Origin of the sequence: Alishewanella agri BL06, from assembly GCF_000272005.1 — a bacterium.
GTDB classification, from domain to species: Bacteria; Pseudomonadota; Gammaproteobacteria; order Enterobacterales; family Alteromonadaceae; genus Alishewanella; species Alishewanella agri.
In genome coordinates, this window is sequence record NZ_AKKU01000012.1 from 1 (window position 1) to 57671 (window position 57671).

The 57671-nt window shown below is 50.6% G+C and carries 48 protein-coding genes and 1 other RNA gene (1 of these 49 running past the window's edge); 14 read left to right on the top strand and 35 right to left on the bottom strand.

Going from position 1 to position 57671, the window contains the following annotated elements; genetic code table 11:
- Nucleotides 1-10 precede the first annotated feature (10 nt).
- Entirely contained in the window at nt 11-892 is an 882-nt protein-coding gene (locus AGRI_RS06695; RefSeq protein WP_008984220.1) for a flagellar protein MotY, read from the bottom strand.
- A gap of 128 nt (nt 893-1020) precedes the next feature.
- Between AGRI_RS06695 and rnt the strand changes: the two genes are divergently transcribed.
- A complete protein-coding gene (rnt, locus tag AGRI_RS06700; protein ID WP_008984221.1) occupies nt 1021-1743 on the top strand; it encodes a ribonuclease T in 723 nt (240 codons plus the stop codon).
- A gap of 26 nt (nt 1744-1769) precedes the next feature.
- Here the strand turns inward: rnt and AGRI_RS06705 are convergent, their stop codons facing one another.
- Nucleotides 1770-2114, bottom strand: coding sequence for a Grx4 family monothiol glutaredoxin (locus AGRI_RS06705; protein WP_008951431.1), 345 nt, complete (start codon nt 2112-2114; stop codon nt 1770-1772).
- Between the two features lie 227 nt (nt 2115-2341).
- Between AGRI_RS06705 and AGRI_RS06710 the strand changes: the two genes are divergently transcribed.
- From AGRI_RS06710 to AGRI_RS06725, 4 genes are all read left to right on the top strand, one after another.
- Nucleotides 2342-2926: a Fe-Mn family superoxide dismutase gene (locus AGRI_RS06710; RefSeq protein WP_008984222.1), complete on the top strand. Its 585-nt coding sequence runs from the start codon at nt 2342-2344 to the stop codon at nt 2924-2926.
- Nucleotides 2927-3157: 231 nt separating this feature from the next.
- On the top strand, nt 3158-5080 hold the full coding sequence (locus tag AGRI_RS06715) for a PrkA family serine protein kinase (protein WP_008984223.1): 1923 nt from the start codon (nt 3158-3160) through the stop codon (nt 5078-5080).
- Between the two features lie 13 nt (nt 5081-5093).
- On the top strand, nt 5094-6359 hold the full coding sequence (locus tag AGRI_RS06720) for a YeaH/YhbH family protein (RefSeq protein ID WP_008984224.1): 1266 nt from the start codon (nt 5094-5096) through the stop codon (nt 6357-6359).
- Nucleotides 6360-6373: 14 nt separating this feature from the next.
- Nucleotides 6374-7885 (top strand): SpoVR family protein, encoded by a 1512-nt coding sequence (locus AGRI_RS06725; protein WP_008984225.1) that lies wholly within the window; start codon nt 6374-6376, stop codon nt 7883-7885.
- Here AGRI_RS06725 and AGRI_RS06730 read toward each other — a convergent pair.
- Both AGRI_RS06730 and AGRI_RS06735 read right to left on the bottom strand, forming a co-directional pair.
- Nucleotides 7882-8844, bottom strand: coding sequence for a sensor domain-containing diguanylate cyclase (locus tag AGRI_RS06730; RefSeq protein ID WP_008984226.1), 963 nt, complete (start codon nt 8842-8844; stop codon nt 7882-7884). The genes AGRI_RS06725 and AGRI_RS06730 overlap by 4 nt on opposite strands.
- Nucleotides 8841-9854, bottom strand: a complete 1014-nt coding sequence (locus AGRI_RS06735; RefSeq protein ID WP_008984227.1) for a response regulator — start codon at nt 9852-9854, stop codon at nt 8841-8843. The genes AGRI_RS06730 and AGRI_RS06735 overlap by 4 nt, the downstream gene beginning before the upstream one ends.
- 62 nt (nt 9855-9916) lie before the next feature.
- Between AGRI_RS06735 and tpx the strand changes: the two genes are divergently transcribed.
- Entirely contained in the window at nt 9917-10534 is a 618-nt protein-coding gene (gene tpx, locus AGRI_RS06740) for a thiol peroxidase (protein WP_008984228.1), read from the top strand.
- Nucleotides 10535-10592: 58 nt separating this feature from the next.
- Here tpx and adk read toward each other — a convergent pair whose 3' ends face one another.
- The 8 genes from adk to AGRI_RS06780 form a co-directional block, all read right to left on the bottom strand.
- On the bottom strand, nt 10593-11237 hold the full coding sequence (gene adk / locus AGRI_RS06745; RefSeq protein ID WP_008984229.1) for an adenylate kinase: 645 nt from the start codon (nt 11235-11237) through the stop codon (nt 10593-10595).
- A gap of 224 nt (nt 11238-11461) precedes the next feature.
- The gene (locus tag AGRI_RS06750) at nt 11462-13390 is read right to left on the bottom strand and encodes a methyl-accepting chemotaxis protein (protein WP_008984230.1); all 1929 of its coding nucleotides are present in this window, start codon (nt 13388-13390) and stop codon (nt 11462-11464) included.
- A 145-nt stretch (nt 13391-13535) separates the two neighbouring features.
- On the bottom strand, nt 13536-15467 hold the full coding sequence (htpG, locus tag AGRI_RS06755) for a molecular chaperone HtpG (protein WP_008984231.1): 1932 nt from the start codon (nt 15465-15467) through the stop codon (nt 13536-13538).
- A 111-nt stretch (nt 15468-15578) separates the two neighbouring features.
- Nucleotides 15579-16181 (bottom strand): recombination mediator RecR, encoded by a 603-nt coding sequence (recR, locus tag AGRI_RS06760; RefSeq protein ID WP_008984232.1) that lies wholly within the window; start codon nt 16179-16181, stop codon nt 15579-15581.
- A 5-nt stretch (nt 16182-16186) separates the two neighbouring features.
- Nucleotides 16187-16513, bottom strand: coding sequence for a YbaB/EbfC family nucleoid-associated protein (locus tag AGRI_RS06765; protein ID WP_008607436.1), 327 nt, complete (start codon nt 16511-16513; stop codon nt 16187-16189).
- 70 nt (nt 16514-16583) lie between these two features.
- Nucleotides 16584-18794 (bottom strand): DNA polymerase III subunit gamma/tau, encoded by a 2211-nt coding sequence (gene dnaX / locus AGRI_RS06770; RefSeq protein WP_008984233.1) that lies wholly within the window; start codon nt 18792-18794, stop codon nt 16584-16586.
- A 41-nt stretch (nt 18795-18835) separates the two neighbouring features.
- Nucleotides 18836-19384, bottom strand: a complete 549-nt coding sequence (gene apt / locus AGRI_RS06775; RefSeq protein ID WP_008984234.1) for an adenine phosphoribosyltransferase — start codon at nt 19382-19384, stop codon at nt 18836-18838.
- A gap of 342 nt (nt 19385-19726) precedes the next feature.
- Nucleotides 19727-22633 (bottom strand): TonB-dependent receptor domain-containing protein, encoded by a 2907-nt coding sequence (locus tag AGRI_RS06780; RefSeq protein WP_008984235.1) that lies wholly within the window; start codon nt 22631-22633, stop codon nt 19727-19729.
- Nucleotides 22634-22661: 28 nt separating this feature from the next.
- On the opposite strand from AGRI_RS06780, the gene AGRI_RS06785 reads away from it, so the two are divergent.
- Nucleotides 22662-22931, top strand: a complete 270-nt coding sequence (locus AGRI_RS06785; RefSeq protein WP_008984236.1) for a hypothetical protein — start codon at nt 22662-22664, stop codon at nt 22929-22931.
- On the opposite strand, the gene AGRI_RS06790 is transcribed toward AGRI_RS06785, so the two are convergent.
- From AGRI_RS06790 to AGRI_RS06800, 3 genes are all read right to left on the bottom strand, one after another.
- Nucleotides 22924-24864: an alpha/beta hydrolase family protein gene (locus tag AGRI_RS06790; protein ID WP_008984237.1), complete on the bottom strand. Its 1941-nt coding sequence runs from the start codon at nt 24862-24864 to the stop codon at nt 22924-22926. The genes AGRI_RS06785 and AGRI_RS06790 overlap by 8 nt on opposite strands.
- Before the next feature lie 78 nt (nt 24865-24942).
- Entirely contained in the window at nt 24943-25878 is a 936-nt protein-coding gene (locus AGRI_RS06795; RefSeq protein WP_008984238.1) for a class I SAM-dependent methyltransferase, read from the bottom strand.
- A 58-nt stretch (nt 25879-25936) separates the two neighbouring features.
- A complete protein-coding gene (locus tag AGRI_RS06800; protein ID WP_008984239.1) occupies nt 25937-28564 on the bottom strand; it encodes a TonB-dependent receptor plug domain-containing protein in 2628 nt (875 codons plus the stop codon).
- Between the two features lie 597 nt (nt 28565-29161).
- On the opposite strand from AGRI_RS06800, the gene dinG reads away from it, so the two are divergent.
- The 4 genes from dinG to AGRI_RS06820 are packed head-to-tail and all read left to right on the top strand — an operon-like array spanning nt 29162 to nt 33524.
- Nucleotides 29162-31222, top strand: coding sequence for an ATP-dependent DNA helicase DinG (dinG, locus tag AGRI_RS06805; protein ID WP_008984240.1), 2061 nt, complete (start codon nt 29162-29164; stop codon nt 31220-31222).
- A gap of 12 nt (nt 31223-31234) precedes the next feature.
- Complete coding sequence (locus tag AGRI_RS06810) at nt 31235-32023, top strand: sulfite exporter TauE/SafE family protein (protein ID WP_008984241.1); 789 nt, start codon at nt 31235-31237, stop codon at nt 32021-32023.
- Nucleotides 32020-32586, top strand: a complete 567-nt coding sequence (gene priC, locus AGRI_RS06815; RefSeq protein ID WP_008984242.1) for a primosomal replication protein PriC — start codon at nt 32020-32022, stop codon at nt 32584-32586. Before AGRI_RS06810 ends, priC begins: the two co-directional genes overlap by 4 nt.
- Nucleotides 32586-33524: a histone deacetylase family protein gene (locus tag AGRI_RS06820; protein WP_008984243.1), complete on the top strand. Its 939-nt coding sequence runs from the start codon at nt 32586-32588 to the stop codon at nt 33522-33524. The genes priC and AGRI_RS06820 overlap by 1 nt, the downstream gene beginning before the upstream one ends.
- Here AGRI_RS06820 and AGRI_RS06825 read toward each other — a convergent pair.
- Nucleotides 33495-34592 carry a tryptophan 2,3-dioxygenase family protein gene (locus AGRI_RS06825; protein ID WP_008984244.1) on the bottom strand — a complete coding sequence of 366 codons (1098 nt, stop codon included), beginning with the start codon at nt 34590-34592 and terminating at the stop codon, nt 33495-33497. The two genes, AGRI_RS06820 and AGRI_RS06825, sit on opposite strands and share 30 nt — an antisense overlap.
- A gap of 125 nt (nt 34593-34717) precedes the next feature.
- On the opposite strand from AGRI_RS06825, the gene AGRI_RS06830 reads away from it, so the two are divergent.
- Nucleotides 34718-34978: a late competence development ComFB family protein gene (locus AGRI_RS06830; RefSeq protein WP_008984245.1), complete on the top strand. Its 261-nt coding sequence runs from the start codon at nt 34718-34720 to the stop codon at nt 34976-34978.
- Between the two features lie 48 nt (nt 34979-35026).
- On the opposite strand, the gene ffs is transcribed toward AGRI_RS06830, so the two are convergent.
- Together ffs and AGRI_RS06835 are read right to left on the bottom strand one after the other, a co-directional pair.
- Nucleotides 35027-35123: signal recognition particle sRNA small type (gene ffs / locus AGRI_RS16355), an RNA gene on the bottom strand.
- Between the two features lie 135 nt (nt 35124-35258).
- Entirely contained in the window at nt 35259-36110 is an 852-nt protein-coding gene (locus tag AGRI_RS06835) for a DUF3014 domain-containing protein (RefSeq protein WP_008984246.1), read from the bottom strand.
- A gap of 147 nt (nt 36111-36257) precedes the next feature.
- Here AGRI_RS06835 and AGRI_RS06840 point away from each other — a divergent pair, with 147 nt between their 5' ends.
- Nucleotides 36258-37418, top strand: coding sequence for a patatin-like phospholipase family protein (locus AGRI_RS06840; protein WP_008984247.1), 1161 nt, complete (start codon nt 36258-36260; stop codon nt 37416-37418).
- 111 nt (nt 37419-37529) lie between these two features.
- The gene (locus tag AGRI_RS06845) at nt 37530-38486 is read left to right on the top strand and encodes a GGDEF domain-containing protein (protein WP_008984248.1); all 957 of its coding nucleotides are present in this window, start codon (nt 37530-37532) and stop codon (nt 38484-38486) included.
- Here the strand turns inward: AGRI_RS06845 and tilS are convergent.
- From tilS to tsf, 17 genes are all read right to left on the bottom strand, one after another.
- The gene (tilS, locus tag AGRI_RS06850; protein ID WP_237713038.1) at nt 38413-39816 is read right to left on the bottom strand and encodes a tRNA lysidine(34) synthetase TilS; all 1404 of its coding nucleotides are present in this window, start codon (nt 39814-39816) and stop codon (nt 38413-38415) included. The two genes, AGRI_RS06845 and tilS, sit on opposite strands and share 74 nt — an antisense overlap.
- A gap of 10 nt (nt 39817-39826) precedes the next feature.
- The gene (accA, locus tag AGRI_RS06855; protein WP_008984250.1) at nt 39827-40783 is read right to left on the bottom strand and encodes an acetyl-CoA carboxylase carboxyl transferase subunit alpha; all 957 of its coding nucleotides are present in this window, start codon (nt 40781-40783) and stop codon (nt 39827-39829) included.
- 18 nt (nt 40784-40801) lie between these two features.
- Nucleotides 40802-44302: a DNA polymerase III subunit alpha gene (gene dnaE / locus AGRI_RS06860; RefSeq protein WP_008984251.1), complete on the bottom strand. Its 3501-nt coding sequence runs from the start codon at nt 44300-44302 to the stop codon at nt 40802-40804.
- Nucleotides 44302-44904 (bottom strand): ribonuclease HII, encoded by a 603-nt coding sequence (rnhB, locus tag AGRI_RS06865; protein ID WP_008984252.1) that lies wholly within the window; start codon nt 44902-44904, stop codon nt 44302-44304. Before rnhB ends, dnaE begins: the two co-directional genes overlap by 1 nt.
- Entirely contained in the window at nt 44901-46052 is a 1152-nt protein-coding gene (lpxB, locus tag AGRI_RS06870) for a lipid-A-disaccharide synthase (RefSeq protein WP_008984253.1), read from the bottom strand. The genes rnhB and lpxB overlap by 4 nt, the downstream gene beginning before the upstream one ends.
- A 144-nt stretch (nt 46053-46196) precedes the next feature.
- The gene (gene lpxA / locus AGRI_RS06875) at nt 46197-46967 is read right to left on the bottom strand and encodes an acyl-ACP--UDP-N-acetylglucosamine O-acyltransferase (RefSeq protein ID WP_008984254.1); all 771 of its coding nucleotides are present in this window, start codon (nt 46965-46967) and stop codon (nt 46197-46199) included.
- A 1-nt stretch (nt 46968) separates the two neighbouring features.
- Nucleotides 46969-47421, bottom strand: a complete 453-nt coding sequence (gene fabZ, locus AGRI_RS06880) for a 3-hydroxyacyl-ACP dehydratase FabZ (RefSeq protein ID WP_008951400.1) — start codon at nt 47419-47421, stop codon at nt 46969-46971.
- A gap of 2 nt (nt 47422-47423) precedes the next feature.
- On the bottom strand, nt 47424-48479 hold the full coding sequence (lpxD, locus tag AGRI_RS06885; protein ID WP_008984255.1) for a UDP-3-O-(3-hydroxymyristoyl)glucosamine N-acyltransferase: 1056 nt from the start codon (nt 48477-48479) through the stop codon (nt 47424-47426).
- Nucleotides 48480-48483: 4 nt separating this feature from the next.
- Nucleotides 48484-49002, bottom strand: coding sequence for an OmpH/Skp family outer membrane protein (locus tag AGRI_RS06890; RefSeq protein ID WP_008984256.1), 519 nt, complete (start codon nt 49000-49002; stop codon nt 48484-48486).
- Between the two features lie 18 nt (nt 49003-49020).
- Complete coding sequence (gene bamA / locus AGRI_RS06895; protein WP_008984257.1) at nt 49021-51510, bottom strand: outer membrane protein assembly factor BamA; 2490 nt, start codon at nt 51508-51510, stop codon at nt 49021-49023.
- 26 nt (nt 51511-51536) lie between these two features.
- Nucleotides 51537-52892: a sigma E protease regulator RseP gene (gene rseP / locus AGRI_RS06900; RefSeq protein ID WP_008984258.1), complete on the bottom strand. Its 1356-nt coding sequence runs from the start codon at nt 52890-52892 to the stop codon at nt 51537-51539.
- Complete coding sequence (gene ispC, locus AGRI_RS06905; protein ID WP_008984259.1) at nt 52892-54082, bottom strand: 1-deoxy-D-xylulose-5-phosphate reductoisomerase; 1191 nt, start codon at nt 54080-54082, stop codon at nt 52892-52894. Before ispC ends, rseP begins: the two co-directional genes overlap by 1 nt.
- Nucleotides 54079-54945 carry a phosphatidate cytidylyltransferase gene (locus AGRI_RS06910; RefSeq protein WP_008984260.1) on the bottom strand — a complete coding sequence of 289 codons (867 nt, stop codon included), beginning with the start codon at nt 54943-54945 and terminating at the stop codon, nt 54079-54081. Before AGRI_RS06910 ends, ispC begins: the two co-directional genes overlap by 4 nt.
- Before the next feature lie 5 nt (nt 54946-54950).
- Nucleotides 54951-55718 carry a polyprenyl diphosphate synthase gene (uppS, locus tag AGRI_RS06915; RefSeq protein WP_008984261.1) on the bottom strand — a complete coding sequence of 256 codons (768 nt, stop codon included), beginning with the start codon at nt 55716-55718 and terminating at the stop codon, nt 54951-54953.
- 154 nt (nt 55719-55872) lie between these two features.
- Nucleotides 55873-56430 (bottom strand): ribosome recycling factor, encoded by a 558-nt coding sequence (gene frr, locus AGRI_RS06920; protein WP_008984262.1) that lies wholly within the window; start codon nt 56428-56430, stop codon nt 55873-55875.
- A 59-nt stretch (nt 56431-56489) separates the two neighbouring features.
- Nucleotides 56490-57230 (bottom strand): UMP kinase, encoded by a 741-nt coding sequence (gene pyrH / locus AGRI_RS06925; protein ID WP_008984263.1) that lies wholly within the window; start codon nt 57228-57230, stop codon nt 56490-56492.
- A gap of 177 nt (nt 57231-57407) precedes the next feature.
- Nucleotides 57408-57671, bottom strand: partial view of a translation elongation factor Ts gene (tsf, locus tag AGRI_RS06930; protein WP_008984264.1) — the 3' end only. Its footprint extends 609 nt past the window's final position; the window shows 264 of its 873 coding nt (coding positions 610-873); its start codon lies off the right edge, out of view; the stop codon is at nt 57408-57410.

Consider the following 57671-nt stretch of genomic DNA (forward strand, 5'->3'; position numbering starts at 1 on the left):
TCAACACGCCCTAGGGTTTCGCCATTTGTAATACCAACCGGCGGTTCACCGCGCGACCAAGTGGCGTATCATTGGGGGCGACATGCCGTCGTTCACCAAAGCCTTCAATTTGCACCTTATCCTCGGCAACACCGGCCGCAATCAGAAAGTCTTTAATTTTTTGTGCCCGCTGTACCGATAACTGCTCGTTCATCCAGGGGCCACCATAACTGTCGGTATAGCCCTGTAACTCGATGGCCTCAATCTCGGAATCATACTTTAAGTACTCAGCAATCAAGCTCAAACGGCGCCGCGATTCGCGGGTTAGCTGATCCCCACCGCTCTCGTAACTTAAAATGGTAAATGCGATATCCTCGAAACTATAAGGCAATAAACCGGCAATACAGTGGCTAAACGCCTGGTATTGGGTTGGGAATTGCACCGGATTCAGCGCGGCAGTCACCTTGTCGTATGGGCTGTACCAGTCACTGTAATAAAAGGTAGGGCTAAAGCCCTGCTCCAGCTCGGTCAACAAAGTCCAGGCGGTTTTCTTTGGTAAGTCGCCATCAAATTGTTTCAGCAGCCGCATACTGGCCAGGGTTTTCGGCTTTTCTCCCGGTCGCCATTGTGGCGGCACCGACAGCACTTCTGCCAAGCCATAACTATCTGGCAGCCGTAGCATTTGCAGTTGAAAATCCAAATTTAAATCTTTACCGGCTACGCTGCTAAACACCGCCTTACCAAAATTCGGGATCGGGTGTTCCAGTTGACACAGCAAGGGCGTATTGGTGCTGAGTTGCCAACTGGACTGTTCAATAGTGGCAGAATATTGACGCCACTGACTGGGAGCGGCGACCGCCAGACTCACCATCAAGCCCGCGCTAACACTGAAAAATAGCGTGATTGCCCGCATTTACTGCCCCGCTGTTACAATGAAAAAATTCCTGATACCTACCAGACCTTAGCAAGCATTATGCCCAAAACAAGACCTGTGACATTTTTTTTGGCATAATGCCGGCCTCTGTTAGGCATGGTGACTGTATGACCCTAAAAAGCGCGACCGAACCACAAGCAACAACCAGCAGCACAGCTAAGACCGCTAGCTTACTAGCACGCCGCTTTCGTGGCTATTATCCGGTAGTTATCGACGTTGAAACCGCTGGCTTTAATCCAAAAACCGATGCCTTGCTGGAAATTGCGGTAAATTTGTTGGAAATGGATGCCGACGGCGCACTCAAGCCCGGTAAAACGCTGCATTTTCATGTTGAGCCCTTTGCGGGTGCTAACCTGGATGCCAGCTCACTGGCCTTCAACGGTATCGATCCTTTTAACTCACTGCGCGGTGCCGTTGCCGAGCGCGAGGCCATTACTGAGATCTGCAAAGCCGTGCGCAAAGCGCAAAAAGATGCCGGTTGCCAGCGCTCAGTGCTGGTCGCGCATAATTCGGCTTTTGACCAAGGTTTTTTTAATGCTGCCATCAGCCGCTTAAATTATAAACGCTCGCCGTTTCATGCTTTTGTTTCGTTTGATACCACCAGCCTGGCGGCGCTGGCGCTGGGGCAAACGGTACTGGCCAAAGCCTGCCACCAGGCGGGAATTGCCTTTAATGCCAAAGAAGCCCATAGCGCTCTGTATGACACCGAGCGTACCGCGGAGCTATTCTGTTACATCGTGAATAAATGGCAGCAACTGGGAGGCTGGCCACTAAGCAATGCGCTACCGGCCGATGAGGAACAGGACGAAGAGAATGAAGACACGGCATAACGAATATGCCGCGTCTTACTGAAGGTTTATTCCGCCGCTGGCTGTTCGGCTTTAAACTTTTCAGCCGTAGCTTTGATCAACGGCTGTAACTCGCCGCGCTGAAACATTTCCAGCACGATATCACAACCACCAATCAGCTCGCCTTCTACCCACAGCTGCGGGAAGGTCGGCCAGTTCGCATATTTTGGCAGCTCGGCCCGGATATCCGGATGCTGCAGAATGTCGACAAAGGCAAACTGCTCACCACAGGCAATCAGCGCTTGTGACGCCTGTGCCGAAAAGCCACAACTGGGGAATTTTGGCGAACCCTTCATATACAACAGGATCGGATTGTCGGCGATTTGTTGTTTGATTTTGTCTAACGTTTCCATTACTACCTCTCGGATTAAGATGAAAGTTGGCCTATTTTACTCCTTCTGCCCCTCGCCCGCACTTGAGATTTGCAGAAAGTGCCCAATATTGTCTGAACCAACAACAGCGCCTGCGGCTATAATGATTGCAGGCAAACGCAGGCCGGCAGGCATAAAACTTGAGTATTTTAGTCAGGTTTTGTAGTCTACGCCATGCAGACACTTTAAACAACGAACGGAGAGCTACAATGGCCTTTGAATTACCCGCCTTACCATACGCAAAAGATGCTTTAGCGCCGCATATTTCTGCTGAAACCCTGGAATATCACCACGGTAAGCACCACAACACCTACGTCGTAAAGCTGAACGGTCTGATTGAAGGCACGCCTTTTGCCAGCCAGTCACTAGAAGAAATTATCCGTAACAGCGAAGGTGGCGTATTTAACAACGCGGCGCAGGTTTGGAACCATACGTTCTACTGGCACTGCTTATCGCCAAATGGTGGCGGTCAACCAACTGGCGCCCTGGCAGATGCCATCAACGCTAAGTGGGGCTCTTTCGATGCCTTTAAAGCCGCCTTTAATGACAAAGCGGTCAATAACTTCGGTTCCAGCTGGACCTGGTTAGTGAAAAAAGCGGATGGCAGCCTGGATATCGTCAACACCAGCAACGCCGGCACGCCAATTCAGGACGCGGCAGTAACGCCAATTATCACCGTTGACCTGTGGGAACACGCTTACTACATCGACTACCGCAATGCCCGCCCAACTTATCTGGACGCATTCTGGGCCCTGGCAAACTGGGAATTTGCTGCGGCAAACTTCGCTAAGTAATAGTTTTATTCCTGGTTGTGATACCCGGCTTCGGCCGGGTATTTTTTGCTCCACCCTGCAACTTTCCTGCCGCATCCCGCTCAAAATTTATACTGAACCTTTTATCGAAACAAAGCGTAACTGCCAATACCAGGGTAATTTTTTGTACTTCGCTGGGCAAAACTGCCGTTTAGTGTCTACCTTTAACATAACAGCTAAGCAGTTATGCCGGACGACGGGCTGGAGGTGTATATGGGGATCTTTGAGCATTTCAGGACACGTTACGAAACTACCAAAGAGGAGGAAATGAGCCTGCAGGAATTCCTGCAACTATGTAAAAAAGACAAAAGCTGCTACAGCACCGCCGCTGAGCGGCTGTTACAAGCGATTGGCGAGCCCGAGTTAATTGATACTTCGCATGATCCTAAACTAAGCCGACTGTTTTCCAACCGGGTGATCGCCCGCTACCCCGCCTTCCATGAATTTTACGGCATGGAGGATGCTATCGAACAAATTGTCTCTTACCTGAAGCACTCGGCGCAGGGGCTGGAAGAACGCAAACAAATTCTGTATTTGCTGGGCCCGGTCGGTGGCGGTAAATCCTCATTAGCGGAAAAACTCAAAGCCCTGATGCAACAGGTACCGATTTACTACCTGAAAGGCTCGCCGGTACAGGACCATCCGCTATGTCTGTTCGATGCCGCCGAGGATGGCGCTATTCTGGAGCAGGAGTACGGCATTCCGAAACGTTATCTGCGCGCCATTATGTCGCCCTGGGCCAGTAAACGGCTGCACGAATTTAACGGCGATATCAGCCAGTTCCGGGTAGTCAAGCGCACGCCGTCGATTCTGGATCAGCTGGCGATTGCCAAAACTGAGCCGGGTGATGAGAACAATCAGGATATCGCCGCGCTGGTAGGTAAAGTGGATATCCGTAAGTTAGAGCATTATGCGCAAAATGATCCTGATGCCTACAGCTACTCCGGCGCCCTGTGTCGCGCCAATCAGGGGCTGATGGAATTTGTTGAGATGTTCAAAGCGCCGATTAAAGTGTTGCATCCGCTACTGACCGCTACACAGGAAGGGAATTACAACGGTACCGAAGGGCTGGCTGCCCTGCCGTTTGACGGCATTATTCTGGCACACAGTAACGAGTCAGAATGGCAAACTTTCCGCAATAACAAAAACAACGAAGCCTTTTTAGATCGGGTCTATATCGTCAAAGTCCCTTACTGTTTACGTGTCAGTGAGGAAATGAAGATTTATCAAAAACTGTTGGAACATAGTGAACTCAGCCAGGCACCCTGTGCCCCCGGTACCTTGAGCGCACTGGCGCAATTTGCAGTGCTGTCACGGCTAAAAACCCCGGAAAACTCCAGTATCTACTCGAAAATGCGGGTTTATGATGGTGAAAGCCTGAAAGATACCGATCCTAAGGCCAAGTCGTATCAGGAGTATCGTGACTTTGCCGGTGTCGATGAAGGCATGACGGGCCTGTCAACCCGCTTTGCCTTTAAGATCCTGTCACGGGTCTTTAATTTCGACAGCACCGAAGTGGCCGCTAACCCAGTACATTTATTCTATGTGCTGGAGCAACAGATAGAGCGCGAGCAGTTCCCGGCAGACACCGCAGAGCGCTATCTGGAACATCTGAAAGGTTTCCTGATCCCCAAATATGTCGAATTTATTGGCAAAGAGATTCAAACTGCTTATCTGGAGTCCTACTCTGAATATGGACAAAACATCTTTGATCGCTATGTGATCTATGCCGACTTCTGGATCCAGGATCAGGAATACCGCGATCCGGAGACCGGCCAGTTGTTTGACCGCTCATCCCTGAATTCTGAGCTGGAGAAAATTGAAAAGCCAGCTGGCATCAGTAACCCAAAAGATTTCCGCAATGAAATCGTTAACTTTGTGCTGCGCGCCCGTGCCAAAAATCATGGCAAGAATCCTACCTGGACCAGCTATGAAAAACTCAGAACAGTGATAGAGAAGAAAATGTTCTCCGGCACTGAAGAGCTGCTGCCAGTGATTTCGTTTAATGCCAAGACCAGCACTGAGGATCAGAAAAAGCATGACGACTTCGTCAACCGGATGATGGAGAAAGGTTATACCCGTAAGCAAGTCCGTTTGCTGTCTGAATGGTATTTGCGGGTACGGAAATCGCAGTAACGGCGGAGGTGGTATGGTGCATTTTATTGATCGCCGGCTCAACGGAAAAAACAAAAGCGCGGTTAATCGCCAGCGTTTTATCCGCCGTTATAAGCAACAAATTAAGCAGGCGGTATCCGACGCGATCAGTAAACGCAGTGTGACCGATTTACACAAGGGTGAGAGTGTCAGCATACCGGCGCGGGATATCACTGAGCCGTTTTTCCACCAGGGTCAAGGCGGTATCCGGCAGCGGGTGCATCCGGGCAACGACCAGTTCAGCCCGGGTGACCGCATTCCACGGCCACAAGGTGGTGGTGCTGGCAGCGGCCAGGGCGATGCCAGTGCCGATGGTGAAGGCAACGACGACTTTGTCTTTGCCATCTCCAAGGATGAATATCTGGACCTGTTGTTTGAGGATTTGGCGCTGCCGGATCTGAAACATAATCAGTTGGATAAGCTGGTACAATACAAAACGGTGCGAGCTGGCTATCGTGCCGAAGGCGTACCAGCCAATATTGATATCGTACGCTCGCTACGCGGCTCTCTGGCACGGCGCATTGCGATGTCCGCTGATAAAAAGCAACAGCTAAAGCAAGCCGAGGCCGAGCTCGCAGAGCTGGAGCAGGCTGCAGTACCGGATGAATTGGCACGGCGCGCGCTATTGGAGCACATCGCAGAGCTGAAGCAAAAACTGGCTGCCGTCCCCTTTATCGACAGCTTTGATTTACGCTTTCGTAATTATCAAAAGAAGCCAGAGCCGACCAGTAAGGCGGTGATGTTTTGCCTGATGGATGTCTCAGGTTCGATGGACCAAGCCACCAAAGAGATGGCTAAACGCTTCTATATATTGCTGTATCTGTTCTTAAGCCGCAGCTATAAAAATGTCGAAGTGGTGTATATCCGCCACCATACCCAGGCCAAAGAAGTCGACGAACAGGAGTTTTTCTATTCCCAGGAAACCGGCGGAACTATCGTGTCCTCGGCGCTGAAGCTAATGCAGGAAATTATTGCCAAACGGTTTGACCCACAGGAATGGAATATCTATGCCGCTCAAGCGTCGGACGGCGACAACTGGGCAGAAGATAGCCCACTCTGTGCCGAACTATTGGCCAGACAGATCCTGCCGGCCGTACGTTATTACGCTTATATTGAAATCAGTCCACGCGCGCATCAGTCGCTGTGGGAACAATACCAACAATTACAGGCCAGTCAGCCTAAGCTGGCGTTGCAGCAAATCCGTGAAGTCAGTGATATTTACCCGGTGTTTCGCGAACTCTTTAAAAAACAAGCTGCCTGACGGAGGTCTTCAGTATGTCTAACTCCGCTTTAATCAGCCGCGCCTGCTTACCCGATGGTCCCGACTGGACGTTCGAGCTACTGGCGAGCTACCAACAGGAAATTGCCCGGGTTGCCGCGCACTATCAGCTGGATACCTATCCCAATCAGATTGAGGTGATTACCGCTGAGCAAATGCTGGATGCCTATTCCAGTATTGGTATGCCGATTGGCTATCACCACTGGTCTTATGGCAAAAAATTTATTCAAAGCGAGCAGCACTACAAAAGAGGCTATATGGGGTTGGCCTATGAAATCGTCATCAATTCCGATCCCTGCATTGCCTATCTGATGGAAGAAAATACCCTGCCAATGCAGGCACTGGTGATGGCGCACGCCTGCTATGGCCATAATTCGTTTTTTAAAAATAATTACTTGTTCCGCACCTGGACCGACGCCTCATCAATTATCGATTATCTGGTGTTTGCCAAAAACTATGTCAGCAAGTGTGAGGAGAAATACGGTATCGCCGAAGTCGAAAATTTTCTCGACTCCTGTCATGCCTTGATGAATTATGGCGTTGATCGTTATAAAAGACCCCAGAAAATCTCAATGGCGGAGGAGCAAAAACGCCAGCAACAGCGGGAAGCCTTTTTACAATCGCAGGTTAACGAGCTATGGCGCACCTTGCCGGCTAAAGCCAGCACCAATCCGACTGAAGCACGCTTCCCGGCCGAGCCACAGGAAAACATTCTGTATTTTATTGAAAAAAATGCGCCCTTGCTGCAACCCTGGCAACGTGAGCTGGTCAGGATAGTGCGCAAAATCTCGCAGTATTTCTATCCACAAAAACAAACCCAGGTGATGAACGAGGGCTGGGCAACGTTCTGGCACTATACGCTGCTGCAACATCTGTACGCTGAAGGCAAACTGAGCGACCGTTTTATGCTGGAAGTGTTACATAGCCACACTAATGTGGTGTTGCAACCACCTTATAACAGCAAGTATTACAGCGGTATTAACCCCTATGCGCTGGGCTTTGCTATTTTTAGTGATATCCGCCGGATTTGTGAAAACCCGACCGCTGAAGATAAAGCCTGGTTTCCGGAGCTCGCCGGTAGCGACTGGCTACAGAGCCTGCATTTTGCGATGCAGAACTTTAAAGATGAGAGCTTTATCAGTCAGTATCTGTCGCCGAAAGTGATGCGGGATTTTCATTTATTCGCCGTTACCGACAATAGTAAGGAAAGCAGCCTTGAAGTCAGTGCTATCCATAATGCCGAGGGCTATCAGCAGATCCGGCAGTTATTGTCAGCTCAGTATAATCTAAGCCAGCTGGAGCCAAATATTCAGGTGCAACAGGTCAATCTGAATACGGATCGGGCGCTGACATTGCGTTACATTCCACACCAGGAGATCCCGCTGGGTGGCGCGATTGAGCAGGTGATGCGCCACTTACACCGCTTGTGGGGTTTTGAGGTCCGGCTGGAGCAACTGCAAAGCGATGGCAGCGTGCAGCTACTGGCACGCTGCCCAGAGCCGGCTTAATCCTGATGCCGGGTTACCCGGTTGCGGCCATCGGCTTTAGAGGTATAAAGCGCTTTATCCGCAGCATTCAGCCACTGCAGATAATCCTGCATCGCCGCACTGCGTTCCGCCAGGCCAAAACTCATAGTTAGCCGGATCGTCTGGCCCTGGTAAGTCAACTCGGTCTGTTCAATTTTACGGCGAATGCGCTCGGCCAGATAATTGGCCTGATCGGCGCTGGTATCCAGCAGTAAGATAGCAAACTCCTCACCACCATAACGACCCGGTAAGTCGGTACTGCGCAGGCTTTTGCGGATTATCTCTGCCACAGTTTTAATGACCAGATCGCCCGCCGCATGGCCATAACCATCGTTGATGCGCTTAAAGTGATCGATATCACACATGATCAGCGTGCTGCTATGCTGCGGATAACGCTGCAGCCGGTTAAACTCCAGCCTCAGGTTTTCTTCCCAATTGCCGCGATTGCGCATTTGCGTCAGATAATCGGTTGTCGATAACTGCCGTAACTGCCCATTCATTGACTGTAATTCCAGCTTACTGACCGCTGCATCTGTCACGTCATAAATAATAAAACACAGGTGACTGACCTGACCGCGACTGTCGGTGATCGGGAAAATGGTACTATTCTGATACATATAATCCGCATGACCGGTGATAGAACGGTAGTTTTTAAAACGGAAAATATAGGGCCGCTGCTCCCAAATCGTAAAAGCGCGGTTTTTTAATAAAAAGACGGGATCACATTTACGACGTAGCCAGTCTTCGTCAATTTCCGGGAACAAGTCAAACAGGCTGCGTTCTCTGACCTGGCGCGGCAACAAACCACTGTGGTTTTCCATAAAACCGTTCCATAACTGGATCTGATAGTGCGTATCCACCACCACTAAACCCACATCAACGGTTTGCAGCATATTCATTAGCCAATGCAGCTCTGAAGCACCAAAATCATTCAGGGTCATTCAGCATCATCCATCAAAAAAGCCAGCTTATAGCGGAAAGTTTTCAGACTATCTTCGGTAAACAACAGCAATAAATCACAGTGTATATTAAAACCTTCGATACCATAACTGAGCTCAATCGTCAGCGTTTTACGCCAGCGTTTGGCATTAGCTTTAATCAGCTCACTGACCGGCGCGTGCTGCCCCAGCACCACCGGATGGCCTTGGCTAAAACTAATATCCAGCTGTTCAGCAATACCTTTTAATACTGCCCCAATCAGGATATTGGCTACATCCATCAACAGTTCCAATTCGGCGGCACTGGTCAGCTCGCCCTGATAATTCAGCAAACGCGCAATATCAGCAAAACTGGAGTCAGTTAAGATCAATAAGGCTTCACCGGCAATACCACTGCCAATAAAACCCTGACAGACACCTGAAGTCTGACTATCCGGGGCAATAGAGGCCAACGCCATGCTCAGTTCACTGACCTCAATCAAATTGACATTCGGGATCGGTAACTTAACAAACACCTTGAGCAAGCGCGCCAGTAAATCACCGGCCTGGCCCATGGCAACGTTTGCCACTTCCTGAAACACATCGCGTAGCTCAGGATCTAACTCCGTAACCTGAACCAGATGCGCTTGACCCTGCTGCGTTCTTGGTGCAGTTGCTACCGCCGTTTGTAGCAGCGCAGCCAGCGCCTGCGGCTCGACCGGTTTCTTCAGAAAGGCTTTCGCCCCCAGCGCCATCACTCTTTGGTGTGCTTCCGGTTGAATATCGCCAGAAACGACAACAATCTGTACTGGCAGTTGCAGCTTCTTTAACTCTGCCAATACCTGATAGCCATCCATTACCGGCATGTTCAAATCGAGGAACAGCCAGTCAAAGGGTTGTTTTTTCAGGCTGGTCAGGGCATCAGCCCCATGGCCGGCGAACTGCACCGTTTTCTGCCAGTCCTGTGGTAATATTTTGGCCAGTTGTTTTCGGGCCAGATTGGAATCGTCGCAAATTAATACAGCGGGCGTCATAACTTTCTCGCTTGAGTGCGGTCTGACCTTATCATAACGTTGATTGACTGTTGGAGCAGCAAATGTTTTTAAAAAAATTTAATAATACTAAGCTACTAGTTGCACTGTTACTGGCAGTTGCCAGTGGCGGCCTGACCGCCGCCGACATTACGGCGAAGTTACCTTCCCGCATCAGCACAGTAACGGCGGGGGGTGAGCCCGTTGTGTTACTGGGCGACGAGCTAAAAACCGGTCAACCGGCACCGGCGTTTAAAGTGGTTGACAATAATTTTAAACCGGTGTCACTGGCTGATTTTAAAGGTCAGACCGTTTTACTTAGTATCGTACCCAGTATTGATACCGGCATCTGTTCGCTGCAAACTAAACGTTTTAATGAAGAAGTCAGTAAGTTACCCGACTCCGTGACCCTGCTCACCATCAGCACCGATCTGCCGTTCGCCCAAAAACGTTTTTGCGAACAAGAACAAGTTGCCAGTATGGCGGTATTATCGGATGCTGTTTGGCGCGATTTTGGCAGCAGCTACGGCTTGTTGATTAAAGATATGGGTTTATTAACCCGAGCCATTATCGTGATTGATAATCAGGGAAAGGTGGCTTACCAACAGTTAGTACCTGAACTGGCACAAGAGCCGGATTACAACGCTGCGCTACAGGCGCTGCGTAAGGTACTGGGGAATTAGGCTGATACCTTATAACAAAAGCCCGGTCGATGCCGGGCTTTTGTTGTCTGGTTGGGACTTAACCCAATAATGCGACCAGTTGTTTACTAACTTGTTCCACCTGCTGAGTACCATCGATATGATGATAGTGGGTTTCACCACGCTCTGCCGCTTTACGATAGTAACCCACCAGCAATTCGGTTTGCTCGTGATAAATGGCTAATCGCTTACGCACCGTTTCTTCAACATCATCGGCACGGATCACCAAGTCTTCGCCGGTTTCATCATCTTTACCGGCAACCTTTGGTGGATTATATACCAGGTGGTAGACCCGACCTGACGCCGGATGTACCCGACGGCCGCTCATCCGTTCGACGATGACATCATCCGGTACATCAAATTCAATCACATGATCAACCTTGATACCGGCTTCCTGCATCGCGTCAGCTTGCGGAATGGTGCGTGGAAAACCATCCAGTAAAAAGCCTTTGGCACAGTCTGCTTTCGCCACCCGCTCTTTTACCAGCCCAATAATCAGCTCATCAGACACTAACTGACCGGCATCCATAATCTTTTTCGCCGCTAATCCCAGCTCTGAACCTTCTTTAATGGCGGCACGTAACATATCACCGGTCGAAATTTGTGGGATACCGTATTTGTTCATCAAAAACTGTGCCTGAGTTCCCTTACCGGCACCCGGGGCGCCCAACAAAATTATGCGCATAGCCTCTACCCTCTTATCCTGGGATTAATCTGTAAATTTTACCGGGTCTAATCTTTGCATAATGCGCGGGGTGAAACAAGAAATTTGTCAACTGGTGCTACCTGACACTGCGCCAATCCTCGCCTTTAGTCGATAGCCTTGGCGCAGCAGCCAACTCGGGCCTGAAACGGCGGCAAAGGGGAAAAAGCAGCTATTTTCCTCCGGAAACCGCCGTCTTACTGCGACTAAAGTCTGAACCGGCGTACCAGCTCCTGCAGTTGTTCCGCCAGGGTAGACAGTGAATCACTGGCTTGAGCTGATTGACTGACATTATCATTGGTTTGATAAGCCACATCACTGATTCGATGGAAGTTTTGATTAATATCTCTTGATACTACCGTTTGCTGTTCGGTTGCAGTGGCAATCTGGTGAGTAGTACTACTAATCAGTTCCACCGCTTCATAAATGGCTGCCAAAGCCTGATCAGCTGCCGCGGCACGCTCGGCGGTCGATTTCGCCGCTTGTTCGCTATTATCAGTGGCTTTTACTGCATTATCAGTACCGTGCTGCAACTTATCGATCATCTGCTTAATTTCAGTGGTTGAATCTTTAGTGCGACTGGCCAGCGTCCTTACTTCATCTGCTACCACCGCAAAACCGCGGCCACTCTCACCGGCACGCGCTGCTTCAATAGCCGCATTGAGCGCCAGCAAGTTGGTTTGCTCAGCGATACCCTCAATCACTTGTAAAATATTGCCAATCTGATCGCTGTCTTTTTTCAGCAGCCGGATAATCGTGGCGGCGGAGCTGACTTCTTTCGATAAATTGGCTAATTCACGAATTGTTGTGCTGACAATTTGCCGGCCATTTTTGCTTTCCTGTTCGGCCTGGGCAGCCGCTTCTGCTGCTTGCTGGGTATTGTGTGACACTTCCTCCAGAGTGCTGGTCATCTCATTCATCGCTACAGCGGCACTGCTGATTTCGGTATTTTGTTGCTGCATCCCGGCACTGGTTTGCTGGTTAATCTGCGATAACTCAGTCGATGCTGCAGCGACCTGATCAGAATAATTACTGACCTCCCCCAGCATCTGCCGCAAGCGCTGCTGCATCTGAGCAATGGCGGCTAATAAACTACTGCTGTCGTCTGAACGCAGATTAATACTGCCACTCAGATCACCCTCGGCAACGCGTTGTACTACCGCAGCGGCATATTCCGGCTCGCCGCCCAGGGTACGGGTGACCTTTTTCACCAACAGCAAACAGACGACTGTCGCCAGCACTAGCACCACCACCGCTGCGATCAGTAAGGTCCAGAACATTTCCCGTACTTCGGCCAACGCCTCCTGTTGCCGGCTTTCCAGCACCAGGCTCCAGCCTAACATCGGCATAAACTGATAACTGCCAATCACCGGCGTCGCTGCAGCGTTTTGATAGAGCCCAACGCCGCTTTGTTGTTGTTTAGTGGCTTCTGCCGCCTGAGTCGTCAGCTTAGCATCCTTAGCGACAGACGGCGCTGTGGTAATGGCTTTACCTTCGGTGTCCAGCAAATAAATTTCGGTATAGTCATTGCGGCTTAATTCATTCACTTTGCGAAAAATCGTCTCCAGCTGCACGGCACCACGCATCACCGCCACTATCTGATTATTTTGCCGGATCGGGATCGCTACTGTACTGACGGTTTGGCCGGTAGCGCGGGAAACCACCGGCTGCGAAAAGGTATCCTGACCAGCGATTGCCTGCTTAAACCAGGCGCGGTCTGCCACATTAAAGGCGTTGGCTTCCGCTTCACTCAACACTTTGGCCTGGCCATTGGCGAAGCTGACACCGGCCATGCCTAAGCCATCCGGCCCCACCACAAAGATGGTGTCGTAAAAACCACTATTCTGTGCCAATTGCTGCATCAATTCGGTCGCCAGCGGTAAATTCAGTTGCTGTACTGAGGGTAAGGTTGCCAGTAGCCGCATTTCATCCTGCCGCACCAGTAACCAATCAGTGAACGCATCGGCATTCAGCTCGGCGGCACTGCGTAACGAACTGACTACCCCGTCAGTTTGCGAGTCCTGATAGCGGACAAAGAGTAGGCTGGTCAGCAGTAGAATCGCTGCCAGAAACAAAGAAATCATACTAAGGGTTAAACGACCGCCAAAACCAAGGCGTTGCCAGAACTGCTGCATAGCTCACCTGTCTGTTATTGTTGTAGCTGCTGTAGCAAGTATAGTGAGAATTTGCAGTAATTGGATGATACAGAATAATTTTTGGGCTGAAAGATCAAAAAAGGGGCTGGTAATACCAGCCCCTCTATCAATAGCCAGTTTATGGTTACTTTGCCAGTGACAGTAACAAGCTATTTAAGCGGGTCACAAAGCTGGCCGGATTTTTCAGGCTGCCACGCTCGGCCAGTAATGCCTGTTCAAACAGCACTTCAGCCCATTGCTGGAAGCGACTTTCGTCCTGCTCGTCGGCGATATGTTTCACCAGTTGATGCTCCGGATTGAGCTCAAAAATCGGTTTCACGTCTGGCACCTTCTGCCCTACCGATTCCATCAGCTTGATCATCTGGGTGCTCATATCAAACTCATCGGTCACCACACAGGCCGGGCTGTCGGTTAAACGATGGCTAACCTTAACATCTTTAACCTGCTCACCCAGCGCCTTTTTAAAGCGCTCTAACACTGAGGCAAAGGCTTCTTCGGTTTTCTTCTGCTCTTCTTTGGTTTGCTCGTCATCCAGTTTCGACAAGTCCAAACCACCTTTGGCAACAGAGCGGAACTTCTTACCGTCGAATTCCGGCAGATGCTGCATCAGCCACTCGTCGATGCGATCGGATAACAGTAACACTTCCAGCCCCTTCTTGCGGAACACCTCCAGATGCGGGCTGTGTTTCGCCGCTTCATGGCTATCCGCCACCAGGAAATAAATCTCGTCCTGGCCTTCTTTCATCCGGCTGACATAGTCGGCCAGTGCTACGTTTTGCACACTGCTGTCGTTATGGGTAGAGGCAAAACGTAGCAAGGCGGCAATTTGCTCTTTATTGGCGAAATCTTCTGCCGGGCCCTCTTTTAGCACCTGACCAAACTCATTCCAGAACAGCTGATACTGCTCGCTGTCTTTAGCCAGCTTTTCCAGCATTTTCAGCGCGCGGCTGCTGCAACCTTTGCGCAGGCTCTGGCTGACCTTGGTATCCTGCAGAATTTCACGCGATACGTTCAGCGGCAGATCGCTGGAATCCAGCACACCCTTGATAAAGCGCAGGTAGCTTGGCATAAACTGCTCGGCATCATCCATAATAAAGACGCGCTGAACATAGAGCTTCAAACCATGCTTGGCTTCACGGTTCCACATATCAAAGGGCGCTTTCTTCGGCACATACAACAGGCTGGTGTAGTTGTTATTCCCCTCAACCTTGTTATGGCTCCAGCTTAACGGCTCGCTCCAGTCGTGGGAAATATGCTTATAGAACTCTTTGTATTCGTCATCAGTGATTTCTGACTTATCACGGGTCCACAGGGCTGTGGCCTTATTCACTGCCTGCCAGTGGCCTTCAGTCGCCGGGATCTTTTCACCGTCTTCTTCACGCTCCGGCGTGCCTTCCTGCCACATTTCCACCGGAATCGAGATATGATCTGAATACTTAGTGACGATACTTTCAACTTTCCAGCGACTTAGGAACTCATCCTCGCCATCACGCAGGTGCAGCACGATCTCGGTACCGCGACTGGCTTTATTGATCTTGCTAATGGTGTAGTCACCCTCACCGGCCGACTCCCACTCTACGGCGCTATCTGCCGGCAGACCAGCTTTACGGGTACGCACTGTGACCTTTTCTGCGACGATAAAGGCCGAATAGAAGCCAACACCAAACTGACCAATTAATTTGGAGTCTTTGCTTTGATCGCCAGACAATTGTGAAAAGAATTCTTTAGTACCAGACTTGGCGATAGTACCCAGGTGTGCAATAACATCGGCCTCATCCATACCGATACCGTTATCGCTGATAGTCAGGGTACGCGCCTGCTCATCCAGGCTGATCCTTACCCGCAGTTCGCCATCATCACCATATAAACTGCTGTCTGATAACGCTAAAAAGCGCAGTTTATCGGCGGCATCTGAGGCATTAGATACCAGTTCCCGCAGGAAAATTTCTTTATTGGAATACAGCGAATGGATCATCAGCTGCAAAAGTTGTTTTACTTCTGCCTGAAAGCCATGAGTTTGCTTCTGGCCAGCAGCGTTGGCAGTGGTCTCACTCATCTTGGGGTCCTCTATAGGTATAACGAGACAAAAAGACGGCGCGGCGCGCCGATAACTCCACCAGATATGGGGGTATTCAGGATGATTTCAAGAGTGGATTAAAAGCGCTGATTAAAAACGTTTACGCCCGGATAAGGCATGCGCCAGGGTAGAACCGTCGATATATTCCAGTTCCCCGCCCACCGGCAGGCCTTGCGCCAGGCGGGTGACAGTGCACTGATATTGCTGACACAGCTCAGCAATATAAAACGCTGTGGCTTCGCCTTCGACCGTCGGATTGGTAGCCAGAATCACTTCACTGATACTACCACTGGCCAGTTGCTTGGCCAGTAAGTCAAGGCCGAGTTGCTCCGGGCCTATGCCATCGAGCGGCGATAAATAGCCCATTAGCACAAAGTAGCGCCCCTGAAACTGGCCGGTTTGCTCGATGGCCAATTGGTCGGCTGCTGACCCGACAATACACAGGGTTTCTGCCTCAGCACGGCGCGGATCGCTGCAAATAGCACACAGCGCCTGTTCACTAAAGGTGCGGCATTGCTGACATTGACCAATGCCGTTCATCGCAGCGGTTAAAGCCGCCCCAAGCCTGGCCCCGCCACTGCGATTACGCTCCAGCAGTTGTAATGCCATGCGTTGGGCCGATTTCGGGCCCACCCCCGGCAACACGCGTAGTGCATCAATCAACTGCTGTAACAGCGGCGGGAGCTTAGCCATAATGCTTAGAAAGGTAACTTCATACCTGGCGGCAATTGTAACCCACCGGTGATTTTTGCCATTTGTTCTTTATTATTTTCTTCAACCCGACGCACCGCATCATTTAATGCCGCGGCTATCAGATCTTCCAGCATTTCTTTGTCATCACTCATCAGACTGTCATCAATGCTCACCCGGCGAACATTGTGATTACCGGTCATGGTGACTTTAACCAGGCCGGCGCCGGCTTCACCGGTCACTTCCATATTGGCAATTTCGGCCTGCATCTTTTGCATCTTTTCCTGCATGGCCTGTGCTTGTTTGAGCATATTGCCCATACCGCCTTTAAACATAATTCTCTCTCTCTGTTAGGAACTGACAAAGCTGGCGACAAGATAATGATTCAGCGCCAAAATTACAAGGTTAATTCACCTGCAGCGTGTCCAGCTGCAACTCGGCGGCAAAGCGCAGCTGGATCTCTTGCAGTTTGGGATCCTGCTGCAACAACCGGCTAACGTAATCCTTACGCTCCTGCTCGATCTGCTGTTGGATCGCCAGTGGTGTGTTTAGCACCTGCTCCTGATACTGAATCGCCAGCTCGAAACCCGCCGGAAATACCGGCGCAATCGCCTGGTACAATTTAGTACGAAAAGCCGGGTTATCCAGATGTTGCTGATGCCGTGCGACGGTGAGCAAAACTTGCTGCCCTTGCTGGCTGAGCGCACTATTTAACAGATACAGACGTAATAAACCACCCAGCTCTAATTGCTCAATCAATCTGGCCCAGGCGTCCACCTGCGCCGCAAACCGAATCGAAAAGCGTTGCTCATCCGGCAACTCGGTATCCGCTGCTGGCAGAGGTTCGAAGCTTTGCTGTTGCCACCAGGCTTCTGACAGCTGCGCTTGCTCACTCAGCTCGTCGTTGCTGAGCTCAGCGAGCTGCTCGTTAAACGCCTCGCTAACATCAACTTCGGCCTGGCTGGCGGTATAACCAGCATATTCCGCGGCGGCGACAGCGTCTGTTGCGATCGCGACGGAAGGCGAAGCAAGCTCTGCCGATTCAGGCTTTACCGCGGCGGCTGTCGGCACCGCAACAGTCGTGGCTTCCATTCTCACCGGCGCAGAGGAGGCTGCAACTGAGGCTGAGAGTGATGGAACTGTCTGCTGCGGCGCCGGTTGGCGCTCAAACTTTTTTGTTGCCGCTTCCTGCGCTGCATTGGTTGTTGGCAGTGCCAAACCACGTCGGGCCATAATCCGCGCCGTTACGGCATCAATCTGCGTGGCCGGCTCTGCTGTACTATTGGCCTGAACATTGCCAGTATGCCCGGCAGGCGGCGTCTCGGGCGTTATTGCTGTTGCTGTGGTCCCGGCTGCAGGCTGTGGCAGCGCCCCGGCAGCCTGTGCCAAGGTTGGGCCTTCCTGAGGCATGGCAGCTGTTGTAGCAACGGCTGGCGCTACTGCTGCCGGACCTGGCGTTGGTACTGCCGCTTGATTTGCTGGCAGTACCGCGCTGGACTTGGCAGCTGGCATCTTTTGCGGTGGCGTGGTCTGTGTCGCCGGCACAAAGGCTAAAGCACGAAGCAGCGCCATCTCCAGGCCAATAGCGGGCTCTGGTGCATAGGGTAAATCTCTTTTCCCACTCACCAAGAGCTGATAATACAACTGTAGCGCTTCCGGGGTCTGACTGGCCGCAAACTGACGAATGGCGTCGGCATAGTCACTATGTTCAGCAGCGGCAGGTTCAAATTGGGTTAAGGCCGTTAGATGCAGCAGCGCCAGTAGATCATCCAGCACCTGCAGATAGTCAGCTTGCTGACTCAGTAACTGTTGCAGGCTATGCTGTAACGCAGCCAGATCGGCGGCGAATAAACTCTGTAATAACTGCAGCGCCCAACTGGTATCCAGTAAACCCAGCATCTCCCGCACCGGCTGTAACTTCACCTCACCATTGCCAAGGGCAATCGCCTGATCGGTCAGGCTGAGGGAATCCCGCAAACTGCCTTTGGCGGCTTTGGCCAGCAGGGCTAAAGCGGCATCATCGAATGGCAGTTGCTCGGCCTGCAATACTGTGGCCAGATGCTGCTGAATTTGTGCTACCGTTAAGGCCTTTAAACTAAACTGCAAACAACGCGACAGTACAGTAACCGGCAGCTTTTGCGGGTCGGTGGTCGCCAGTAAGAACTTCACATGCGGCGGCGGCTCTTCCAGCGTTTTTAATAAGGCATTAAAGCTGTGCCGCGACAGCATATGCACTTCGTCTATCAGGTATACCTTGTAACGGCCCCGGCTTGGTGCATATTGCACATTGTCCAGCAAGTCGCGGGTATCTTCGACCTTAGTCCGCGATGCGGCGTCGATTTCCATTAAATCAACATAGTTACCGCCATCTATCTCTAAGCAGGTGCTACATTGACCACAGGGCGTTGCGGTAATACCGGTCTCACAGTTCAGACTTTTGGCGAAAATGCGGGCGATGGTGGTTTTACCGACACCTCGGGTGCCGGTAAATAAATAGGCATGATGTAAACGGGCGCTATTGAGTGCATTGGCCAGCGCTGTTTTCACATGCTGCTGTCCCACCAGTTCACTAAATTGGCGTGGCCGCCATTTCCTGGCCAGAACCTGATAACTCATGCCGGCATCCTGTCTTGTTGCGAAGTAACGCTAGCCTAACCCTATTCGCCGTGATACTCAACCAGACTACACAGGGTTAAACCAAGCTTTTCTAACCGTGCAACACCGCCCAGTTCTGGTAAGGCGATCACAAAGGCGGCATCAGCTACAGTGCCACCTAAACGACGTACCAGTTTTACCGTGGCATCAATGGTGCCGCCGGTGGCCAGTAAATCGTCAACCAACAGCACTTTATCGCCGGCAACGATAGCATCAGCGTGTAATTCCAGCGCATCTTCGCCATATTCCAAAGAATAGGCCTGTGAAATACGCTCGCGTGGTAACTTGCCCGGTTTACGTACTGGTACAAAGGCTACTCCCAACGCATAAGCTAAAGGGGCACCAAAAATAAAGCCGCGCGATTCAGTACCAATAATCTTCGTAATACCAGCAGCCTGATACCGGGCGACAAAGGCATCAATCACTTTTTTAAAACTGGGGCCATCCTGCATCAGGCTGGTGACATCCCGAAAGGTAATGCCCGGTTTGGGATAATTTTCTACCGTTTTAATCACGGCCTTTAGTTCGGTTGCAAGCTGTTGGTAGTCCATCTCTATACCCTTAACTCAATACAGACAAAAAAGCCGCCCCGGTGGCGGCTAGTACCCGATGTAACCTTACTTTCAGGAAAGTAACTGGATCCAGCGGAGGATCGGGGCCAGACATAACAGGCCAGCGAAACAAATAACGAATAATATTAACTGCTTCAGGTCGAAGCTGTCTTTAAAGTTTTCATCAGCCATACTGCTTTACCGCCTACATATTGATCTACATCAAAACCGGCGCCTATGGTAATGAATTTCGTCGCCTTTGAAAAGCGCAACCGCGAAAAGAAAAGCCCCGGCTGTGCGTAGCCGGGGCTTTATAGTACTTAGTAACCTAAGGGAGTTAGATTAGAAGTCGTAAGACACGGTTACGAATAACCGACGACCTAAATAATCCAGTTGTGATGCAAACAGCGGTACGTTACCAACAACGTTCAGCGCAGCTGGGCTGGCAACTGGTGGCTGTTTGTCAAAGGCGTTAGCAATACCCGCAGTCACATTCATGCTATCCCAGAACGTAGTAGAAGCCGAGAACGCATGCAGAATGTAGGTTGGTGTTTCCGCCAAGAAAGTTACTGCTTCACCACGGTATGTAGTGCGGTTACCATTGGCGTACAGGTGGTAGTTCGATGTGCTGCCATAGTAGTTCATGGTCCAGTTGAACTGCCAGTCATCACGACGCAGTGTGGTACGCAGTGTACCCACTTCACGTGGGTTACCAACCCGGGTAATGTACTTCAACGGCTCTGGGTCAGCAGCAAACTGCTTATAGTTACGCTCGATTTGTTGAGTATGTTCTAAACGTACGCTTAAGTCACCGAATGAGAAGGTGTCACGATAAGTTAACGTATAGTCAATACCACGTACAGTTTGCTCAGCTGTGTTCAGATAACCACCACGGACTGTTGCTACACCCCAGTCGCCATCCAAGCCGGTACGGCGGGTAATTTGACGACAGAAAGGCTCATTAGCAAAACCACGCTCTGAGAAGTAACAGTTGTTTAATACTGCCGCACCACCCACGTTAGTGATCTGGTCGTTGATCACGACATCGTAATAGTCTACTGACAGACCAAACTTACCTTCAGGGCTGGTGTACACAACGCCAACACCTTTAGATACAGAGGTTTCAGCATCAAGAACGCCTTTACCACCACCGGTGATTGAGGTCATAGAAGAACCAACACCTGCAATATAGGTTGCTGGTACGCCAGCAGCCTGACAGTTAGCACGCAGGAACTGGTTGTCACTCTCTACCCAGTTGATACATGGATCAGCGTTTTGGCCTAAGAAACCAGTTTGGCTATCCAGGAACAACTCAAACAATGCTGGTGCACGGAATGAGCTACCACGGTAAGCACGGATACGCCATTCGTCAGTCAGTGCCCAGTTTAAACCGGCCTTGTAAGTAGAACCTGTACCGTAGGTGTTAACATCATTCCAACGACCTGACACGGTCAGATCCATTGACTGCACTAATGGCATTTCACGTAACAGTGGCACATTGAACTCAGCATAAGCAGCTTTAGTAGAGGAGCGACCCTTAGTCACGTTAGCGCCACTTAAACCCCATGAGTTACCACGCAGCGTTTCGACGCCCGGGGTATCTTTGATCATGTCGGTTTGGTAGCTCACACCATAAGCTGTACTTACCATACCAGCTGGTAATTCAAACAGGTCGCCTGTCAGATAGAAATCTACAGTATCCTGTTTGTAATATGTCATACCAACGTCTTCACCCATCAGGAAATTACGGGCACCTTGGCTCATATTACCGTTAATAAATTGTGGGTCGAACCACTCAACCGCATAACATGGACGGTTTGACAATGGCGTCACGTCATTACAAGCTTCACCACGCAGTACGCGTTGTGATTTCAGCATGGCGTCACGCAGGAAAATATCTTGCTTATATTCACCTTTGTTAAATGAACGTTGGTAAGAGAAGTTCCAGTACCAATCGCCAAACTCGCCCTCAAAACCTGCGACAGCGCGGGTGTAATCAATAGTCGTTTGGTTTTTGAAGTGATCTGTAATCGCAACCGCAAGTAACGTTGTGTTACCACCCCAGCCTGGCACTAAGTTGGCAGGAATGTAACCATAATCTTGGGTAAAGATTTGACGTACACTGGCAATATCCGTTCTGCGGCTACTATGCAGTAACTCACCAAACATCGATACTTTATCGCTGATGTCGTAGTTACCTTGCAGATATACGGAGCCAACTTTGGACTCTGGGATCATGGTTGAATTGCGTTGGAACGGATGCTGACCGTCTAACCAGCCATCTGTTTCTTTCGTGTGGCCAGCCCAGAAATAACCATTTGGGTGAGTTAGTGGTACTGGGAAAGTAGAACTTGCCGCTGGGAAACCATAGCCTTGATAGTCATACAGAAAACGACCACCACGGTTAGTCCAGATACCATAGCCAGTACCGTTACAGTGGTATTCACCAGTGCGCGGGTCAATTGGGTCAGCACGTTCACCGGTTGTGGCGTTAAACAGCATCCGCTCATTACAGTTAAAGTAATCGCGGTCGTCACGGATTAAACCGGTATTGACGTTGTAGTCTGCTACCACTTGCCATGAGCCGCGGTCAAAGGTCTCACCGTAAGTACCGTTGATACGATAGGTTTCACCACCTGATTCAAACGGCTTGCTACCAGACACAGTAATATTAGCAGTATCGTCACGTTTGGTAATGATGTTGATTACACCAGCAACAGCGTCTGAACCGTATAGTGATGAAGCGCCGTCTTTTAGAATTTCAACCCGATCAATGGCTGATACAGGTAAGGCGTTCATATCAAAAGCAGATACCTGACCACGGGTACCAGCTGGGCCAGCGCGGCGGCCGTTTAATAATACCAGCGTACGGTTTGAACCCAGACCACGCATTGAGATAGACTCAGCACCGGCACCACCAGAGGTGACGAAGCCCACAGAGTACGCAGAAATCAGCTGGTCAGAACCGGCTGCCACGGTAGAAGTACGCAGTAATTCACCCAGCGTATTTAAACCTGAATCTTTCGCAATCTCAGCAGTGATGATAGTAACCGGGTTAGCCTGATCCAGGCCGTCGGTGCGGATCCGAGAGCCTACGATCTGAATACGCTCTGGCTTCTCGTCTTTTTTGGCGGTTTCTTCGTTATCAGTTTCTTGGGCTGCAACTGAGCCAGCGAAGGCCAGTGTTGAAGCAGCACCAAAGGCCATAGCCAGGCGAACAGCCTTGCTTAGCTTGTTATTGGTGAACATAGTAAACTCCCTGGATAACTCTTATAAGATGAGTATCTCGTTATTTATTTTTGTCAGACGCATCCCTGAGAAAGGCCTGAAGCGCATCATTCGGTTTGCAACCGAACAATATCGGTTAATAATATGCAGCAAAAAAAAAAAGGGTCAAGCCTTTAGGCAGGTATTTAGTCGCAAAGCTGCAACTTTTTTTTCTATTTCAGGTCACGCGCTTAACCTAAGTGGGAGCAAGGGCAGCGGCGGGTCGGCAGCGTCCGACCAACCGCTGATTTTTCACGATAAACAGCAAAATGTTAATTAGGTTTAGCCGTAGCTGCGGCACCAATATGCTGGTTAAAAAATTGCAGCATCTTATCGTACAACTCAACCCGGTGCGCCACCTGATAAAAACCATGGCCGTCTTCTTTAACCAACCATTGATAATCTTTGCCTGCCTGATCTAAGGCCTTACGTAAATTATTGGCATGGATTATTGGCACCCGCACATCTTTCGAGCCATGCACGATAAATAACGGCACCTGAATTTTATCAACGTGATGCACTGGTGAAATAGAGTGCAGATATTCCTGCTCAGCGCCAACATGAGAACGGATAAATTGCCCGATATTGCGACTACGGCTGGCATCTGAACCATCACCTTTAAAGAATAACGGCATATCATAGACACCAACATAACCCACAGCGCAGCGGTACAATTCCGGATCTTTAATTACGCCCCAAATTGCAGCATAACCGCCATAACTACCACCGTAGATACAAATGCGGTTTGGATCCGCAATGCCTTGTGCTACTGCCCACTTTACCGCATCGGCAACATCATCTTGCATCGCCCGTCCCCACTGTAAACGGCCAGCACGTTCGAAATCGTCGCCATAGCCACCAGAACCACGGAAGTTAACCTGTAAACTGGCATAACCATGGTGGGCAAAGAATTGCGCTTCAGCATTAAAGCCCCAATTATCATAAACGCCAAAGGGGCCACCATGGACGTTGATAATCAGCGGCAACTGACTGGTTTTGCCCGCGGGTAAGGTTAGATAGCCATGCAATGCCAGGCCATCCCGAGCGGTCAGGTTAACCGGCTGCATCGGCACCAACTGCTCAGCTTTTAAATTTGGCTTTACCGAAGCAAGATAACGGGCTTGTTTCTTCACCAAATCGTACAAATAAAATTCGCCGGGATTACGATCAGAGCTGACGCGGAATAAGGCTAGCTGACCTTTTTCGTCAAAAGAGGAAATGGTGACCAATTGCTCCGCAAACGCCTGTTTCAAACCGGCGAGCAATAAGGTATCCGGATGGCTGGTATTAATAAATTCGAACTCAGCCTTACCTGCCATATAGTCAATCGCCAGCAACTCGCCATCATGGCCTCTGGACCGGCCGTCGATATCTGAATAATCGTGTCTGGCTATCAGATTGAGTGATTTATCCTCGAAGTTGTACGCAAATAAACCGTCCCGATCACCGGTCGCCATATCGAAGTTAGACAGAAAGTAAGCGGTTTTATTATCAGCGGTAAATCCCCAGGGCGTCACTTTAGGATTCGCGCGTTGATTGGGCAACGCTAATTTTTGCCACTGCCCATCCTGCTTAATATGCAAGATGGTTTTGTTGTCATCAAACTCTTTGCCCTCAATAAACTCAATCCCCATCCTTAGCGTGCCGCTATTATCTGCCATCAGACTGGTGACGACGCCCGGAGGCTGGTCATCCAGATACAGCTCCGTGCCCCGATTGATGTCCAGTGTAAAAGCGCGCATGCCACTCTTCTCGGCCCAGTGGTACTTACCAATTAAGATCCGATCTGGCTGTTCTGGTAATAGGTGCAGAATGGTGTAGGCGGACATCTCATTTTTAAATAACAGATGGCGTTTAGTGCCATCAGCGTTAGCGGCATATAAATCTACAGCGGTACCGCGCATACTTATCAGATTGCCGGTAACTTCAGCCACTTCCATTAGCACTCTATCGTTGTTCGCCCAATGGAAATTAAGCACATGCTTATTTTCACCGAAGGTAAAACTGCTCTTAACCTTCAGATCTTTTAGCTGCATCACCGCCAGGCGGACTTCAGAACCTTCCTCATAATTAAAGGCGACTTGCTTGCCATCTGGCGATAGCTTCATATTGCGCACCTTGGCGTGTTCGAAAAAGTGCTGGGTGGGAATGGTGGCATAAACCAGGCTGGCTTGAAGTAATAGTAAGCTCAGCAATATTTTTAGATAACGCAACTTGGTTACTCCTTTAACTGAATAAGATTGCAAACGCCGCCATATTATTATCAAAATACTTACAAATAAACGCTTTAGTTAAACTTTTTCGGCCATTAATGCCAGGCCAAATAACTGCCCTTCGATATAGAGCGGTGCTAATTGCCCGCGCCCCCGCAGTTTTTGCAGTTGTTGTTGGATGCCGTCGGCTTTGTCAGGTGTAATACAAGCCGCTTGTTGATCGCTAAGCCGCTGTAGATAATAGGTTAAACTTTGCTGCAGCCGCTTGGCCTGGTGCGGGCTATCCACTGCCGGTTGAAATAATAAGCTGGCAAAGGGGGCAAATAAATAATGAAACCACTCAGCTGCCGCCGGCGCCAATGACTGCTGATAAACTTTAACCTGTTGCAATAACTGCTGATTAGCTTGGATAAACTGCGGACTTTGTGTGGAACGCAGTGCTAACGGCAACAACGCCAGGACCCGTTCAATAATGCCATCTGCAGCCAGCAAGTTTTGCATCACAAGGATCCCGACGGCACTATCTTGCGCCAAAGCCGTATCTGCACTATGCATCACCGCAATCAGGCGACCACCGGGTTTTAGCACCCGCCAGGCTTCCTGCAGACTCGCCGACAGCTCGCTGTATTCAAAAGCAAACTGACTGACCAGCAAGTCAATACTGGCATTGGCGCAAGGGAGTTGCTCTATTCGGGTATGACCAAGAAAACGGATCTGTTTAAATGGCTTTGCCAGTGCAGGCTGCTTCGCAATTAAACGTTGCGGTTGAATATCAGCAGCATCAACCGCCAGGATCCGCCAGTTGGTTGCCCGCTGTTGTTTTTGTTCTGCCAACAAGACTGCCAGCGCCCCATTGCCGGTACCAAGATCCATCAGTGTTGCCGAGGCAGCTAACCCCGCTAGCTGTTGTCGCCAGAAGGCTGCCAATTCACCGTGATAACCGCTGGCCGCCTGCCCTTCTGCAAAGCTATTCAGCGTATCCGCCTGCTGCCAGTAAGCTGTCCAGTGTTGCATATTTCCTCCAATGAAAAAGGCGGGCTAAGCCCGCCTTTTTATTCAAGTAGTTACAACCTTAGAAAGTTTGGCTGTAACGAACGTAAGTTTGACGACCCCAACCATCGTACAGGTCGAAGTTATAGTCACGACCGCCGTATGGACGCAGAGAAGGCAGCTTCTCGAACAGGTTCAGAGCACCAACGGTGATCTTACCATCCCAAGGCAGGTTGTAGCTTAACTGCAGATCGTGAGTTACGTAAGTACCCCAGTTACCGTCACGTGGTGCGTTAGCTAAGTTAACACAACCGTTACGGTTAGCAGCGCCACCTGGAGTTTGACCCAGACCACAGCGGAAGCTGTTGCCGATCAGGTTCAGGTTGTAAGCCACATCGATGTCACCGAACACGTATACGTTTTGTAAGGTAGCACGCATTTGTGGGAAGCCAGGATCTTTCACGAAGTTACGGCCGCCCTCGTCGTAGTTACGAGTATAAGCGATTTGCAGGTTCTGATTTAAACGACCCAGGTTACCGAAGTCGAAAGTGGTACGAACGTTAGCATCGAAACCATCAGTGTTAACCACACCTTCGTTACCGTAACCGGCTAATACTTCGCTGATTGAACCGTTTTGACGACGGGTAATACCGATACCTGGTGGTAACGCATCACCGGCGGCCAGACGATTCAGGATAGTTGCTGGGCTAAAGTAAGTGATCTTGTTAGTGATCTCAGTATTCCAGTAGTCGATTGAGAAGTTCAGCCAATCTGTTGGCTGATAAGCCCAACCTAAGGTGTACTGGTCAGACTGCTCTGAACCCAGATCCGGGTTAGCACGGATAAAGGTGTCAACCTGAACTGGGCACGAACCTAATACAGCACAAGTTTGAGCATCGTTAACCGATACGGCAGAGAAAGTGGTCTTCTGCGTCAGGATATCCAGTGACGGAGCACGGAAACCTTGGCCCCAAGACGCACGTAATACCATGCCGTCCATTGGTTCAAAACGGAAAGATACTTTAGGTGCAAAGTCGTTACCGTAGTCTGAGTACTTGTCGTAACGGCCAGCTAAAGACATTTCCAAGTTGTCTAAGATTGGTACCAGCGCTTCGAAGAAGGCAGATTTAACGGTACGGTCACCACCAGCAGAGTTACCTGCTGAACCACCGATCTGACCAGCTTCTGACAGTGAATCGTACTGATCTTGGTAGTCTTCTTTACGGTATTCTGCACCCAGAACACCTTGTACCATGCCAGCGCCTAATTCAAACATGTCGAATGAACCGCTGATGTAAGCTTCGTCCTGGTTGAAGAAAGAAATACGAGAAATAGTCGCTTTCATCGCATTCAGAACTTCTTCTGGGTTTTGGCTTGGACGCTGTAAATCATAGATACCGCGTTCGATATAATCCCATGCAGTTGAACGAACGATGTAGTTATAGCCGATATCGTAAGTTTTGCTGCGGTTACGACGTACACCGAAGTCCAGGTCAACATCACCCAGCATACCCTGCGCACCGGCCAGGAAATCTGTACCTTCGTTGTTTACATAACCATCACGGTTACCCAACGCAGCGTAGCGGTGATAAACTTCGATATCACGCGGAGCACCGATTGCTGGGTTGAACGCCACAGCATTTGGGTTAGCTGGGTTGTAGAACCAAGCATTAGGGTTAGTTGGGTTGTTTACGCTGGTAGCAGAAACTGGAGCCCAGTCCGGAGCCGGAGCGTAACGACCAAATGAGCCAGATTTTGATACTGACGCATTCATGTATACTTGCCAGTCGTCAGTAACCTGATGACGCGCTTTGATGAACAGAGATTCGTTACGAGTAGATGCTTCGTTCGCGTTAGTCGCGTTGAAGTTGAACTGGCAACGTGGCTGACCAGCGATAGTGGTAGAGATAAAGTTTTGCTCTGTACAGCCGCCTGGAATGGCAGAGAACGCACCAGTGAAGTCAGCGTTGATCCAGTTGTTACCGTAAACAGAACTACCTGGAACTACCCACGGGTAATCACGTTCAAATACGATGTCACGGCTGTTCCACGATACACCACCGATCAGGCTGGTTTTTGCAGTAGAAGAACCGAATACTACTGAACCGCTTTCAGTGTCACCACCTTCTTTCGGTACTGATGCTTCACCCATGCTAACGTTGAATTCAACGCCGTTAAAATCTTTACGAGTAATGATGTTTACTACACCACCCATAGCGTCAGAACCGTACATCGCAGATGCACCGTCAGACAGAATTTCAACCCGCTCAACTGCACCGATAGGGATAGAGTTTAAGTCTTGGGTAGCGCCTGTTGAAGGCGATTTAGGCAGACGGCGACCGTCAACCAATACCAGAGTACGGTCCGCACCTAAACCACGCAGGTTAATGGATGCCGTACCTTGTGCTGAGCTACCTGATTGTGGACGGAAAGAACCTGTTGAGTTGAAGGTTGTGCCACGCAGTAAGTCTGAAACAGACAGCTGACCTGACATATCGATCATTTCACGGTCAATTACTGTTACCGGTAATGCACCTTCCAGATCAGTACGCTTAATACGAGAACCTGTTACTTCAATCCGCTCAACTTTAGCAGACTCTTCTTCTTCCTGCTGTGCTTCTTGAGCAACAGCAGCACCGGCGAACGCTGACGCGGCACCGAAAGCGATGGCTAAGCGCACAGCCTTGCTTAATTTATTATTTGAGTACATGTATTTCTCCCTGGACCACGTTTAGTGATTCTGTTTTTCAATTACTAAGTTTTTTGCCGGGCGCCGCCTTTTTACTGGCAACTACCCCGAGTAACGCGCCCTGATAATAAACGCAATTTTTCAGCAGGGTCAACCGCTTTTACGGAACATTTTTTAGTAAGGCTGGTCTGAGTGCGTCGGATATCAGTGCGGGGTCGAGGCCAGTCATACATTATGCTTACAAAAAACGATCAAGCCATGCTGATAAAGGTTTATAAAACGTAAATTTCGTAAACAAGCACGATCTATAGCGTCTAGTAAAGCAGCAACCACGAATTTCAGTCGATTTTTACTGTAAACAAAAAATTACCGGAAAATACTGCTCTTACCAGTTATCACACAACCGATTTTGAGCATTTATCGCGACCAGCAGCAAAATAATAACGATAAATCACCTTCGCAGCGTCTTTTTCAAGGTAGTTTTGTCAATTCTAAACCAGACTACGGCGCTTTAGCGCCAACCATGCCAACCCCGGGCTAGGCAGCGCCAGAAAAGACAGCTAGAATGCCAAACTGTAAAAATATACAGATATGCAACCTGAATAATCAATAGCCCCCATGCTCTCAGAACCGTTAAAACAACAGATCCGGCAGTGCCATCAGCAACTCAAGCAACAGTTGCCCGGCTACCGCGCGCGACCGGCACAGAACAAACTGATTGCCGAGATCAGTAAAATTGTCGCCGGCGAATATCATCGCCAGCAGCGGTTGGGACTCATTGAGGCCGGCACTGGCACTGGTAAGTCACTGGCCTATCTGTTGGGTACTCTGCCCTACGCGTTGGCACAAAAGAAAAAGCTGGTTATCGCCACCGCCACCGTGGCGTTGCAGGAGCAATTGGTTAATAAAGAGCTGCCGTTCTTCCTCAAGCATAGCGGACTGCACTTTGATTACACCTTAGTAAAGGGGCGCCAGCGCTATGCCTGCATCGGGCGCTTGCAGCAACTGATCGAGCAACCCGCATTATTTACCAGCCCGGAGTTATCTCAGAATCAGGCAACGCAAAGCCTGTTACAGCGCTTGCTAAGCGCCTGGCAACAGCGACATTGGCTTGGCGACCGCGATACGTTGGCTGAAGGATTACCTGATACCGTCTGGCAACAAATTCAGGCCGATGCGCATATCTGCCATAAACAACATCGTCAGCATCTGGGTTGCCCGTTTCATCTGGCCCGGGCGGAAATTGCCGACTCGCAGGTGCTGGTGGTTAACCACAGCTTGTTATTATCCGATTTACTGGCCGGTAATTCGGTATTGCCGGCGCCAGATGAGTGCATCTATGTGATTGACGAAGCGCATCATCTGGCAGACTGCGGCCGGGAGCTGCTCAGCGCCAGCGCGCAGTTAACTGAGCAAAACGTCTGGCTCGAAAAGGCACGCAAGCAATTACAACTGTTACAGGGCTTGCTGCCGGAGCGTAGCCTGAAAGATTTACTTAAACTTGACGACCTACTCAGCGACTTTGCGGCCACGCTAAAACCACTGGAACGCAGCTTACGTGATTATTTACCACAATGGTTTTCACAGGCATCGCAAACCGAATACCGCTTTGTGCATGCAGCCCTACCCAAATTATGGCAACAGCAGGCAGAGCCACTGGCAGAGAGCAGTTGCAAAGCCCTGAACTGTTGCGACCGGCTGCTAACTGAGCTGCAGCAACAACTCACCGAACAACCGAAACGGCTGCGCAGCCAGCCGCAGTTAATTGGCGATTTAGCCCTACTGCGCCAACGTCTGGAGCACCAACAACAGCTGTGGCAACTTTACGCACAGCCACAAAAAGACATCGCGAATCAGGCGCGTTGGCTGAGCCGCGAGACGGCGCAAAGCCCGCTTTATTTGCACGCCAGCCCATTAAGTGTTAGCCACAAACTAAGCCAGTTACTATTTCAACCCGCCTTTGCCGCAGTGCTCTGTTCAGCGACACTGCGGCTACTGAATAGTTTTGAGCATGCGAAACGTGAACTGGGATTGCTGGATTTTGCTGCGCTACAATGCCTGCAGGTCGATTCTCCCTTTGCTTATGCTGAGCAGGCAGAGATGATTTTACCGACCACCCGCTGCGAGCCGACCGCTGCAGACTTTAGCCAGGAACTCATTAGATTACTACCCCGCTATCTGGATGCCAAAAAAGGTAGCCTGGTGCTGTTTGCCTCTTACTGGCAAATGCAGGAGGTGGCTGCCGCGCTAAGACAACAGGGTTTTTCATTATTGGTGCAGGGCGAAGCGTCACGCCAGGCACTACTGGACCTGCATAAAAGCCGGGTGCAGGGCGGCGGCGCCAGCATTTTATTTGGCACCCAGAGTTTCTCAGAAGGCCTGGACTTACCCGGTGACTTATTAACTAATCTGATTATCACTAAGTTACCCTTTGCGGTGCCTACCTCGCCACTGGAAGCGGCGCAAAGCGAGGCTATCAGTGCCAGAGGGGGCAATGCTTTTGTGCAATTGAGTTTACCTGCTACCGCCAAGAAACTGGTGCAAGCTTGTGGTAGACTGCTGCGGCAAGAGCAGGACCGGGGCCGGATCGTGATCCTTGATCGGCGGCTGGTCAGTAAAAGCTATGGTAAAGCCATGCTGGATACCCTGCCGCCATTTCGCCGAATTATTGAATATTGACAGGACCTGCCCTTGATCCCGGATCTGAACCTGACACTTGAGCTGTTACTACTGTTATGCAGCGTGGCTTTTATCGCCGGCTACATTGATGCCATTGCTGGTGGGGGCGGCTTATTAACCGTACCGGCGTTACTGACCGCCGGTTTGCCGCCGCATGTGGTACTGGGTACCAATAAACTGGCGGCGACCTTTGGTTCACTCACGGCCTCGGTTACCTATTACCGGAAGAAGTTATTTAACCCGGTATACTGGCGTAATAGTTTGTTATTTACCGCCATTGGCGCGCTGTTGGGTACGCTGGTAGTGGATCAGCTCAGCACCGAGCTACTGGATAAACTATTACCACTGCTGATTCTCTTCGCGGCCATTTACACCTTGTTTAACCGGATGCAACCGGACGATCGACTGACGTTGCCAACGCCAGGTCGTAAAGTCTACTGGCAACAACGTGTGCAAGGCTTAACGCTGGGCTTTTATGACGGTGTTGCCGGGCCAGGTACCGGCGCTTTCTGGATGGTCTCCACTATGGCGCTCTATAAGATCAATTTATTGCTGACCAGTGGTGTCGCCCGCACCATGAATTTTGTTAGCAATGGTTTTTCACTGGCGGCGTTTATTGTCTTAGGCCATGTCCATTTTACGCTAGGCATCGCCATGGGACTGTGTTTAATGTTAGGTGCTTATCTGGGCGCACATTCGGCAATCCGTTTTGGCAGTAAATTTATCCGGCCGGTATTTATTTGTGTGGTCATTGCCATTGCCGCCCGCTTAGCCTGGCAAGCCTGGAGCAACGGCGGATGAGTCAACTCTCTGCTGCACAGCTGCAGCGTTTAGAGCAGCAGCTACAACAACTCTGGCACCAAGCCAGTGAGTTAGACCGGCAGTTGCAGCCCGGCAAACCACAACATTGGTTTGATTCGTCACTCTTTAGTGTCCACTCCCCTTATCTGGCTGATTATGTCGCGCAAAGTCAGCGCCATCTGGCACATCTGCGTGCACAGGGATCGCAATTATCTGCCGCAGCTCAACAGCGCTTGACCGAGCGCCTGCAGCAACAAATTGACGCCCTGCTGCGTGCCTTCGTCAATAGTAGCACCCGGCAAAAACACAGTGGCCGACCACAGCAACGTACTAAGGCCGTGGTGCAGCAATTGAGCGCATCCAGTCAGCAGCTTTATCAGCAACTTTCCGAATATCAGCAGTTTGAAAGCCGGCTCAAGGATATGCTGCAGCTGGCCGAGCGCGACCAAACTGCTGAAGGCACCGCCCGGCGTCTGGCTTTGCATGCTCGTCTTGGTCGCTGTCGTCGTGCCATTGATGAAGTGGAGCAGCAAATTCAACGTCTGGAAAGCGGGAGAGCCTGATGGCCCGGTCCTTAACGCCGCTGATTTACCATCCCTGTTACAGTGAACTGGCCTTACCGGCAAATCATCGCTATCCGATTGGTAAATATCGCAGCTTGTATCAGCAGCTGCTCGCTTTGGGCGTACCGGAATCCGGTTTCTTACAACCTGCGCCAGTAACCGCTGCGGCATTGTCCACCCTACACGACCCTGCCTATGTCGAGGCGCTATGTCAGGGCACCTTAGATAGTAAAGCGATGCGACGTATTGGTTTTCCCTGGTCAGAGCAACTTATCAAGCGTTCGTTAACCTCGCTCGGTGGCACCCTGCTCTGTGCAGAGCAAGCCTTGCAACATGGACTGGCACTGCACTTAAGTGGTGGTTATCACCATGCCTTTTATGCAGAGGGCAGCGGTTTTTGCCTATTTAATGATTTGGCCTTCGCCGCGCTCAGTATGCAGCAACAGGGGGTTGGCCCGGTGTTAATCTTTGATTTGGACGTGCATCAGGGGGATGGGACTGCGGCGCTGTTTACAGCTAATAGCGGTATTATTACTGCATCAATCCACTGTGAAAAAAACTTTCCCGCACGCAAGCAACGTTCCGACTGGGATATCGGCTTGGACAAGGATTGCACTGATGCCAGCTATCTGGAAGCCGTGAGCCAGAGCCTGGATAATCTGTTGCGTTGGTATCAGCCAGAACTGGTGATCTATGATGCCGGTGTGGATATCCACCAACAGGATGATTTAGGCTTGCTGCAAATCAGCACCGCCGGGGTATTAGCCAGAGACACACTGGTGCTGCAGCGCTGTCGCGACGCCGGCATTCCGGTCGCCGCGGTGATTGGCGGCGGTTATCAGCGCGATCTCAATGCCCTTACCGCCGTCCATCTGCAGCTGTTTAAAGCTGCTTTCGCCCAACAGGGTTCAGGGCTGTGGCGCGAAATAGAAACCTAATTGCTGTTTCACCGTTGGCGGTAGCTCCGGTAAGGCAGCCTTGGGCAATAAAAATGTCGCCATGGTAAAGAGATCGGTAAAGATGCGGTTTTTTTCGGTAGTACGCTTTAAATAGTCATGACCAGAAGAGCCACCGGTACCAATCTTACTGCCCAGCATCCGCTGTACCATCATCGCATGTTTATAACGCCAGATCGTCAACTGCTCATCAATTTCCGTTAAACAGGTTAACAGCTGAAACGGCAGGTTAAATACCGGCTCTTCCTGGTACAAATTAATAAACAGGGCCGACAGCATTGCCTTTTGACTCAGCCGAAAACTCCCCTGCTGCTGTAAGGTCTGATATTTTTCTTTATCCAGCAAGGCGGCAAATTTATCGCGGGTCCGGCCGATTTCAGCCAGTTGCAAGGCCCGTTCCTGCTCGGCAATTTGCTCAATCTGCTCGACAATGGCCTGATCCTGTTGCAGCATCTGTTCGGTCGCCTGCTGATACATTTGCCAGAAACTAAAGCCGGCAAACTCCAGAAACGGCATACGCTCCAGCCATTTTTCGATCCGCTCAAATAAGCTGGGCGCCTGTTCCAGTTGCTGCAAAAACTCCCTGTCAGCCTGTTTTAGACGGCTATAGAAGGAGTTTTTATCAAAGTCGATCCGAAATTCGCTTTTCAAACCCAAGCCAATTTCCAACATTTTGAATTGAATACTCTGAAAACCAGAGGCCGGGACCAGATAATCGCGAAACGCCATAAAGTCTTGTGGCGTCATGGTTTCCAGCACTGCAATTTGCTGGTTTAACAGCTGTTGAATACTGATAATCCGTTTCAGCTTATGCACTATGCCCGTTAGCTGCTGATCTTTAACTTCCGCCTCGGCAAACACCGCCATCACCGCTTTTAGTTCGTGCAAAATTTGTTTAAACCACAGCTCATAGACCTGATGTACAATAATAAATAGCGTTTCATCATGCGCCTCTTTGGCATAGCGGGCACTTTCCGGCGCCTGAGCGGTTAAAATTTTGTCCAGTTGCAAATAATCGCCGTAATAGCAGGGGGTAGTATTCTTTTGCATTTTTATGATGACCTGATGACCTTGACCGCGGCATTGTAGCAAGGCGCTGACCTAACACAATCTTTCTGTGGCGTTTTAGCAGTAAGCTGATTATGCTTAGGCGAGATCCCGGCAGGAGAGAATGAATGAAACTTGATGATGATATTCATAATTATTATGAAAAACTGGTACTGGACCATATTGTTGAGCTGGAGCTGGATAAAAACAACGATGCGGAATACCTGGCCGATCTGTGCTGTATTTCACTGAATTTACTACCGCCACGTTATATCCGGTTTGAAGTTGACATGGCGTTCTACATGCCGCAAAGCGAGCGCTTTGAAATGACGATGCGGGTTAAAGAAGCAGTAAAGCGGGCCAGAGAGTTTCTGGATCATCAGCCGTAAATCACATTAACTTTCAGCAATCGGGGGGCTAGCAGATTTGGGTGGCAGCCCCACCAGCCACATCCCGGCACATACATCATAAACTATGGCTGCTTCCTTCCGGACCTGACCAGGTTCGCCTACTAGTATTGCGAGAGGACCAATGGAGCTACCATTGACTGTATTAACAAAGGCTTTGCCAACACAGGCGCGCATTATCCGCAAATGCCCCTGGCAATGCAAGCGCTGTTAACTGTTACCTGAAAGCCTTGCTCAGAAAAGCAGCGACGGCCAGGCCGGATTAATTACCTAACGCCTGCTGATAAGTTGTTAGCAATGCTTTGAAGCGTTGCTGCTGCTCGGCCGATAAACGCAACACCTGCTTCTGGGCTTCAGGTAATTGCTCCAGCTTAGGATCGGCATAGGTATACATCACCGATGGCCGGCTAAGTTCTGCTCCGGCCGGCACCTGCGGTGTGCTGAGTAACACGGCAATCGCCTGGCGCAAGCGTTGATCAAAGGTCAAATCCGGGTATCCCAGCTCAGCAAAGGCTTGATCCAGCAATGGTTGATAGCGCCGTTTTAACGCCAGCACTTGCCGCGGCGGCACACTCTCCAGTAGCTGTAAATAAGGCTCATAGCGACTGCTGTTATCTGCTGCTGTCAGGTAACGTCCTTCAGCCACGGGCTGCACGCGATAACCATCAGCTGGTTTTGCCAGCACCGGATGACCGGCCACTAATTGTCCCTGCGCAATATTATCGACAGTGACCACCAGATTACGAATCATCTCTTCGCGGTTAAACAAAGCGGCCAAACCCGCCTTCCAGTTTAATGCCAGTAGCGCCTCTGCTAATTCAGTGTCTGATTCATCCAAAGCCGGTAACGGCACCACCACTTCCGGTTCAACCGGCGTAGCAGCTTCCTCCTCAGGTTCAGCAACCGGCGCCGGCTCAGTCACTGCTGGTTCAGGCAAGGGCTCCGCTTCTAACGGCTGCTGCGGTGTAGCAGGTTCAACTACCGGTGGTAAGGGCGCAGGCTCAGTAACCTGTTCGGTATCCCGGAATAACAACCAACCGGCGGCAATAATCACCAGTACCACCGCGGCTAAGCCGGCATAATAATAAGATTGTGCACTCGCTTGTTGAGACATAAGGCCTACCTGAGATGATCAATTATGGTTTGAACACTGCTAAGACAATTGCAATCTGTTGCCAAATCAGCGATATATTACCTCTATATTAATCGAAGAGCATCTGACAGGGAAAAAGTTCAGTGGATTATTGCATTTCGGGGTCTTATGCCAAATTTACCCGCTAAATCGGGCAGCAAAATCGCCCTGTTATTAACCGGGGGCGGGGCCCGTGCTGCTTATCAGGTGGGAGTATTAAAAGCGATAGCCAGTGCCTATCCGCGCAGCAGCCCGTTACCGTTTCAGATTATTTGTGGCACCTCAGCCGGCGCCCTGAACGGCGCGGGTCTGGCTTGCTATGCCTCCTGTTTTCATCTCGGCGTAAAAAAAATTGAGTCGGTCTGGCGCAATTTTCGTACCCAACAGGTCTATCACGCCGATTATCTGCACCTGATACAGCACCAGTTTCGCAATTTTTACAGCGCCTTTCAGGCTGACTATGCCAACAAAAGGCCGGTCAGTCTGCTGGACAACCGGCCGCTAAAACAGTTACTGACCCGCATTCTGGATTTACAACGCATCGACCGCAATATTATGCGTGGCTACCTATCAAGCTTTGCCGTTACCGCCTCTTGTTATAACAACGGTGACTCGGTGACGTTTTTTCAATCCGACAATGCCAGTGAGTGGCGCCGGGCTAAACGCTGTGGTCAGCGTACTTTGCTGGGCATTCATCATCTGATGGCATCAGCGGCCATCCCGTTGATTTTTCCATCAGTACGGATTCATCAGCAATATTTTGGTGATGGCTCGGTAAATCAGCTGGCCCCGCTGAGCGCCCCTATCCACCTTGGCGCAGATAAAATTCTGATTATTGGCGTTGACGATCCGCGGCCAAATGAGCCAAGCCAACGGCTGTTACATCACCCTGATCTGGCAACCATCGCTGGCCACCTGATGGATACGGTGTTCACTGATACCTTAAATTCCGATATTGAACGGATGCAGCGGATTAATAAAACCGTCGAACTACTACAGCAGCATAAAATAAAAACTGAACTCAAGCCGGTGCAAAGTTTACTGCTTAATCCCAGCCAGAATTTTAACCAGTTAGCCAGCGAATATTTTTTATGTTTGCCGCTGGCAGTGCGGACACTGTTACGCAGCTTTGGCATCCGTCAGCACTCAGACTCGAGTATGGTGAGTTACTTGTTATTTGAACAACTCTATACCCGCCGCTTAATTGAGCTGGGCTATCAGGATGGCATGCGCCAACAGCAACAGATCATGCAATTTCTTGCCGCCGAAACGGCTGACCCTGTGTCATAATCTTGGCTTTACTAACAAATCGAGATAATACTTGTTTCATAACAATAAGATAAATTTAAGGCACAATATTTGCTTAATAACATTCAGCAGATTTTTTGGAGTGTTATTGGCATGTGGCAAGAAACCGCAAAAAACAACTTTAGTGCTGAGTTAAGCACGGATTCCAGCTGGCAGGAGCTGACCGATGGTCAGGAGATCAGCCTAATCAGCCAGTTACAAACGACGCTGGATATACAACAACAGCTGGATATCTTCGCCATGCATGTCAGCCGGGTGCTGCCAATGACGGCAGTGCAACTACAAACTGCTCAGGGTAACTTTCAGGCTGCAGGCTCAAAGCCAGGCCGCCATGACTATCAAAGCGAGTTAGTCTTGGAGCAGCAGTTATTGGGACAACTGAAATATCAAAGTAACTTTAGTTTTAGTGCCCTAATCCAACGTCAATTATTGCTACTGGAGTCGGAATGGCTGTACGCACTGCGTAATGCCTTATTAGTGAACCGTTTACAACAGATGGCGTTAAAAGATCCTTTAACGACTCTGGGAAACCGTCGTTTTTTTGACGATAGCTTTGCCAAAGCGATTCAACTGGCCAAGCGTCATCAGCAACCCTTTGCCCTACTGCTGCTGGATTTAGATAACTTTAAACAAGTTAATGATCTGGCAGGTCATAGCACCGGTGATCAGGTATTACTGGCGGTGGCCGATTGTATGCGTGAGACACTCAGAGCAACTGACAGCCTGTTCCGGTTTGGCGGTGATGAGTTTGCGGTCTTGCTGCAGGACCAAGACGCTGAGCATGCCGAGTTAATCGCCGCCCGCTTACAGCAGCACATTAGTAAACATCCGCTGTTAAAGTTACATCAGGTGGGTTGCAGTATTGGTTTAGCCTGGTTAGGGCCGGAGCAACAAGCCCGCGATCTGTTCCATCTGGCTGATGAGGCACTATATCAGGCGAAAACCAGCGGCAAAGGTAAGGTTGGCGGCGGCACCATTAGTTTTGCTGGCATTCCTCGTCCGGCACGTTCGCTGAAGGCTCCACTTGCCAGTCTGGCTGCTGCCAACTAAGCCAGCCGCTGGCTGCGGTTGCCGCTACTGCACTGGCATAGCCAGCCACCAGCTGTACCTTACCTTCGGCCAGCAATAATGGGATCCGTCCGCGTTGCCATGGCGGGACCTGCCATAATTTAAACCACTGCTTCAATGGTTTAGTGCGTTGCCCCAGCGGCTTAAACGGTAAACTCAACTGCCCAAACACCAGCTGCCAGGCTTTGCCTGTTACCGGTAAGGCGCCGTTACCAGGTTGTTGCTGCCAGACTAACTGACCACAACCGACAGGCAATACCAGCGGCTGCGCTAACTGCAGCTGCGTCTGCCAGTTTAGAAACTCCGGCGCCGATGTCACTCCGGTTAGGTATAAACGCTGTAAAAAGCGCCGTACCTGCCACTGCCCCAGAATTAACAGCGGCTGCGCATCATCTTTAGCGGCAATGACCTGCTGTTTCAGCGTAACCAGCCACTGGCTCGATGGATTAAGGCCAACGCCAGCCAACCATTTACGTAACACCAAATCTTGCTGTAATTCAGGCAGCAATGCTAATTGCTGCAAATCCAGATAATCAGCCTGCAGACAGCTGGCCAGAGCAATACCGGTGTAATAATCGGCCAGCTGCAGCGCCTGTTGTAAATGTTCGCAGCTGCGGGCAGCAGTTCGGGGCAGCGCAGGCCAGCGCTCAGTCAACGCCGGCACCACCTGCAACCGCAAAAAATTACGGTCAAAATCCGGGTTACTATTGCTCTCATCTTCGACCCAGCGTAATTGCAGTGCTGTAGCAACCGCTAATAGCTGCTGACGAGGAAAATTCAGCCAGGGCCGCAGCAGCTGCCCTTTTGCAAAAACGCGACTGGGCGCCATAGCGGCCAAGCCGGCTAAGCCAGCGCCGCGTTTAAGCGCCAGCAGTAGGGTCTCTAGCTGATCATTGGCATGATGAGCGGTTAACAGTGCAGTTCCCGGCTGCTGCATATAGGTGGCGAGCACCTGGTAGCGGGCGTCACGGGCTTGTTGCTCCAAATCGGCACGGCCAGCCAGCTTAACCCGATGTAACCGAAACGCGACCCCTAATTGCTGGCATTGCTGCTGACAAAAAGCCGCCCAGTGATCGGCATTCGCACTTAAACCATGGTGGACATGCACAGCGGTCAACGGCATAGCGGCAGCCTGGCAAAGCGGTGCCAGCAAGTGTAATAACAGTTGGGAGTCAAGACCGCCACTGTAAGCCAGTGTTAGCTGTTGAGGTGCCAGGCGCTGCAGCAGTTGTTGCAACGCCTGTTGCAGTTCAGATTGCGCCGCAATCACTGCTGCTGGCAGTGATCCGGCTGTGTCTGAAGCTTCAGACAAGGGACTGGCCTTAGCAATAACCGTACGACATCAACCGCTGGTAACGTTTGTCCAGCAACTCTTGTGTACTGAGCTTTTGCAGCTTTTCCAGATCACGCAACAACGCCGTTTTCAACGTCGCCGCCATTTGCTCCGGCGAGCGGTGGGCGCCACCCAGTGGCTCGGTAATCACTTCATCAATCAGCTTCAGTTCTTTTAAGCGACCGGCGGTAATACCCATCGCATCGGCAGCCAGAGGGGCTTTCTCCGCACTCTTCCACAGGATGGAAGCACAGCCTTCCGGTGAAATCACTGAATAGGTGCTGTACTGCAGCATATTCACTTTATCACCAACGCCGATGGCCAAGGCGCCACCTGAACCACCCTCGCCGACCACAGTACAGATCACCGGCACTTTCAGGCCAGCCATCACTTTCAGGTTACGGGCGATGGCTTCGGATTGACCGCGCTCTTCAGCACCAATGCCCGGATAAGCACCCGGGGTATCGATAAAGGTGATAATCGGCAACTTAAAGCGCTCAGCCATTTCCATTAAGCGTAAGGCTTTACGGTAACCTTCAGGGCGGGGCATGCCGAAATTACGGCGGATCTTCTCTTTGGTATCGCGGCCTTTCTGATGGCCAATCACCATCACTGCCTGCTCGCCTAAGCGGGCAGTACCACCGACAATGGCATTGTCGTTAGCAAAAGCGCGGTCACCGCACAGTTCATCAAAATCATTGAACATATGCTCGATATAATCAAAGGTATAAGGGCGGCGCGGATGGCGTGCCAACTGGGCAATTTGCCAGGCCCCTAACTCAGCGAAGATTTTTTTGGTTAGTGTCAGGCTTTTTTCTTTTAGTTTGTTAATCTCTTCTTCTAACCCAAGATCATAATCGCCATTGCGACTGACATTGCGTAATTCGTCTATTTTTGCTTCCAGTTCGGCAATCGGTTGCTCAAACTCTAAATAATTCAGCATCATCGACTATCACTACCTAAATTAGTTAAATTCCAATTCTATTGTCGCCAGCTGCTTAAGCTGATGCAACAAGGCGTCGGCGGGCGTCACCCACCAGGCTGTCCCTAACTGCAGTCTAACCTGCCCTTCCTCACGCTGGTACCAAAGATAAACCGGTACTGTACCGGCACGATACTCCGCCAGCGCGTCTTGTAACTTTTGCAGATAATTCTGGTCTATCTGCTGCGATTGTACAGTGATATTCAGAGATTTCAGCGATTTTTCGCGCATAGCGGTAATTTCGCTGACATCGCGGCCGGACATTGTAAGGCCACCATTAAAATCATCAAAGCTGACCTGTCCGGTTACCACTAAGATCTGGTCTTTTTGCAACAGATGTTCAAAGCTTTCCAGCTGTTCCGGGAAAAAACGTACATCCAGCCGGGCTGACTTATCATCCAGTGTCACAATGGCCCAGCGCCGGCCTTTTTTGTTAATCATTACCCGCACCGACACGACGAGGCCAGCAACCTGAATACTTTGATCTTTCTTGGTAGGCTGAAGTTCAACCAGCCGGCAGTTCACATAATGCTTGAGCTCGTCGCGATAGCGATTGATCGGATGGCCGGTTAAATATAAGCCCAGTGTCTCGCGCTCACCATCCAGCCAAATTTCATCCGGCCACAGCGGTACCAGCTTGTAGCTACTGCTCTGGGTATCCTCTGCCGGTGCCAGCAAGCCAAAGAGATCATCCTGCCCCACCGCCTGCGCCTTGGCATGTTGCTCCGCCGCCCGCATCGCCTCTTCCAGATTGGCCATCAAAATAGCCCGCTGCGGACCGGCATGCTGACCTTTAGCCAGTGGCGGACCGAGGCGGTCCATGGCGCCGGACAGGATCAGCTTTTCCATCACCCTTTTGTTCAGCCGCTTTAAATCGACCTTGGCGCAGAAATCAAACAGGTCGCTAAAGCTGCCGTGCTGATTACGCGCTTCAATAATGGCTTCAATCGGGCCTTCACCGACGCCTTTAATGGCGCCGATACCGTAAACAATATGTCCCTGCTCGTTAACGGTAAACTTGTACTGGCCGGTATTGACATCCGGCGGGATCAATGTCAGCTGCATCCGCTCACACTCATCCACCAGCGTCACGATCTTGTCGGTATTGTCCATATCAGCCGACATCACCGCCGCCATAAACTCGGCCGGATAATGCGCCTTCATCCACAGCGTTTGGTAGGAGACCAGCGCGTAAGCGGCCGAGTGTGACTTGTTAAAGCCATAACCAGCGAACTTCTCTACCAAATCGAAGATTTTCATCGCCAGCTCGGGATCAATACCGTTTTGTACCGCCCCGTCGCGGAAGGTATCGCGCTGCTTGGCCATTTCTTCCGGCTTTTTCTTACCCATGGCACGGCGTAATAAGTCCGCACCGCCAAGCGAATAGCCCGACAAGACCTGGGCGATCTGCATGACCTGTTCCTGATACAGGATAATACCGTAGGTCGGCTCCAGAATCGGTTTTAACGACTCATGCTGCCAGGTCGCATCCGGATAGGAGATTTCTTCTCGGCCGCGTTTACGGTCGATAAAGTTATCTACCATGCCCGACTGCAGCGGCCCCGGCCGGAATAATGCCACCAATGCAATCATATCTTCGAAGCAGTCCGGCTGCAGGCGGCGGATCAGGTCCTTCATGCCACGCGATTCCAGCTGAAATACGGCTGTGGTATCGGCCCGCATCAGCATCTGATAGCTTTTGCTATCCTGCAGTGGAATGCTGTTAATATCGACCAGCGGCTTGCCTTCTTGCCGCAGCCGGGCATTGGCCATATTCACCGCCCACTGCAAAATGGTCAGAGTGCGCAGACCGAGGAAGTCGAATTTTACCAGGCCGGCATATTCGACATCGTTTTTATCAAACTGGGTAACCGGGTTCTGGCCATGCTCGTCGCAATACAGCGGCGAGAAATCAGTAATCTTGGTCGGGGCTATCACCACACCACCAGCATGCTTACCGGCATTACGGGTTACGCCTTCCAGCCGGCGCGCCATATCAATCAGATCACGGACTTCTTCATCCGAGTCATACAGCTCGGGCAGGCGTGGTTCTTCTTTAAAAGCTTGCTCCAACGTCATGCCGGGCGTTGGTGGGATCAGTTTCGAAATGCGATCGACAAAGCCATAAGGATGGCCCAGTACCCGGCCAACATCGCGGATCACCGCCTTGGCGGCCATCGTACCGAAAGTAATAATCTGTGATACCGCTTCGCGGCCATACAGCTCTGCGACGTGATCGATCACCTCATCGCGGCGATCCATACAGAAGTCGACGTCGAAGTCCGGCATCGATACCCGCTCAGGATTAAGAAAACGTTCGAAAAGCAGGTCAAACTCAAGCGGATCCAGATCGGTAATTTTTAGCGCATAAGCTACCAGCGAGCCGGCGCCGGAACCCCGCCCCGGGCCAACCGGAATATCGTTATCCTTACTCCACTGAATAAACTCCATTACCACCAGGAAGTAGCCGGGAAAGCCCATCTGGTTAATCACATCGAGTTCAATCTGTAGCCGCTCGTCGTATTCGCCGCGCCGCGTCGCCCTGACCTGCTCATCCGGGAACAGCTGTAATAAGCGCTGCTCCAGCCCCTCACGTGATTTCAGTACCAGATAATCGGCATCCGACAAGCCGCCGGTCGGAAAGGCCGGCAGGAAGTATTCCCCGAGCCGGATGGTGACATTACAGCGTTTGGCAATTTCGACGCTGTTTTCCAGCGCTTCCGGCAGATCGGCAAACAGCTCGGCCATCTCCTCGCTGCTACGCAGATATTGCTCTGCGGAGTAATTTTTTGGCCGGCGTTTATCATCCAGCGTAAAGCCATCATGAATGGCAACCCGGATCTCGTGGGCGGCAAAGTCTTCCGGCTTTAAAAACACCACCTCATTGGTCGCCACCACTGGCAACTGCTCCGCTTCAGACAGTAGCACTGCTTTTTGTAAATACCGCTCTTCATCCGGACGATTAGTGCGTACCAGCTCCAGATAGAACCGCTCAGGAAAATGCTGCTGATAAAAATCCACCAGCGCTCTGACGCTGTGCGGATTTTCTTTTAGTAAGGCTTTGCCCAGCGGACCGTCTTTGCCACCGGATAATACAATAATGCCGCTACTGTGCTCGGCCAGCCAGTCATGCTCCAGCTGTGGCTTGCCATCGACATGGCCACGCAAATAGGCTTTAGATATCAGCTGGGTTAAATTCTGATAACCAGCATTGTCCGCTGCTAATAGCAGCAACCGGCTGCTTTCACCCGGGAACAGCGGATGTAGCACCCAGCAATCGACGCCAATAATCGGTTTGATGCCCGCTTCATGCGCGGTACTGTAAAAACGTACCAGACCGCAGAAGTTCATCTGATCGGTTAGTGCCAGAGCAGGCATCCCCTGCGCTGCCGCCGCTTTGATAATAGGTTTCGTTTTGGCCAGGCCATCGACCATCGAAAAGTCGCTGTGCACCCGTAAATGGATAAAACGCGGTTCACTCATCAGCGACTGGCCTCCAGCTGCTCGGCGATCAGCCGCACCGGTTTAAAGCTACGCCGGTGCGCCGGCAAAATGCCGTGTTCGCTAATGGCTTGCAGGTGTGCTGCGGTCGGGTAACCTTTATGGGCGGCAAAACCAAACTGTGGATACAGCTGATCCAAGTCGGCCATTTCCTGATCGCGCGCTACCTTGGCCAGAATCGAGGCGGCACTGATTTCCGCTACCAGGCTATCACCTTTGACCACCGCACTGGCCGGCATCGCAAGCGCCGGACAACGGTTACCATCAATCAGCACCCACTGTGGCTGGATCGCCAAAGCGGCCACTGCGCGCTGCATTGCCAACATGGTGGCATGCAGGATATTTAGCTGGTCAATTTCCGCCGGCTCGGCGCGACCCAGCGCCCAGCACAGCGCCTTGGCTTTAATTTCTTCAGCGAGCAGCTGACGCTTTTTCTCGGTCAGTTTTTTTGAGTCAGTTAACCCCAGGATCGGCTGCGCCGGATCCAAAATAACTGCTGCCGTTACCACAGCACCAATCAGAGGGCCGCGCCCGACTTCATCGACACCGGCGATTAACTTAACGTCAGGACGTTGATAACTCATGGCGCCATCACCTCAGCGATAGTTGCGGCGGCAACCTGACTGGCATTCTGCCGCAATACCTGATGTAAGCTCTGATATTCGGCCAGCAATGCCTCTGGTGCACCCGCGACCAGCGGTTGCATCGCCTGCAGCAAGGCCGGTACCGTTAAGGCATCCTGTAGCAGTTCAGTCACCAACTCACGTCCAGCCAGTAAATTTGGCAGGCTGACATGCTGCAGTTTCACCAGTCGCTTGGCGATCTGATAGGTTAGCCAGTTGGTGCGGTAGCCTACGACCATCGCGCATTTTGCTAACATGGCTTCTAAAGTCGCGGTGCCGGAAGCAATAAAGGTGCTGTCTGCGGCCAGTAATACCTGCCGCGCCTGGCCGGTAAATTCACTGATCTTAAGCTCGGGCGCCACCTGAGTTTTAATACTTTGCCAAAGCGCCGCTTTTTCGGTGGTGACCATATTGGTCACCAGCTGTAACTGTGGATTTTGTTGCTGCAGTAAAGCCGCGGCCTTGAGAAAATCCGGCGCCAGCAGTTTGATTTCATTAGTCCGGCTGCCTGGCATAATCGCCAGCACTGGCCTTAACGGATCGAGTCCTAATTCGGCTTTGGCCGCGGTTTTATCTACCGTGAGCGGCATGCTGTCAGCAAGGGTATGGCCGACAAAGGTACAAGGCACCTGATAGCGGTCGTAAAAGGCTTTTTCAAAGGGTAACAGCGATAACACCATATTGGTGGCTTTGGCAATTTTAAAAATCCGTTTATGGCGCCAGGCCCAGACCGAGGGGCTGACATAATGCACGGTTTTAATGCCTTGCTGCTTTAATGCCAACTCTACCGGCAGATTAAAGTCCGGTGCATCGATACCAATAAATACTGCGGGTTGCTCAGCCAGAATAGCGGCTGTGATGTCTTTCTTAATTTGCAGTAAGCGTCTGAGCCGGCCCAATACTTCGACCAACCCCATCACCGCCAACTCTTCCATTTCAAACAAGGCCCGAAAGCCGAGTGCCTGCATCCGCGGGCCGCCAATACCAAAAAACTCCGCATCCGGGTAACGTTGCTTCAGCGCTGTAATCAGATCGGCACCAAGAATATCACCGGAATGTTCACCGGCGATCAGCGCAATTTTTAACGGGGGTGTCTGTTGAACCATCATCCGGCGGTCTTTTCCTGAGTTCTGTGCTAAGCGTCACGTTATTATTCTTAGAAAGGTTTGCTATCTTAACGGCTCGTGACGGCGAGTTAAACCTTCAAATAAAAAACGCGCCATCAAAGCGCGCTTTCTGCATCACAACCAAGCTTAACGCACAATACCACGGCTGGCATTGGCGATAAAATCAGTAAAAACTTTTAGCTCGGGCACCTCTGCCGCCTTGTCGGCCAGGGCCGCTAAAGCTTCAGGTACTGTTTGGCCCTTACGATAGACTTCTTTATAAGCCCGGCGCAGTTCTAGCAATACTTCAGCGCTAAAACCACGGCGCTTCAAGCCTTCGGTATTCATACCGGCCGGTACGCAGGGCGAACCATGCACCATCAGATAAGGCGGCACATCTTTTAATACTATAGAGCCACCACCGCAAAAACTGTGGGCGCCAATATGCACAAACTGATGCACGCCAGTCATACCGCCTAAGATCGCCCAATCACCAATATGCACATGGCCGGCCGCCTGCGCGCCACTGGCAAAAATAACATGGCTGCCAATCACACAGTCATGCGCAACATGGGTGGTATTCATAAACAGGTTATGGCTACCGATGATGGTCTGGCCTTTATCCTGAATGGTACCGCGGTGCACCGAGCAGCCCTCACGGAATACGTTGTAGTCGCCGATTAGTAACTCGGTTGGCTCGCCCTTATATTTTTTGTCCTGACAGGCTTCACCAATACTGGCAAATTGATAAAAGTGATTACCTTTACCAATCTTTGACGGCCCTTTGATGGCGACATGCGACTCTAATACACAGTCATCACCCAGTTCGACATCATGGCCGACATAACAAAAGGGCCCGATCTTTACATTCTGACCAAGTTTAGCGCTTGCTTCAATTACCGCGGTAGGATGGATCACGTTACATCTCTCTTCTGGCACACATCAGTTCAGCGCAGCACACTACCTGGCCGTCGACCTTGGCTTCGCCATAGAATTTCCACATGTTCCGCCGCTCCTTCAGGAACTTCACTTCCAGGATCATGGTATCACCTGGTACTACCGGTTTTTTAAAGCGCGCTTCGTCAATGGCTGCAAACAAATACAGCTCGTTTTCGCTACGCTCTGTGACGGTTTTAAAACCGAGGATACCGGTAGCTTGCGCCAGAGCTTCCAGGATCAGCACACCCGGGAAAATCGGCATCCCCGGGAAATGACCGGTAAATACCGGCTCATTCATGGTGACATTTTTCACCGCGGTCAGACTCTCGCCCGGCGTATAATCCAGCACTTTATCGATTAATAAAAACGGATAACGATGCGGCAATAATGCCATAATTTCCTGAATATCCAGGCTATTAAGTTGATTAGCCAAAATTAATCCTCTGTGGCTGCGGTAGCGTTGTCACTACTGCCAGCTAATTGTTTTTCTAGTTGTTTTACCCGCTGATACAGCTGATCAATCTGCCGTAATTTCGCCGTATTGCGACGCCATTCGGCATTGGTCGTGGCCGGTAAACCTGAAGTATAGACGCCTTTTTCCGTCACCGGTTTCATTAGCATCGCCATGCCGGAGATCTGAGCGCCATCGCAGATCTCAATATGGCCATTGATCACTGCAGCGCCGCCTATTATACAGTAACGGCCGATGGTAGTACTGCCGGCGATAGTGGTACAACCAGCCATAGCCGTGTAATCACCAATCTTCACGTTATGAGCAATTTGGCACAGGTTATCGATAATCACATTATTGCCAATTACCGTATCTTCAATAGCACCGCGATCAATACAGGTGTTGGCACCGATTTCACAATCATCGCCGATGCGAACTGAACCGGTCTGCGGGATCTTTAACCAACGGCCACGTTCATTAGCAAAACCAAAGCCGTCAGCACCGATTACCGCACCGCTTTGAATCACACAACGCTGACCAATACTCACCCGATGGTAAATACTGACATTGGCCCAAATTTTAGTATTGGCACCAACTACCGCACCTTCACCGATAAAGCAACCGGCACCAATTTGCGCGCCAGCCGCAATAACAGCATTAGCTGAGATCACCGCTTTAGCGCCGATGGCTGCATCAGCGGCAATACTGGCGCTGGGATCTATTACTGCGCTAGGGTGAATACCGGGCTGAGCACTGGCCGGTGTGGTATCCAGTAGTTGTGCGGCCTTGGCGAAGGCGACATAGGGGTCGGCTACCACCAGCACATTAACGCCCGGCGCCACAAAGGGCACATCATCGGCTTTAACCAGTACCGCACTCGCCGTGCTTTGTGCCAGATAGGGCCGGTATTTACTATTGGATAAAAAACTTAACTGGCCAGCGCCAGCATTTTCTAGGGACGCAACAGCAGAAACGCCGCAAGCGGCGTCTCCAATAAGCTCTGCGTTAAGCTTTTCAGCTAAGACAGATAACAGAATCACGAGATTAGTTCGCCTTGCTTACCTGCTGAATCACTTTCTCAGACAGGTCGAATTCTGGTTTGGCATAAACCGCAGCATTGGCATTTAATACCACATCAAACTTTTCGCGTTCAGCCACCACATCGATAGCGGCTTTGATCATACCCAGAATACGGTTACGTTCTTCGGCCTGGCGTTGACGGATCTGCTCATCTAACGGACGCGCCAGATTCTCATACTGTTCACGTTGTTTGTTTACTGAAGCCGTTAATTCCTGTTGCTGCTTTTCACTCATGGTTGGGCCATCGCGACGCAGTTTTTCGATGTTAAAGCTAATGTCTTTTTCCAGCTTGCTAACTTCTTCGATTTTCGCAGCAAACTCAGTGCGGATGATTTCCTGCACCTGCTGTGATTGCGGGATGCTGGCGGCGACGGCCTGCACATCTACGAAACCGATTTTAACTTCTCTGGCCTGCAGGCTACCGGCACACAGCATGGTGGCGACGACAAAAACAGCAGACTTAATTAAATTACTTTTAAACATCTTAATTCCTATCATGTTTTAGAAGGTTGTACCAATATTGAAGCTAAAGTTTTCTTGTAAATCGCCTTCGTATTTTTTAATGATTTTCGCCAGGCTGAAGGTGAGAGGGCCCATTGGCGAAATCCATTGCACCGACACACCAGCTGAGGCGCGGATCAATCCAGGATCAGAGTAATCGACCAGCAGCGGCTCACGGTTGTCTTGCCGCAACTGTACCAAATTGGCATAGCGATTAATATCAAATTCTGTGTCCCAAACGTTACCGGCGTCAATAAATAAACTGGTACGTACTGAGTTGCGGTTTTCATCTTTCAGGAACGGTGTTGGTGTTATCAACTCCAGCGTTAGCATCGCCATCGCATTACCACCAATTGACCGTGTAGACACATTATAGTTGTCATTTACAGGGTCACTTGGGAAAGAACTGTTACCACCGATAGGATCCGGCACCCCTGGTACCACATTAGCGCCGCGGAAAATGGCGTGCGGGCCGATAATCCGGTTTTCAAAGCCACGTAAGTTCTGGCCACCACCGTAGAAATTCTCGGTGAACGGTAAGGTATAGTCATAGCCATCTTTGTCACCATAACCATTACCATAGCCCAGTTCCAGCTTGCTGCGGAATGACCATTGATGATCGCGACTTAGCGGAATATATTGCTGCGCTTCAAACTGCGTTTTGAAGTATTGCAAGTCGGAGTTAGGGGTGGTCGCACGCAACGTCAGACTAAACATCCGACCTGCAGTCGGGAATAAACCACGGTTTAACGTACTGTGCATCCAACCGGCACTTAACTCATAGTTAGTAAAGTTGTAGCCACCATCCGGATTGCGGGCATCTAACAGCACTGCGCGGAAATGCCGCAATTGATCATATTCATTAATCGAATTGATCTTGTTCACCGAGACGTTACCACCAAAATTCAGACGGTTATATTCGTTAATCGGATAACCAATGCTGCCACCCACGCCATAACGTTTCTGGTTGTAGGCTTCCAGGTTAGACGAGGCACGGCTGTAATCGAGATCAGAATAGAACAGCTGACCGCCCAGGCTGACACCGTCGAGCGTAAAATACGGGTCGGTGTAAGTCAGACTAACACCTTTCTGGTACTTGTTAGTATTTAAACTAATGCCTGCGGCGTTACCTGAACCCAGGAAGTTATTTTGTTCAACACCAATCTGGAACGACAAGCCCTGGAAACTGCCATAAGAGACGCCGGCATTAAAACTACCCGATGGCTGCTCTTTAATAGTAAAACCAACATCAACCAAGTCATCAACACCAGGCACCGGCGCAGTATCAAACTCGACTTTTTCGATATACATCAGACGTTGGATCCGCTCTTTCGACAACTCCAACGCATCATTGGATAACCAGGCCCCTTCCATCTGCCGTAATTCGCGGCGAATGACTTCATCCCGGGTGTTGGCATTCCCTTTCACGTCAATCCGTCGCACGTATACGCGCTTACCCGGATCAACGCTGATGGTCAGTGCCACTTCTTTAGTATCATCGTTAATGTTAGGAATGGTGCGGACTTTCGAGTTGGCATAACCAAAACGCGCCAGTAAGCGGGCAATATTTTCTTCAGTAAAGGTGACTAAAGCGCCATTATATAACTGGCCTTTTTCCAACGGCAGAATAGAACGAATGATTTCTTCCTGACCAATTAAATCACCAACGAAGTTAATATCACTGATTTTGTATTGTTCGCCTTCGGTCACATTTAAGGTGACGTAAACCGAGGTTTTATCCGGGCTCACCGCTACCTGTGAAGAATCGACATTAAAACGTAAATAACCACGATCCAGGTAGTAACTATTAATCTTTTCGATGTCCCCCTGCAAGGTTTGCTTCTGATAACGATCCGAGGTCCAGAACCGCCACCACGGCATATCCTGCTTCGACTCCACCACACTGAGTAATTCATCATTACTAAACAAGGTGTTGCCAACAATGTTAATCTGGCGCACCGAAGCCGGATCACCCTCTTCAAATTCAAACTTCAGATTGACGCGGTTACGTGGCAGGTACGTGACCTTAACCTCAACCTTGGCCTGATATTTACCCACGCCGTGGTAAAATTCTGTCAGACCATTTTCAATATTTTTCAGAATCGTCTTGTCCAGCGGCTCACCCACGACAATGCGGTTACCGGCCAGACTTTCCGACAGTTGCTCTTCTTTAATATCCTTGTTGCCATCAAACTCGATATTATTGATGGTTGGCCGCTCACGCAGCCGGTAAATAACGGTATTGCCATCACGGAACACCCGGATATCATCAAAATGGCCAGCGCCATATAGCGTACGGATACTGCGCGACAAGGTGTAGTCGGTCACCGTATCGCCAACATTAAACGGCAGATTATTCAGGGCCGCGCCTAACGCCACCCGTTGCAGACCTTCTACCTGAATGTCCTGTACGATAAAAGATTCTTCAGCAAACACTGAGTGACTGCCTGTAGCAAGCAAGATCGCAGCTACTAATCGCTTAATTGTCATTATTTGAACTACTTATGATTAGTTTATTACAAACGAGAAATATCGTTGAGCAGCGCAATTCCCATTAACATCAGCAGGACTAAAGCACCGAAGCGAAAACCTATTTCCTGCGCTCTCTCAGAGACAGGTTTACCGCGTATTAGTTCCACCACAAGATACATTAAATGGCCGCCATCCAAAATAGGCAGCGGCAATAAATTGATCACCGCCAGATTGACACTGATCAGTGCCATAAAGGACAGAAAGGCGATTAACCCCATACTGGCCGTGCTACCAGCCCCCTGAGCGATTGAAATTGGCCCGCTTAAATGTTTCACCGAGACATCACCGGTTAACAGCTTGCCCACCATCGCAAAGCTCAAACGTGTTAACTGCCAGGTTTGGGCAAAGCCCTCACCAATGGCCGCGAACACGCCATAGCGCTGGGTATAAATCAGATCATCTGGCCAGGGTGTAATTTGTGGCACTATGCCAAGCATCCCCTGGCTAAAACCATCGGCGCCAGTGGTTAAGGCTGGCGTTGCCACTAGCTGTAATGTCTGGCCATCCCGGCTAATCTCTAACTGCAGCGGCTGCTCTGGATGATTTCTGATCCACTGTTCGATCTGCTGCCACTCAGTTACCGGCTGGCTATTAATCGTCAGAAGGGTATCACCCACTTGCAAACCTGCCGCTTCCGCCGCTGAGCCTGGCGTTATTTGGGCCAGCGTCGTGGTTGCTTTCGGGCCAAGCAGTTGTAATCCCAAACTGGAGAATACCGACTGCTGATCGGGATTAAATTGCCAATCCCGGGTATCCAGTACCCGTTGCCGTTCGGCTAAACTGTCGCGGTCTTGCACCGTCAACGTAATTTGTGGCCGGCCGAGCTGTTCCACCAACAATAAGTTTGCACTACGGATATCTCTTACCGTGCGGCCATTAATCGCTTTTAACTGCTCGTTCTCGCGCACGCCGGCCGCAGCGGCTATCGAAGCGGGCTGCGCACCGCTAAATACCGGCTTAACTTCCGGCACACCGACCAGATACATCAGCCAGAGTAATAAAATCGCAAAAATAAAATTGGCGCCGGGTCCAGCGGCAATAATCGCCATCCGTTGCCAAACGCTTTTATGATTAAACGCCAGATCACGAAACTGTGGTAGCACCGGGTCAATTCGCTCATCCAGCATCCGCACATAACCACCCAACGGGATAGCGGCCACCACAAACTCGGTACCCTGGCGATCGCGCCAACTAAATAACGCCTTACCAAAACCGATAGAAAAACGCTTTACCAGCACACCATTTTTACGTGCTACCCAGAAATGACCAAACTCGTGCACGGTCACTAAAATACCCAGTGCAACGACAAAACTCAGTACATTCCATAACAAGGCTAACATCAGATTTTTCCTAGCTGTGCCTGGGCATAAACCCGACTTTGATGATCCAGCGCCAATATAGCATCCAGACTCCGGGCATCATAGCCAGCAAATTTTGCCAAGGCTCGCTGATTTAGTTCACTAATACCGGGAAACGACAATTCACCACGCAAAAACGCCGCCACTGCGACTTCGTTAGCCGCATTTAGGGCGGTAGTCGCGCCCTGGCCGGCGGCACAGGCCTCTATCGCCAAATAGAGATTGGGATAACGGGCCGGCTCTGGTTTACTAAAGGTGAAGGCTGACAACTGAAAGAAATCTAATGGAGGCACCGGACTACTGATCCGCTCCGGGAACGCCAGAGCATGGGCAATAGGGGTGCGCATATCCGGTTGACCAAGCTGAGCCAATACCGAACCATCACTATATTGCACCATAGAATGAATAATACTTTGTGGGTGAATCACCACCTGAATATCGTCCGGCGAACAATTAAACAGCCAGCGCGCTTCGATAAATTCCAGCCCCTTATTCATCATGGTGGCGCTATCAACCGAGATTTTCTGGCCCATACTCCAGTTTGGATGTGCGACAGCTTCGGCCGGTGTCACCTCAGCAAAACCGGCTAAGGGTCGATGCAGAAAAGGCCCGCCGCTGCCGGTGAGCAGCAAACGGCTAATGCCATGCTCGGCAAGCCGACCACGACCGGCTGCCTGTTGTAACGCCAGCGGTAAACATTGAAAAATGGCGTTATGTTCACTATCAATCGGCAATAAGGTGGCACCATGGGCTGCGACTTTCTGCATAAACAGCTCGCCGCTCATCACCAGTGCTTCTTTGTTAGCCAAAAGCACGCGTTTACCAGCTTCGACGGCCGCCAGCGTAGGCAGTAAACCTGCGGCGCCGACAATCGCCGCCATCACCATATCGGCATCCGGATGGGCAGCCAGTTCAATCAGACCTTGCTCACCGGCTAACACCTCGGTTGGCAGACCAGCCTGCCGTAGCCGAAACTTCAGCTCAGCGGCTGCAGCAGGATCTTGCATCGCCGCATAACGGGGCCTGACCTGCACACATTGCGCAAAAAGTTTATCGACGGCAGTAGCGGCGGTTAACGCCAGTACCTGGTATTTATCCGGATGCTGTGCGACAACCGACAAGGTGCTGCAACCAATAGAGCCAGTCGCCCCCAGAATCACCAACTGCTTCATAGAAACTGTTTACCCAAAAAGGCCAGCAGCAATGCATACAAAGGTGCGGTAGCCGTCAGGCTGTCAATCCGATCTAAAATGCCGCCATGGCCGGGTAAAAACGCGCCGCTGTCTTTTTTACCGGCAACACGTTTAAACATACTCTCACTTAAATCGCCAAATACCGATAACAAAGTCAGGGCTATCGCCGCCAGGTACCAGTGCCAGCTGACGCCAGGCCAGCTCTGCCAGCTAAGTAACGCCGTCAACACTAATAACACCAGACCTAAGCCACCGAGCAAACCTTCCAGCGTTTTACCGGGGCTGACTTTAGGCAGCAATTTGGTTTTTCCAAACGGCTTACCGACCAGATAGCCACCAATATCTGCCGCCCAAACTAAACCCAGTAAGGCAAAAATCAGCCAGCCACCATAGAACGACGATTGTTCGTAGCCGATGTTGCGGATAAAGATCAACGCCGCCCAGGCTGGCAATAAAGTACACCAACCCATTAGGGCCCGGCGCCAATCGCTACTGGCCCACAGATGTTGGCTCGCCGGAAAACTCAGCACCAGCACAATAGCGAGCAACCACCAGGCAGCGCCCAGTAACAAGATACTGAGTAAAGGGGTGTTATTCAGCAGGGAGCCGGCAGTATCAAAGGTTGTCAGGGCATAAAATACCGCCATTAATATCGCGGTCAGTGCAACATAGCTGGCCCGGCTACGACGATTGGCCAAACCACAAAAACCGCTCCACTCCCACGAGCCGAGCAAAAACGCTGCAGACAGTACGGCAGCAAAGCCCGATAAGGGCAAATAAAATACTGCTGCCAGCGCCAGCGGCGCCAGAATTAAAGCAGTGATCACGCGTTGCTTAAACAATATTGTTATCCTTTATTATTTGCTGCAGCAAGCTCTCGAATCTGCGCCCCGGTGCAACCGAAACGCCGTTCACGATTAATATAAGCGGCAATCGCCTCTGAAAACACCTGTTGGTCAAAGTCAGGCCACAGCGTTTCAGTAAACCAGAACTCGGCATAAGCAGCCTGCCACAACAGAAAATTACTGATCCTTAGATCACCGCCAGTACGGATCAGTAAATCCAGTTCCGGCTGCTCTGCCATTTGCACCTGAGCACCTAATGTCTGTTCGGTAATGTCTGCTGGCTGCAACTCACCACCTTGTACCTGTTCTGCCAGCTTCCGGCAGGCCGCGACGATGTCCCAACGCCCACCATAATTAGCCGCAATATTTAACGTCATGGCAGTGTTTTCGGCCGTCAGTTGTTCAGCCTTACGAATGCTTTGCACCAGCTTATCGCTAAATGCCGATAAATCGCCAACAATTTTCAAGCGGATATTATTTTTGTGCAGCGCCTTAACTTCTTTCTGCAAGACCATTAAGAATAGCTGCATTAAGGTGCTGACTTCCTCTTCCGGCCGCCGCCAGTTTTCACTACTAAAGGCAAATAAGGTCAGCGATTGAATACCCAACTCGCGACAAAAACTGACGCTGCGCCGGACCGCTTCAACCCCTTTTTTATGACCCCAGACTCTTGGTTTACCCTGCCGCTCGGCCCAGCGTCCATTGCCATCCATGATAATCGCCACATGTTGTGGCAAACTTTGCTGTTTTAGCTGAGGTACTGCAGTCATCCGTAGAACCTGTGTTGTTATTATTGCCAAAAGACGGTTAGGCTATAGCACTGCGACGGAGTTCAGCCTGGCATTAACAAAAAGCGCCGCGGAGTATAACTGACACGGCGCTTTTATGACGCTATAACCAGAAAATCGACGTTGCAAGTCCGGTTTAGACTTCCATCAGTTCCTTTTCTTTCTCGGCCAGCACATCATCCACTTTTTTCACGAACAGATCAGTGATCTTTTGGATCTCATCTGCGGCCTTACGCTCATCATCCTCACTAATTTCTTTATCTTTTAGTAAGGCTTTAAAATCGGCATTGGCATCACGACGGATATTGCGAATGGCGACCCGGCCGCCCTCAGCTTCACCGCGTACTAATTTAACTAAATCTTTGCGACGCTCTTCGGTCAGTGGTGGCAGCGGCACCCGAATCACCGTACCAGCAGACATTGGGTTTAAGCCCAGGTTAGAAGCCATAATGGCTTTTTCTACCGCCTGCGTCAGACTTTTATCGAAAACGGTAATCGCCAGAGTACGGGAGTCTTCAATAGAAACGTTAGCAACCTGACGCAGTGGCGTATCTGCGCCATAATAAGAAACCTGAATACCATCTAACAGGCTTGGGTGAGCACGGCCGGTACGAACTTTGGTTAGTTGGCTTTTCAGCGCGTCTACGCTTTTTTCCATCCGGACTTTTGCGTCAGCAATAATGTCGTTAATCACGATCGTTATCCTTTTATTTATCCAGCTGTGGCGCCAACGGCGCCATTAGGCCGGCTAGTTTACTGTAAATTTTCCTGATGGTCGATGGTTGTGCCTTCGGCCTCCCCCATAATCACCCGCTTTAAGGCGCCGGGTTTGTTCATATTAAACACCCGGATTTGCAGATTATGGTCGCGCGCCAGCGTAAAAGCGGCTAAATCCATCACTTTAAGTTCTTTATCCAGCACTTCGGTATAGGTGAGTTGGCTGTATAGCGTAGCATTAGGATCTTTAACCGGATCGGCAGAATAGACGCCATCCACCTTAGTGGCTTTTAACACCGCATCAGCTTCAATTTCAATGCCGCGTAAGCAGGCAGCGGAGTCAGTGGTAAAGAATGGGTTACCGGTACCGGCAGAGAAAATCACCACCCGGCCCGATTTTAATAAACTGATCGCTTCAGCCCAGCTATAGGCATCACAGACGCCATTTAATGGGATGGCACTCATCATGCGGGCGTTCACATAAGCCCGGTGCAGCGCATCACGCATCGCCAAACCGTTCATTACGGTGGCTAGCATCCCCATATGGTCGCCGACCACCCGGTTCATCCCGGCTTTAGCCAGGCCTTCACCGCGGAAAATGTTACCGCCGCCTATCACGATACCAACCTGCACCCCCAGTTCAACCAGTTCTTTAATTTCCTGGGCCATGCGGTCAAGCACTTTCGGATCGATACCAAAGCCTTCATCGCCCATCAGGGCCTCACCACTGAGTTTTAACAGAATGCGCCGATACATAGGTTTTGGATTGATACTCATGGTTACCCCTAGTGCTGTTGGTGTTGTTATGCAGTTATACCCGTCATCCTTGCAGATACGGCGGTGTTAGCTCCCCGTATCTGCAATGCTTTTGGGTGTATGCGAGCCGGGCAAAAAAAAACCGCGACTTAGGTCGCGGTTATTTTAGCGTTTTTACGCCATTTGCTAAAGCGCAAATTACTTCTTGGCAGCAGCGATTTGAGCCGCAACTTCAGCCGCGAAGTCTTCTTCTTTCTTCTCAATACCTTCGCCCACTTCCAGACGAATGAAAGAAATGGCTTTGGCACCGTGTTGCTTCAGGAATTCGCCAGTCGTGATTGACGGATCTTTCACGAACGGTTGACCTGTTAAGCTCACTTCGCCAGTGAACTTAGTCATCCGGCCAGCAACCATTTTCTCAGCGATTTCTTGTGGCTTGCCAGAGTTAACCGCGATTTCAAC

Bases quoted from the DNA above. Each gene is read 5' to 3' on its own strand.
- rnt (WP_008984221.1), top strand. From the start codon at position 1,021: ATGACCCTAAAAAGCGCGACCGAACCACAAGCAACAACCAGCAGCACA.
- AGRI_RS06825 (WP_008984244.1), bottom strand. From the start codon at position 34,592: ATGCAAAAGAATACTACCCCCTGCTATTACGGCGATTATTTGCAACTG.
- AGRI_RS06735 (WP_008984227.1), bottom strand. From the start codon at position 9,854: ATGACGCCCGCTGTATTAATTTGCGACGATTCCAATCTGGCCCGAAAA.
- AGRI_RS06785 (WP_008984236.1), top strand. From the start codon at position 22,662: ATGAGTATCTCGTTATTTATTTTTGTCAGACGCATCCCTGAGAAAGGC.
- AGRI_RS06725 (WP_008984225.1), top strand. From the start codon at position 6,374: ATGTCTAACTCCGCTTTAATCAGCCGCGCCTGCTTACCCGATGGTCCC.
- AGRI_RS06820 (WP_008984243.1), top strand. From the start codon at position 32,586: ATGGCCCGGTCCTTAACGCCGCTGATTTACCATCCCTGTTACAGTGAA.
- ispC (WP_008984259.1), bottom strand. From the start codon at position 54,082: ATGAAGCAGTTGGTGATTCTGGGGGCGACTGGCTCTATTGGTTGCAGC.
- htpG (WP_008984231.1), bottom strand. From the start codon at position 15,467: ATGAGTGAGACCACTGCCAACGCTGCTGGCCAGAAGCAAACTCATGGC.
- recR (WP_008984232.1), bottom strand. From the start codon at position 16,181: ATGGCTAAGCTCCCGCCGCTGTTACAGCAGTTGATTGATGCACTACGC.
- rnhB (WP_008984252.1), bottom strand. From the start codon at position 44,904: ATGAGTTATCAACGTCCTGACGTTAAGTTAATCGCCGGTGTCGATGAA.
- uppS (WP_008984261.1), bottom strand. From the start codon at position 55,718: ATGACTGCAGTACCTCAGCTAAAACAGCAAAGTTTGCCACAACATGTG.
- dinG (WP_008984240.1), top strand. From the start codon at position 29,162: ATGCTCTCAGAACCGTTAAAACAACAGATCCGGCAGTGCCATCAGCAA.
- AGRI_RS06840 (WP_008984247.1), top strand. From the start codon at position 36,258: ATGCCAAATTTACCCGCTAAATCGGGCAGCAAAATCGCCCTGTTATTA.
- rseP (WP_008984258.1), bottom strand. From the start codon at position 52,892: ATGTTAGCCTTGTTATGGAATGTACTGAGTTTTGTCGTTGCACTGGGT.
- dnaX (WP_008984233.1), bottom strand. From the start codon at position 18,794: ATGAGTTATCAGGTTCTGGCCAGGAAATGGCGGCCACGCCAATTTAGT.
- priC (WP_008984242.1), top strand. From the start codon at position 32,020: ATGAGTCAACTCTCTGCTGCACAGCTGCAGCGTTTAGAGCAGCAGCTA.
- AGRI_RS06705 (WP_008951431.1), bottom strand. From the start codon at position 2,114: ATGGAAACGTTAGACAAAATCAAACAACAAATCGCCGACAATCCGATC.
- AGRI_RS06830 (WP_008984245.1), top strand. From the start codon at position 34,718: ATGAAACTTGATGATGATATTCATAATTATTATGAAAAACTGGTACTG.
- AGRI_RS06750 (WP_008984230.1), bottom strand. From the start codon at position 13,390: ATGCAGCAGTTCTGGCAACGCCTTGGTTTTGGCGGTCGTTTAACCCTT.
- pyrH (WP_008984263.1), bottom strand. From the start codon at position 57,230: ATGAGTATCAATCCAAAACCTATGTATCGGCGCATTCTGTTAAAACTC.
- AGRI_RS06710 (WP_008984222.1), top strand. From the start codon at position 2,342: ATGGCCTTTGAATTACCCGCCTTACCATACGCAAAAGATGCTTTAGCG.
- AGRI_RS06720 (WP_008984224.1), top strand. From the start codon at position 5,094: ATGGTGCATTTTATTGATCGCCGGCTCAACGGAAAAAACAAAAGCGCG.
- AGRI_RS06765 (WP_008607436.1), bottom strand. From the start codon at position 16,513: ATGTTTAAAGGCGGTATGGGCAATATGCTCAAACAAGCACAGGCCATG.
- dnaE (WP_008984251.1), bottom strand. From the start codon at position 44,302: ATGAGTGAACCGCGTTTTATCCATTTACGGGTGCACAGCGACTTTTCG.
- apt (WP_008984234.1), bottom strand. From the start codon at position 19,384: ATGGACTACCAACAGCTTGCAACCGAACTAAAGGCCGTGATTAAAACG.
- AGRI_RS06695 (WP_008984220.1), bottom strand. From the start codon at position 892: ATGCGGGCAATCACGCTATTTTTCAGTGTTAGCGCGGGCTTGATGGTG.
- tpx (WP_008984228.1), top strand. From the start codon at position 9,917: ATGTTTTTAAAAAAATTTAATAATACTAAGCTACTAGTTGCACTGTTA.
- AGRI_RS06845 (WP_008984248.1), top strand. From the start codon at position 37,530: ATGTGGCAAGAAACCGCAAAAAACAACTTTAGTGCTGAGTTAAGCACG.
- AGRI_RS06800 (WP_008984239.1), bottom strand. From the start codon at position 28,564: ATGTACTCAAATAATAAATTAAGCAAGGCTGTGCGCTTAGCCATCGCT.
- AGRI_RS06795 (WP_008984238.1), bottom strand. From the start codon at position 25,878: ATGCAACACTGGACAGCTTACTGGCAGCAGGCGGATACGCTGAATAGC.
- AGRI_RS06890 (WP_008984256.1), bottom strand. From the start codon at position 49,002: ATGTTTAAAAGTAATTTAATTAAGTCTGCTGTTTTTGTCGTCGCCACC.
- AGRI_RS06730 (WP_008984226.1), bottom strand. From the start codon at position 8,844: ATGACCCTGAATGATTTTGGTGCTTCAGAGCTGCATTGGCTAATGAAT.
- lpxB (WP_008984253.1), bottom strand. From the start codon at position 46,052: ATGATGGTTCAACAGACACCCCCGTTAAAAATTGCGCTGATCGCCGGT.
- bamA (WP_008984257.1), bottom strand. From the start codon at position 51,510: ATGACAATTAAGCGATTAGTAGCTGCGATCTTGCTTGCTACAGGCAGT.
- adk (WP_008984229.1), bottom strand. From the start codon at position 11,237: ATGCGCATAATTTTGTTGGGCGCCCCGGGTGCCGGTAAGGGAACTCAG.
- AGRI_RS06715 (WP_008984223.1), top strand. From the start codon at position 3,158: ATGGGGATCTTTGAGCATTTCAGGACACGTTACGAAACTACCAAAGAG.
- AGRI_RS06835 (WP_008984246.1), bottom strand. From the start codon at position 36,110: ATGTCTCAACAAGCGAGTGCACAATCTTATTATTATGCCGGCTTAGCC.
- AGRI_RS06780 (WP_008984235.1), bottom strand. From the start codon at position 22,633: ATGTTCACCAATAACAAGCTAAGCAAGGCTGTTCGCCTGGCTATGGCC.
- accA (WP_008984250.1), bottom strand. From the start codon at position 40,783: ATGATGCTGAATTATTTAGAGTTTGAGCAACCGATTGCCGAACTGGAA.